This window comes from Liquorilactobacillus oeni DSM 19972 (genome assembly GCF_001436275.1).
Lineage (GTDB): Bacteria > Bacillota > Bacilli > Lactobacillales > Lactobacillaceae > Liquorilactobacillus > Liquorilactobacillus oeni.
In genome coordinates this window covers 474,350-532,020 of record NZ_AZEH01000039.1, presented here as the reverse complement: position 1 = coordinate 532,020, position 57,671 = coordinate 474,350, and the positions used below count along the sequence as shown (strand labels likewise).

51 protein-coding genes and 1 pseudogene (2 of these 52 running past the window's edge) are annotated in these 57,671 nt (G+C 38.2%); 44 read left to right on the top strand and 8 right to left on the bottom strand.

The features are described from left to right. The 14 genes from FD46_RS07635 to pflA all read left to right on the top strand — a co-directional run. A protein-coding gene (locus FD46_RS07635) for a GNAT family N-acetyltransferase (protein ID WP_057896560.1) crosses the window boundary here: on the top strand, window positions 1-114 show its final stretch. The gene continues 1,086 nt to the left of window position 1, outside the view; only the last 114 of its 1,200 coding nucleotides appear in the window; its start codon lies beyond the left edge, outside the window; it ends in the stop codon at window positions 112-114. A gap of 113 nt (window positions 115-227) precedes the next feature. Next, window positions 228-674: a signal peptidase II gene (gene lspA, locus FD46_RS07630; protein WP_057896559.1), complete on the top strand. Its 447-nt coding sequence runs from the start codon at window positions 228-230 to the stop codon at window positions 672-674. Further along, complete coding sequence (locus tag FD46_RS07625) at window positions 658-1,566, top strand: RluA family pseudouridine synthase (RefSeq protein ID WP_057896558.1); 909 nt, start codon at window positions 658-660, stop codon at window positions 1,564-1,566. Before lspA ends, FD46_RS07625 begins: the two co-directional genes overlap by 17 nt. A 156-nt stretch (window positions 1,567-1,722) precedes the next feature. After that, window positions 1,723-2,262 (top strand): bifunctional pyr operon transcriptional regulator/uracil phosphoribosyltransferase PyrR, encoded by a 540-nt coding sequence (gene pyrR / locus FD46_RS07620; RefSeq protein WP_057896557.1) that lies wholly within the window; start codon window positions 1,723-1,725, stop codon window positions 2,260-2,262. Between the two features lie 143 nt (window positions 2,263-2,405). After that, window positions 2,406-3,686: a uracil-xanthine permease family protein gene (locus tag FD46_RS07615; RefSeq protein WP_057896556.1), complete on the top strand. Its 1,281-nt coding sequence runs from the start codon at window positions 2,406-2,408 to the stop codon at window positions 3,684-3,686. Window positions 3,687-3,705: 19 nt separating this feature from the next. After that, window positions 3,706-4,644, top strand: coding sequence for an aspartate carbamoyltransferase catalytic subunit (locus FD46_RS07610; protein WP_083479414.1), 939 nt, complete (start codon window positions 3,706-3,708; stop codon window positions 4,642-4,644). Then, on the top strand, window positions 4,645-5,943 hold the full coding sequence (locus tag FD46_RS07605) for a dihydroorotase (RefSeq protein ID WP_057896554.1): 1,299 nt from the start codon (window positions 4,645-4,647) through the stop codon (window positions 5,941-5,943). It abuts the gene before it with no gap. Between the two features lie 2 nt (window positions 5,944-5,945). After that, window positions 5,946-7,031: a carbamoyl phosphate synthase small subunit gene (locus FD46_RS07600; RefSeq protein ID WP_057896553.1), complete on the top strand. Its 1,086-nt coding sequence runs from the start codon at window positions 5,946-5,948 to the stop codon at window positions 7,029-7,031. Then, the gene (carB, locus tag FD46_RS07595) at window positions 7,024-10,212 is read left to right on the top strand and encodes a carbamoyl-phosphate synthase large subunit (protein ID WP_057896552.1); all 3,189 of its coding nucleotides are present in this window, start codon (window positions 7,024-7,026) and stop codon (window positions 10,210-10,212) included. The genes FD46_RS07600 and carB overlap by 8 nt, the downstream gene beginning before the upstream one ends. Before the next feature lie 54 nt (window positions 10,213-10,266). Then, entirely contained in the window at window positions 10,267-11,202 is a 936-nt protein-coding gene (locus tag FD46_RS07590; protein ID WP_057896551.1) for a dihydroorotate dehydrogenase, read from the top strand. Continuing rightward, window positions 11,202-11,918: an orotidine-5'-phosphate decarboxylase gene (pyrF, locus tag FD46_RS07585; RefSeq protein WP_057896550.1), complete on the top strand. Its 717-nt coding sequence runs from the start codon at window positions 11,202-11,204 to the stop codon at window positions 11,916-11,918. Before FD46_RS07590 ends, pyrF begins: the two co-directional genes overlap by 1 nt. Next, window positions 11,918-12,538: an orotate phosphoribosyltransferase gene (pyrE, locus tag FD46_RS07580; RefSeq protein WP_057896549.1), complete on the top strand. Its 621-nt coding sequence runs from the start codon at window positions 11,918-11,920 to the stop codon at window positions 12,536-12,538. The genes pyrF and pyrE overlap by 1 nt, the downstream gene beginning before the upstream one ends. 296 nt (window positions 12,539-12,834) lie before the next feature. After that, window positions 12,835-15,093 (top strand): formate C-acetyltransferase, encoded by a 2,259-nt coding sequence (gene pflB, locus FD46_RS07575; protein ID WP_057896548.1) that lies wholly within the window; start codon window positions 12,835-12,837, stop codon window positions 15,091-15,093. Window positions 15,094-15,248: 155 nt separating this feature from the next. Further along, window positions 15,249-16,052 carry a pyruvate formate-lyase-activating protein gene (pflA, locus tag FD46_RS07570; RefSeq protein ID WP_057896547.1) on the top strand — a complete coding sequence of 268 codons (804 nt, stop codon included), beginning with the start codon at window positions 15,249-15,251 and terminating at the stop codon, window positions 16,050-16,052. Window positions 16,053-16,297: 245 nt separating this feature from the next. Here pflA and FD46_RS07565 read toward each other — a convergent pair whose 3' ends face one another. Both FD46_RS07565 and FD46_RS07560 read right to left on the bottom strand, forming a co-directional pair. After that, window positions 16,298-16,900, bottom strand: coding sequence for a nitroreductase family protein (locus tag FD46_RS07565; RefSeq protein ID WP_057896546.1), 603 nt, complete (start codon window positions 16,898-16,900; stop codon window positions 16,298-16,300). Window positions 16,901-17,103: 203 nt separating this feature from the next. Next, the gene (locus tag FD46_RS07560) at window positions 17,104-17,613 is read right to left on the bottom strand and encodes an HdeD family acid-resistance protein (protein WP_057896545.1); all 510 of its coding nucleotides are present in this window, start codon (window positions 17,611-17,613) and stop codon (window positions 17,104-17,106) included. Window positions 17,614-17,979: 366 nt separating this feature from the next. Here FD46_RS07560 and FD46_RS07555 point away from each other — a divergent pair, with 366 nt between their 5' ends. The 8 genes from FD46_RS07555 to murI all read left to right on the top strand — a co-directional run bounded on the left by FD46_RS07555 (window position 17,980) and on the right by murI (window position 25,630). Continuing rightward, on the top strand, window positions 17,980-18,657 hold the full coding sequence (locus tag FD46_RS07555) for a beta/alpha barrel domain-containing protein (RefSeq protein ID WP_187329026.1): 678 nt from the start codon (window positions 17,980-17,982) through the stop codon (window positions 18,655-18,657). 170 nt (window positions 18,658-18,827) lie between these two features. Continuing rightward, a complete protein-coding gene (locus tag FD46_RS07550) occupies window positions 18,828-19,802 on the top strand; it encodes a LysR family transcriptional regulator (protein ID WP_057896544.1) in 975 nt (324 codons plus the stop codon). 40 nt (window positions 19,803-19,842) lie between these two features. After that, a complete protein-coding gene (locus FD46_RS07545; protein ID WP_057896543.1) occupies window positions 19,843-20,763 on the top strand; it encodes a manganese-dependent inorganic pyrophosphatase in 921 nt (306 codons plus the stop codon). Window positions 20,764-21,140: 377 nt separating this feature from the next. Beyond that, on the top strand, window positions 21,141-21,902 hold the full coding sequence (locus tag FD46_RS07540; RefSeq protein WP_057896542.1) for a DeoR/GlpR family DNA-binding transcription regulator: 762 nt from the start codon (window positions 21,141-21,143) through the stop codon (window positions 21,900-21,902). Window positions 21,903-22,106: 204 nt separating this feature from the next. Further along, the gene (locus tag FD46_RS07535) at window positions 22,107-22,436 is read left to right on the top strand and encodes an ASCH domain-containing protein (protein ID WP_057896541.1); all 330 of its coding nucleotides are present in this window, start codon (window positions 22,107-22,109) and stop codon (window positions 22,434-22,436) included. Window positions 22,437-22,905: 469 nt separating this feature from the next. Next, on the top strand, window positions 22,906-23,445 hold the full coding sequence (locus tag FD46_RS07530) for a biotin transporter BioY (RefSeq protein ID WP_057896540.1): 540 nt from the start codon (window positions 22,906-22,908) through the stop codon (window positions 23,443-23,445). A gap of 143 nt (window positions 23,446-23,588) precedes the next feature. Continuing rightward, window positions 23,589-24,779 (top strand): pyridoxal phosphate-dependent aminotransferase, encoded by a 1,191-nt coding sequence (locus FD46_RS07525; RefSeq protein WP_057896539.1) that lies wholly within the window; start codon window positions 23,589-23,591, stop codon window positions 24,777-24,779. 71 nt (window positions 24,780-24,850) lie between these two features. After that, window positions 24,851-25,630, top strand: a complete 780-nt coding sequence (gene murI, locus FD46_RS07520; RefSeq protein ID WP_420805348.1) for a glutamate racemase — start codon at window positions 24,851-24,853, stop codon at window positions 25,628-25,630. A gap of 120 nt (window positions 25,631-25,750) precedes the next feature. Here the strand turns inward: murI and FD46_RS07515 are convergent, their stop codons facing one another. Both FD46_RS07515 and FD46_RS07510 read right to left on the bottom strand, forming a co-directional pair. Then, entirely contained in the window at window positions 25,751-27,073 is a 1,323-nt protein-coding gene (locus FD46_RS07515) for a replication-associated recombination protein A (protein WP_057896538.1), read from the bottom strand. 90 nt (window positions 27,074-27,163) lie between these two features. Further along, window positions 27,164-27,607 (bottom strand): MerR family transcriptional regulator, encoded by a 444-nt coding sequence (locus tag FD46_RS07510; protein ID WP_057896537.1) that lies wholly within the window; start codon window positions 27,605-27,607, stop codon window positions 27,164-27,166. A 132-nt stretch (window positions 27,608-27,739) separates the two neighbouring features. Here FD46_RS07510 and FD46_RS07505 point away from each other — a divergent pair, with 132 nt between their 5' ends. The 9 genes from FD46_RS07505 to FD46_RS07465 all read left to right on the top strand — a co-directional run bounded on the left by FD46_RS07505 (window position 27,740) and on the right by FD46_RS07465 (window position 38,410). Then, window positions 27,740-29,227, top strand: a complete 1,488-nt coding sequence (locus FD46_RS07505) for an MDR family MFS transporter (protein WP_057896536.1) — start codon at window positions 27,740-27,742, stop codon at window positions 29,225-29,227. After that, window positions 29,227-29,961: a DUF4811 domain-containing protein gene (locus tag FD46_RS07500; protein WP_057896535.1), complete on the top strand. Its 735-nt coding sequence runs from the start codon at window positions 29,227-29,229 to the stop codon at window positions 29,959-29,961. Before FD46_RS07505 ends, FD46_RS07500 begins: the two co-directional genes overlap by 1 nt. Before the next feature lie 348 nt (window positions 29,962-30,309). Then, window positions 30,310-31,488 carry a coiled-coil domain-containing protein gene (locus tag FD46_RS07495; RefSeq protein WP_057896534.1) on the top strand — a complete coding sequence of 393 codons (1,179 nt, stop codon included), beginning with the start codon at window positions 30,310-30,312 and terminating at the stop codon, window positions 31,486-31,488. Between the two features lie 550 nt (window positions 31,489-32,038). After that, window positions 32,039-32,695, top strand: a complete 657-nt coding sequence (locus FD46_RS07490; RefSeq protein WP_057896533.1) for a sugar transferase — start codon at window positions 32,039-32,041, stop codon at window positions 32,693-32,695. 33 nt (window positions 32,696-32,728) lie between these two features. Beyond that, window positions 32,729-33,844, top strand: coding sequence for a glycosyltransferase (locus FD46_RS07485; RefSeq protein ID WP_057896532.1), 1,116 nt, complete (start codon window positions 32,729-32,731; stop codon window positions 33,842-33,844). Between the two features lie 158 nt (window positions 33,845-34,002). Next, entirely contained in the window at window positions 34,003-35,157 is a 1,155-nt protein-coding gene (locus FD46_RS07480; protein WP_057896531.1) for a glycosyltransferase, read from the top strand. After that, complete coding sequence (locus tag FD46_RS07475; RefSeq protein ID WP_057896530.1) at window positions 35,154-36,695, top strand: lipopolysaccharide biosynthesis protein; 1,542 nt, start codon at window positions 35,154-35,156, stop codon at window positions 36,693-36,695. Before FD46_RS07480 ends, FD46_RS07475 begins: the two co-directional genes overlap by 4 nt. Window positions 36,696-36,735: 40 nt before the next feature. Continuing rightward, window positions 36,736-37,503 (top strand): YveK family protein, encoded by a 768-nt coding sequence (locus FD46_RS07470; RefSeq protein WP_057896529.1) that lies wholly within the window; start codon window positions 36,736-36,738, stop codon window positions 37,501-37,503. A 226-nt stretch (window positions 37,504-37,729) separates the two neighbouring features. Further along, window positions 37,730-38,410, top strand: a complete 681-nt coding sequence (locus FD46_RS07465; protein ID WP_057896528.1) for a TVP38/TMEM64 family protein — start codon at window positions 37,730-37,732, stop codon at window positions 38,408-38,410. A 395-nt stretch (window positions 38,411-38,805) separates the two neighbouring features. On the opposite strand, the gene FD46_RS07460 is transcribed toward FD46_RS07465, so the two are convergent. Next, window positions 38,806-39,561 (bottom strand): GntR family transcriptional regulator, encoded by a 756-nt coding sequence (locus FD46_RS07460; protein ID WP_235805601.1) that lies wholly within the window; start codon window positions 39,559-39,561, stop codon window positions 38,806-38,808. A gap of 104 nt (window positions 39,562-39,665) precedes the next feature. Between FD46_RS07460 and FD46_RS07455 the strand changes: the two genes are divergently transcribed. The 8 genes and pseudogenes from FD46_RS07455 (at window position 39,666) to FD46_RS07420 (ending at window position 48,182) form a co-directional block, all read left to right on the top strand. Next, complete coding sequence (locus tag FD46_RS07455) at window positions 39,666-41,045, top strand: glycoside hydrolase family 1 protein (RefSeq protein ID WP_057896527.1); 1,380 nt, start codon at window positions 39,666-39,668, stop codon at window positions 41,043-41,045. A 6-nt stretch (window positions 41,046-41,051) separates the two neighbouring features. Next, a complete protein-coding gene (locus tag FD46_RS07450; RefSeq protein WP_057896526.1) occupies window positions 41,052-42,371 on the top strand; it encodes a PTS sugar transporter subunit IIC in 1,320 nt (439 codons plus the stop codon). A gap of 14 nt (window positions 42,372-42,385) precedes the next feature. After that, window positions 42,386-42,704, top strand: a pseudogene (locus tag FD46_RS07445) (PTS sugar transporter subunit IIB). A 26-nt stretch (window positions 42,705-42,730) separates the two neighbouring features. Further along, window positions 42,731-43,063 (top strand): PTS sugar transporter subunit IIA, encoded by a 333-nt coding sequence (locus tag FD46_RS07440; RefSeq protein ID WP_057896525.1) that lies wholly within the window; start codon window positions 42,731-42,733, stop codon window positions 43,061-43,063. Between the two features lie 143 nt (window positions 43,064-43,206). Then, the gene (gene scrK / locus FD46_RS07435; protein ID WP_057896524.1) at window positions 43,207-44,079 is read left to right on the top strand and encodes a fructokinase ScrK; all 873 of its coding nucleotides are present in this window, start codon (window positions 43,207-43,209) and stop codon (window positions 44,077-44,079) included. A gap of 661 nt (window positions 44,080-44,740) precedes the next feature. Further along, a complete protein-coding gene (locus tag FD46_RS07430) occupies window positions 44,741-45,754 on the top strand; it encodes a glycosyltransferase family 2 protein (RefSeq protein ID WP_057896523.1) in 1,014 nt (337 codons plus the stop codon). Between the two features lie 110 nt (window positions 45,755-45,864). Next, window positions 45,865-47,286 carry an oligosaccharide flippase family protein gene (locus FD46_RS07425; RefSeq protein WP_057896522.1) on the top strand — a complete coding sequence of 474 codons (1,422 nt, stop codon included), beginning with the start codon at window positions 45,865-45,867 and terminating at the stop codon, window positions 47,284-47,286. A gap of 23 nt (window positions 47,287-47,309) precedes the next feature. Then, window positions 47,310-48,182, top strand: coding sequence for an ATP-grasp fold amidoligase family protein (locus FD46_RS07420; protein WP_057896521.1), 873 nt, complete (start codon window positions 47,310-47,312; stop codon window positions 48,180-48,182). Between the two features lie 176 nt (window positions 48,183-48,358). Here the strand turns inward: FD46_RS07420 and FD46_RS07415 are convergent, their stop codons facing one another. Continuing rightward, window positions 48,359-49,735 carry an aspartate kinase gene (locus FD46_RS07415; RefSeq protein WP_057896520.1) on the bottom strand — a complete coding sequence of 459 codons (1,377 nt, stop codon included), beginning with the start codon at window positions 49,733-49,735 and terminating at the stop codon, window positions 48,359-48,361. A 108-nt stretch (window positions 49,736-49,843) separates the two neighbouring features. Between FD46_RS07415 and FD46_RS07410 the strand changes: the two genes are divergently transcribed. Then, window positions 49,844-50,290: an ASCH domain-containing protein gene (locus tag FD46_RS07410; protein ID WP_057896519.1), complete on the top strand. Its 447-nt coding sequence runs from the start codon at window positions 49,844-49,846 to the stop codon at window positions 50,288-50,290. 140 nt (window positions 50,291-50,430) lie between these two features. Here the strand turns inward: FD46_RS07410 and FD46_RS07405 are convergent, their stop codons facing one another. After that, window positions 50,431-51,837, bottom strand: a complete 1,407-nt coding sequence (locus FD46_RS07405; protein ID WP_057896518.1) for an APC family permease — start codon at window positions 51,835-51,837, stop codon at window positions 50,431-50,433. Between the two features lie 483 nt (window positions 51,838-52,320). On the opposite strand from FD46_RS07405, the gene FD46_RS07400 reads away from it, so the two are divergent. Further along, entirely contained in the window at window positions 52,321-53,556 is a 1,236-nt protein-coding gene (locus FD46_RS07400; protein WP_057896517.1) for a multidrug efflux MFS transporter, read from the top strand. Window positions 53,557-53,749: 193 nt separating this feature from the next. On the opposite strand, the gene iolG is transcribed toward FD46_RS07400, so the two are convergent. Further along, on the bottom strand, window positions 53,750-54,754 hold the full coding sequence (gene iolG / locus FD46_RS07395) for an inositol 2-dehydrogenase (RefSeq protein ID WP_057896516.1): 1,005 nt from the start codon (window positions 54,752-54,754) through the stop codon (window positions 53,750-53,752). Window positions 54,755-55,514: 760 nt separating this feature from the next. Between iolG and FD46_RS07390 the strand changes: the two genes are divergently transcribed. The 3 genes in view from FD46_RS07390 to FD46_RS07380 are tightly spaced (at most 19 nt apart) and all read left to right on the top strand, a layout consistent with a single transcriptional unit that may run on beyond the window. Further along, a complete protein-coding gene (locus FD46_RS07390) occupies window positions 55,515-56,462 on the top strand; it encodes an ABC transporter permease (protein ID WP_057896515.1) in 948 nt (315 codons plus the stop codon). A 19-nt stretch (window positions 56,463-56,481) separates the two neighbouring features. Continuing rightward, complete coding sequence (locus FD46_RS07385; RefSeq protein ID WP_057896514.1) at window positions 56,482-57,411, top strand: ABC transporter permease; 930 nt, start codon at window positions 56,482-56,484, stop codon at window positions 57,409-57,411. 19 nt (window positions 57,412-57,430) lie between these two features. Continuing rightward, window positions 57,431-57,671, top strand: the 5' portion of a protein-coding gene (locus FD46_RS07380) for an ABC transporter substrate-binding protein (RefSeq protein WP_057896865.1). 1,376 nt of this gene lie beyond the right edge of the window; only the first 241 of its 1,617 coding nucleotides appear in the window; its start codon is at window positions 57,431-57,433; the stop codon falls past the right edge of the window.

Genomic DNA, 57,671 nt, shown 5'->3' with positions numbered 1-57,671 from the left:
TCTCTTGAGTGGGCAGCTCTTCATCAAAGGATTGTTGTGAAAAGTCTTTTCAAGTCTGTTAAATTACAAGCGGCGTTATTGACAGCGCCTGTTAGTTTTAACGATGATTTTTAAGTGGAAAACTGTTTGGACATAATTTTGATATTTAAGATTAAACCGCAGTGTTGTATAATTAGGTCTTGAAATCAATTAATGTGTCGTGGCACGGGCAGGAGGGTCTTTTAACAGTGATACTTTATTTTCTTTTAATTTTTGCAGTCGTTTTATTGGATCAGCTTGTCAAGTTTTTTGTGGTCAGCAACGTTCCTTTAAACTCAAGTTTTGATTTTATTCCGCACTTTCTTTCAATTGCTCATATCCGCAACTACGGAGCTGCCTGGAATATTTTTACAGGTCAAAAACTTTTTTTATTTTTAATTACTGTCGTAGCCTTATGCATCTTGGGGTATTATTTTAAAAAGTTATGGAAAAATTGGCCTTACGCATTGGGGATCAGTCTGATGATCGGCGGTACATTGGGTAATTTTATTGATCGTCTGCGGATCGGATATGTTGTTGACATGTTCCAGCTTGACTTTATTAACTTTCCAATCTTTAATGTGGCTGATGCAGCATTAAACGTTGGTGTATTGGTTATTTTAGTGACAATGCTGCGAGATGAATTTCGTGGGTGAAAAGAGCAGAGTTACCTTTCAAAAAGGACGGGTAGATAAAATTGCTGCTGAATTTTTTACGGCTCATTCAAGATCGCAGCTCAAGCAGTGGATTTTAGAAGGACACTTGCTGGTTAATGGCAAAGTAGTGAAACCTAATTATCAGGTACAGCCGGCAGACGAACTGGAATTAACACCGCCGCCTATTAAAAGTATCAATTTGCAGCCAGAAGAGATTCCACTAGACATTGTTTATGAGGATCAAGATGTTTTAGTTGTTAATAAACCGCAAGGAATGGTGGTTCATCCTTCGCCGGGCCATCCAGATCATACCTTGGTAAATGCTTTACTGGCACATTCGCCGCTTTCAACGATTAATGGTAAATTTCGTCCTGGAATTGTTCATAGAATTGATAAGGACACTTCTGGGCTTTTAATGGTTGCTAAAAATGACTTTGCTCATCACAGCTTGGCACAACAGTTAAGAGAAAAAAGTAATATTCGTGAATATATTGCATTGGTGCACGGAGTACTGAAAGAAGAAAAGGGCACAATTGATGCACCGCTGGGGCGTTCTTTAAAAGACCGTAAGAAACAGGCTGTGGTTAAAGATGGGCGTGCAGCGCGGACTCACTTTGAGGTTTTAAAAAGGTATAAAAATTACACTCTGGTAAAATGTATCCTTGAGACCGGACGTACTCATCAGATCAGGGTGCACATGAAGTATATCGGCCATCCGCTAGTCGGAGATCCACTTTATGGACCTACGAAGACGATTAAGGGGAATGGGCAGTTTCTTCATGCCGGAAAATTGGGTTTTAAACATCCACGCACAGGAAAAGAATTGATCTTTGAGGTTCCTTTGCCTGCGATTTTTAAAAAAACTTTGAAATTTCTTGACAGAAATGATTAATACTAGTAATTTAATAGTAATGATAGTCCTTTAAAATTAGTCCCGTGAGGCTAAGAAGGCAGTGTCTTTTAGAACTCGGATATTAGACTGTAATCTGCCGCTTAGTCGTTTGACTAGGCGGTTTTTTATTGGACAAAAATTAAAGGGAGTGTTGATATGGCAAAGGAAGTTGTTGATTCAATGGCAATGAAACGCGCTTTGACAAGAATGACTTATGAAATCATCGAAAAGAATAAGGGAATCGAAGATCTTGTAATCATTGGTATCAAGACACGTGGAGTTTATCTGGCAAAGAGAATTGCACAACGTTTGCAACAGTTGGAAGGGGCAAAAGTTCCAGTCGGAGAGCTTGATATTTCGCTTTATCGTGATGATCGGCATGAGATTGATAATCGTACAGACCCCGTTGTTAATTCATCTACACTTGATTTTGACATTACCGAAAAACAGGTAATTTTGGTAGATGATGTTTTATTCACCGGCAGAACAATTCGTGCTGCATTAGATGCATTAATGGATCAAGGGCGTCCGAGAAAGATCAATGTGGCAGTACTGGTTGATCGCGGGCACCGTGAATTGCCGATTCGTGCAGACTTCGTTGGAAAGAACATTCCAACGGCACTTGATGAACAGATATCTGTCTCCGTTGAAGAACTGGATGGCAAGGATACTATTGAGATTCAAAAAATTAAATAGCAGCCGTTTAATTGACTCCAGAGAGAGCAAAAAGGTTGAAAGTATCATTTTACATAATATTTTGTAAGTGATGATTACCTTATGCTGACCTGGATCAATAGCGATTCAGGTTTTTTTATTAGAAAGGGAAGATTAATTTGAAGATGGAAAATAATAAAAAATTCAGAAATGAAGAGGCGATTCTTGATATAGGAGATCGGCCAAGTTTCTCACACTGGCTGGTTCTTTCCATCCAGCATCTTTTTACCATGTTTGGTGCCACAGTTTTGGTTCCGCTGCTGGTCGGTATAAATCCCAGTATCGCATTGTTCAGTTCAGGAGTTGGGACACTCGTTTATATCTTATGCACAAAGGCAAAGATTCCGGCTTATCTTGGTTCCAGTTTTGCATTTATTGTTACGATGCAGGCCCTAATGAAAGCCTATGGGTACCCGGCGGTTGCTCAAGGAGCTATTTCTGCCGGATTGGTCTACGTCGTTGTTTCAGTTTTAATCAGCCGTTTTGGTTCCAGCTGGGTTGATCGAATTTTACCGCCGATAGTTGTCGGCCCGATTATCATAGTAATCGGATTATCATTAGCAACTACCGCTGCCAGTGATGCAATGCTGAATAACTCGCATTATGATCTTCGTTACTTTGGCGTAGCTATTTTTACACTTGTAATTACAATTATTTTTAATATGTTTCTCAAAGGGTTCATAAGTATGATTCCCGTTTTACTAGGCATTATCTGCGGTTATCTGGTGGCACTTTCGGTGGGAATTGTTGATTTGCAAGGTGTTAGTGCGGCTAAATGGTTCTCACTGCCGGCTTTCAGTGTCATGTTCGTTAATTACGACTTCAAGTGGTATCCTGCAGCAATTATCGGAATGGCGCCGATTGCGTTTGTGACGATGACTGAACACATGGGACACATCATGGTTCTTAACAAGTTAACCAAACGAAACTTTTTCAAAGATCCTGGGTTGCATCGTACCTTGTTCGGTGATGGTTTATCATCAGTTATTGCCGGCTTTGTAGGTGGACCTCCAACAACTTCTTATGGTGAAAATATTGGTGTTCTAGCAATGACACGCGTTCACAGTGTCTGGGTTTTGGGGGGCGCAGCAATCTTTGCCCTTGTGTTCAGTTTTGTCGGCAAGATCAGTGCTTTGATTCAGTCTGTTCCCTCACCTGTAATCGGTGGAATTAGTTTCTTGCTCTTTGGAATGATCGCGTCAAACGGGTTGCGGATTCTAGTAGATAACCACATTAACTATGAACGAAAACGCAACTTGATTATCACGTCTGTTGTTTTAGTGATTGGAATCGGCGGTACGTACCTGCAGCTGGGTAAATTCCAACTGACCAGTATCGCGTTAGCAACTCTTTTTGGAATTTTGTTAAACCTTGTTCTTCCGGAAAAAGCAAGCAGTGAAAAGTAAGGAGTAAAAAATGTTGAAAATGGATAGTTTAGTAGCAATGAAACACTTTGTAAGTGTCGAAGATCTTCAAGCTGCACAGGTTCGCTCTTTGATTGCAAGAGCTTCTTTTTTTAAAAATGGCGGAACTGTCCCTCAATTTTCAGAGCCGGTGTATGCTTCAAATCTTTTTTTTGAAAATAGTACACGAACACACTGCAGTTTTGAAATGGCGCAAAGAAAATTAGGGATACAAACTATTCCATTTGATCCTTCGAGCAGTTCAGTGAGCAAAGGAGAAAGCCTCTACGATACGCTTTTAGCACTTAATTCGCTAGGAATTCAGCTAGTTGTAATCCGTCATTCAAAAGTCGGCTATTATCGGCCGCTTATCAATCCTACTGAACACCAGCAGCTGAAGATGGGAATTATAAATGCCGGTGATGGCAACGGACAGCATCCGTCACAATCTTTACTGGATATGATGACAATTTTTGAACAGTTTGGCAGTTTTGCCGGTTTGAAGATTGTGATTGTGGGTGATCTGATTAACTCTCGAGTTGCACGTAGCAATATGGAACTGCTGCATAGTTTAGGGGCTGCACTTTACTTTTCAGGCCCCAGCTGCTGGTACTCTCCAGAGTTTGATGCTTATGGTCAATATTTGACGCTGGATGAAATCATTTCGGAGATGGACGTTGTGATGCTTTTGCGTGTTCAGCATGAACGTCATACAGATGAGAATGGATTTTCAACTGCTGATTATTATGAACACTACGGGATGACCTTAAAGCGTTATGCACGGTTGAAGGATGACGCAATTATTATGCATCCGGGACCAGTTAACCGTGGAGTGGAATTTGCAACAGAGCTGGTCGAAGCGCCAAAATCGCGTTTTACCGCACAGATGAAGAATGGTGTCTTTATGCGTATGGCTATGTTGGAAGCTGTAATCAGAGGCAGACATCTTGGAGGTCTTTAAATGAAAAAAGGCAACAGTTTTTTGTTAACCGATGGACTTGTATATCAAGGAGGTCAGCTGCATCGACTTGATATCTTGGTACAAGACGGCAGAATTTCAGCGCTAGGGGAAAATTTAGATAAACTTTCTCCAGCTGGTGTAAAAAAGTATGATGCAAGTCGAAAACTTGTTTCTCCTGGGCTTGTCGACGTTCATGTTCATTATCGCGACCCGGGATTTACCTACAAAGAAACAGTTAAGACAGGCGCCCAAGCTGCTGCCCATGGAGGATTTACAACTGTCTGTGCAATGCCGAATGTTGATCCGGTACCTGACACACCTGAACGTTTGCAAAAGATGATTAAAAAAAATCATGAAGACGGTTGTGTGCATATTAAACAGTATGCTGCAACTACCCAGGATCGAACTTCTGATAAAGTCAATGATCTATCTGGATTAAAGCGGGCTGGGGCCTTTGCATTTTCAAACGATGGTAATGGTATTCAAAATGCAGAAACGATGTATCAGGCAATGAAGGCTGCTGCTGCTTTGAAGATGCCCATAGTCGAACACATTGAAGATGATTCTTTGAAAAAAAACGGTGTTATGAATGCTGGACGCTATGCTGTTGAACTGGGATTGCCTGGAATGCCAGGACTGAGCGAATCAAGCCAGCTTGCACGTGATTTATTATTAGCACAGGAAACTGGTGTTCACTATCACGCATGCCACCTGTCAACTCGTGAAAGTGTAGCACTTGTACGTTTGGCTAAGGAGCACCATATTAATGTAACGTGCGAGGTAACACCGCATCATTTACTGTTAGCCGATCAGGATATTCCTGCAGACGATGGTTTTTATAAGATGAATCCGCCATTGCGCAGTACGGCCGATTGTGCTGCCCTGTTTGAGGGGCTTTTGGATGGAACTATCGATATGATTGCAACAGACCATGCACCGCATGCTGCTTCCGAAAAAATGGGGGGTATGTGCCACGCTTCCTTTGGTATTACAGGAAGCGAGACCGCTTTTGCTCTTTTGTATACACGCTTTGTCAAAACACAAAGGATGAGTCTTGAACAGTTGCTGGATTTGATGAGCATTAAGCCGGCAAAGTGTTTCGGAATGAACGATGCTGGTGCGCTTTTTCCGGGTAAGCCTGCTGATTTGGCAGTCTTTGATTTGGAACATGAATATGTATTGCAAGAAGAAAGATATTTCTCATTAGGCAAAAATACTCCGTTTACGGGGACAAAGGTTTATGGACAAACCTGTATGACTTTTGTTGCCGGTGAATTGGTTTACAAAAAGGAGGACTGACTTTGAAACGTTACTTGATATTGGAAGATGGCAGTATTTTTGAAGGTGAAGCTTTTGGTGCAAAGGGTGAAACAACTGGTGAAGTTGTTTTTACAACTGGAATGACTGGTTACCAAGAGACTATAACTGATCAATCATACGCTAACCAGATACTAGTTTTTACCAACCCTTTGATCGGTAATTATGGAGTCAACTTGGATGATTATGAATCGATCGAACCCGGCTGCAAGGGAGTAATCTGCCATGAGCTGGCTCGAGTAACAAGTAATTGGAGGAGTCAAGGCAGCCTTGCACAATTCCTAGAGCAGATGAAAATTCCTGGGATTGCAGGAATCGATACTCGTGCATTAACAAAAAGGCTGCGCTTGGCAGGGACAATGAAGGGCAGAATCATCGACACATTAGTAGACACCGAACATGCTTTTTCACAATTAAATGCCACTGTAGTGAACGAGGATCTTGTTGCCAAGGTCTCAACAGTTAAGCCATATCCTAATCCTGGCAGTAAACGCAATGTAGTCGTAATCGACTTTGGTCTTAAGCATAGTATTTTACGGGAATTGGCAAAACGTGATTGCAATACGATTGTTTTACCATATACGGTTACAGCTGAAGAAATTTTTAAACTTAAGCCGGATGGAGTGCTGCTTTCAAATGGGCCCGGTGACCCCAAGCAGCTCCCTGAGGCCGTTAAAATGATCCAAGAAGTAGAAAAGAAATTGCCGCTTTTCGGAATCTGTTTAGGCCATCAGCTTTTTGCATTAGCAAACGGTGCTGACACTTTTAAGATGAAATTTGGCCATCGCGGTTTTAACCACCCGGTCAAGGAAGTAGCGACTGGTAAAATCTGTTTTACTTCTCAAAATCATGGCTATGCGGTTGCAAGAAAATCAGTAAATAACGACTTGTTGAATATAACGTATAGTGAGCTTAACGATGGGACGATCGAAGGTTTGCGTCATAAAAATTATCCCGCTTTCAGTGTTCAGTTTCATCCGGATGCAGCGCCAGGCCCGCATGATGCTGTTGCTATCTTTGATGATTTCATGCATATGATCGACTTAAGAAAGGATGAAGATAATGCCTAAGAGAACAGATATCCATAAAATAATGGTACTCGGATCCGGCCCGATCATTATTGGACAGGCTGCAGAATTTGACTATTCAGGGACACAAGCTTGCCTGGCACTTCGTGAAGAAGGTTATGAAGTGGTCTTAGTTAACTCTAATCCGGCAACAATCATGACAGATAATGAAATTGCTGATCGTGTCTATATTGAACCTCTGACGACTGAATCAGTTTCGCGGATTATTCGCCAAGAGTACCCTGATGCTCTTTTACCAACACTGGGCGGACAAGTTGGATTGAATATGGCAATGTCTTTATCAAAGACCGGAATCTTAGATGAACTTGGGATTGAACTCCTTGGAACCAAGCTCACAGCAATCAATCAAGCAGAAGATCGGGAACTTTTTAAGGAACTGATGGCGCAGCTTCATGAACCGATTCCTGAGTCGCAAACTGTCAATACAAAAGAAGAGGCATTAACTTTTGCAGAAAAAATTGGATATCCAGTAATAGTGCGTCCTGCTTTTACAATGGGAGGAACCGGCGGCGGACTTTGTGATAATCGCAAACAGCTGGCGGCGGTTGCAGCCAATGGACTTGATCTTTCACCGGTTACACAATGTCTGATTGAAAAAAGCATTATGGGATATAAGGAAATTGAGTTTGAAGTAATGCGGGATCATGCTGATAATACGATGGTTGTCTGCTGTATGGAAAATTTTGACCCAGTCGGGATTCATACCGGAGACTCGATTGTAATTGCTCCAACACAAACTTTGACAGACCGCGAGTATCAAATGCTACGCGATGTTTCCTTGCGTCTGATCAGTGCCTTGAAAATTGAGGGCGGCTGCAACGTCCAGTTGGCTCTGGACTCTGATAGTTTCAATTATGATGTTATCGAAGTTAATCCACGTGTCAGCCGTTCATCAGCGCTGGCTTCTAAGGCAACAGGCTATCCCATTGCCAAGATGGCTGCTAAAATTGCAGTCGGGTTAACCTTAGATGAAATCAAAAACCCAGTTACAGGAACAACTTACGCTGAGTTTGAACCGGCACTTGACTACGTTGTCGCTAAAATTCCGCGTTGGCCTTTTGACAAGTTTCCAAAAGCAAACCGTGAACTGGGGACTCAGATGAAAGCAACAGGTGAAGTAATGGCAATCGGAAGGACAGCCGAAGAAGCACTTCAAAAAGCAGTTCGGTCGCTTGAGATTAATGAACATGACTTGTTTTCATCTGATGCACAGCAAGCGAGTGACAATAAACTCGAAGAAAAGCTTGTTCATCCGCAAGATGATCGCCTTTTTTATCTTGCTGAAGCATTCAGACGAGGATACAGTCTCGATGAAGTGCATGAATTAACTAAGATTAACCATTATTTTCTTGATATTGTTAAACATTTAACTGAGTTGGAATTGGAGTTACGTAACCATCCCGGGGAACTTGAAACGCTTAAAAAGGCAAAACGCTATGGTTTTAGTGATTATACTATTGCTAACCTATGGAATAGTTCGCAAGAAGCTGTCCGCAATCTGCGTAAAAAGAATCATTTGCTGCCAGTCTACAAGATGGTTGATACTTGTGCGGCAGAATTTGAATCTCAGACGCCTTATTTTTATAGTACCTACGATTTTGAAAATGAGAGTAAACCTTCAAAGAAAAAATCTATTTTAGTATTAGGTTCTGGTCCAATTAGAATCGGTCAAGGAGTTGAATTCGACTATGCAACAGTTCACAGTGTCAAAGCAATTCAAAAACGCGGATATGAAGCAATTGTGATCAACAGCAACCCTGAAACTGTTTCTACTGATTTTTCGGTTTCAGATAAACTGTATTTTGAGCCTTTGACATTAGAAGACGTTTTAAATGTAATCGATCTTGAGGAACCTGAAGGTGTGATTGTGCAGTTTGGTGGACAGACCGCAATCAATTTGGCTGCTGGTTTGACTGCCCATGGAGTAAAAATTCTTGGTACAAGTGTTAAAGATCTTGATCGGGCTGAAGATCGTGAACTTTTTGATCAGATCATTAATCGTTTAGGACTGAAACAGCCGCAAGGGAAAACAGCGCTGACACAATCACAAGTTCTTGCTGCAGCAAATTCACTGGGTTATCCAGTACTTGTACGTCCCAGCTATGTTCTTGGGGGACGGGCAATGGAGATCGTTAACAATGAAGAAGAATTAGTAACGTATCTGAAGCAAAATGTGCAGGGCACCAGCAATCATCCTATTTTGGTTGATAAGTATCTCGAAGGCAAAGAATGCGAAGTAGATGCAATCTGTGATGGAAAAGACGTTTTGCTGCCGGGTATAATGGAACATATTGAGCATGCCGGTGTTCACTCTGGAGATTCAATGGCTGTTTATCCGCCGCAGTCTTTTTCAAAAGACATTAAAGAACAGATAGTTGCGGCCACACAAAAACTTGCGGTTGCACTGCATTGTATCGGTATTATGAATATTCAATTTATCATCCATGATAATGAAGCCTATGTATTGGAAGTTAACCCGCGTGCCAGCCGAACCGTTCCTTTTTTGAGTAAGATTACTGGTGTAGAGATGGCACAAGTTGCTACTCAGGTTATTTTAGGCAAGTCACTGCATGAATTAGGTTATCAGACCGGACTATACCCTGAGAGCAAGTCAATTCATGTTAAAGCACCTGTCTTTTCATTCAGCAAGTTAGCAGACGTCGATAGTTACTTGGGTCCTGAGATGAAATCAACCGGTGAAGTTATGGGCAGCGATCGAACATTCGAGAAGGCCCTGCTGAAAGCTTTTGCTGGGGCTAAGATGAAGCTTCCGCTTAGCGGCAGTGTTTTGTTGACAATTGATCAGTCAGATAAGGATCTGATTTTACCACTTGCAAAACGCTTCAGTGCAATTGGCTATCGGTTGTTGGCTACTAAAGGCACAGCGGCTTTTCTGTGTGAACATGGACTGCGGGTACAGAAGGTTAATAAGATCGGTGAAAATGACGGAACAAGCAGCAATCTTTTAGAAGAACTAAAAAATGGAAAGATTCAGCTGGTAATTAACACAATGGGACATGATCATGAAGTGACCTCTGATGGTTTTGTCATCAGACAGACTGCAATTGGGCACAATGTACCTTTGCTGACTTCGCTGAATACAGCTGAAGCACTTGTGCGTGCACTTGAAAATCAGACTTTTACAACGGAAGTTTTACACTGACCAGAGAACAAGAAATTGTTTTTGTCAGGAAATTAAAAAAACGGAGGTTTTAAGATGAAAGTAAGTGAACGCTTAGCAGTAGAACTGCCTGGCTTGCAGTTGAAGAACCCGATAATGCCGGCAAGCGGCTGTTTTGGTTTTGGAGATAACCGGTATGCAAAGCTTTATGATCTTAACAAATTAGGTGCATTGGTTATAAAATCTACAACCCTTAAAGAACGTGTAGGAAATCCGGCCCCGCAAATTGCTTGGGCAGGACAGAATGTATTAAATTCCGTGGGTCTAAAAAATCCTGGAGTTAAAGTCATCTTAGAAGAAAAACTGCCGGCTTTGCGGACAAAGTATCCTAAATTACCATTAATTGGCAGTGTAGCAGGAGCAACAGTTTCAGAATATACAGAAGTAGCACGGCTTTTGTCAACTTCTGGTTTAGTAGACGCTCTTGAATTAAATATTTCATGTCCGAATGTTCATGAAGGCGGGATGCTGTTCGGTACTGATCCTAAAATTGTGGCAGTTTTGACAAGGGCTGTTAAGGATGTGTCACGGATTCCTGTATATGTAAAATTAACCCCTAATGTTACGGATATAGTGTCAGTTGCTGAAGCAGTAGAAAACGCTGGAGCAGATGGCTTAAGTATGATCAACACGCTTCTGGGAATGAAGATTGATGTACAGACCCGACAGTCGGTTTTGGGCAGCTTAACTGGCGGCCTTTCCGGACCCGGAATCAAACCAATAGCCATCAGAATGATTCATCAGGTCAGTCATGCAGTTTCATTGCCGATTATTGGTCTTGGAGGAGTTGAGACAGCTGTGGATGTCATTGAGATGTATCTAGCAGGCGCAAGTGCTGTGGCAATTGGAACAGCGCATTTTAATAATCCTACTGCATGTGCTGATGTGGTTGATGCATTGCCGCAGGAAATGGATAAACTGGGAATCAGCAGTCTGAGTGAGCTGATCTCTCAAGTCAGGAGTGAACATTAATGGTTATCAAACGGCCAATTGTTGCGTTAGATTTTCCCGATCGCAGCGCTGCTATAAGCTTTTTACAGCGCTTTGATCAGGATGAACACCTTTTTGTTAAAATTGGAATGGAACTTTTTTACAGTGAGGGGCAGGACATGGTTAAAGAAATCATGGGCTTAGGGCACGATGTCTTCCTTGACCTAAAGTGTTATGATATTCCGCATACTGTGGAGATGACGATGCGTGTTCTCGGCAGACTGAAAGTTAGTCTGAGTACTTTGCATGCCAGCGGCGGCACTGAAATGATGCGTGCTGCCAAGGAAGGGTTGCTGGATGGCAGTGCGGGAGACGAGTCTACCAAGCTTTTGGCAATTACTCAGCTGACCTCGACTACTCAGCAGCAGATAACTGAAGAGCAGTTAGTTAATGTACCAATGCAAGAAAGTGTTTTGCATTATGCAAAGCTAGCACAGAAGTCAGGTTTGGACGGAGTCGTCTGCTCAGCGCAAGAGGCTGCTGAAATCGCACGGGAGACATCTCCACAATTTTTACGTGTGACGCCGGGTATTCGGCTTGCTGGAGGAGCTGCGCAAGATCAAAGAAGAGTGATGACACCCCAAGCTGCTGCAAAAAATCATAGCAGCGCACTTGTCGTCGGCAGAGCAATCACAGAAGCAACTGATTGTGTAGCAGCGTATCACTTAATCAAAAAGTTATGGGAGGAATCAATTTAATGAAGCAGATTGCACAGGATCTCTTGCAGATCAACGCGGTAGCTCTATCACCGCAAAAACCATTTGTGTGGGCTAGCGGAATCAAGAGCCCAATCTATTGTGATAATCGGTTGACTATCAGTTATCCTAAAATTAGAAGGAGAATTGCTCAAGGACTGGCAGCGTTGATCAAAAAGTCGTTTCCAGGCACAGAAGTAATTGCTGGTACAGCAACTGCAGGAATTCCGCACGCTGCTTGGGTTGCTGCGGAATTGAACCTTCCATTAGTATATGTGCGTTCTAAGCCTAAGGATCACGGACAAGGCAGACAAATTGAAGGTGTCTTGAAAGCCGGACAGAAAACCATTTTAATTGATGACTTAATTTCTACTGGAGGCAGTGTCCTTAAAGCTGTGGCAGCTTCTCAAAAAGAAGGCGCCGATGTGATTGGCGTTTGCGGAATTTTTAGTTATCAGCTGAATGCTGCCGAGGATAATTTTGCTGCTGCAAAAATTCCCTTTGAGACACTTACTAATTATGGAGAATTGATTGATGTGGCCGAAGAACGTTCTTTGATTACAGCTGAGGAAAAAGGATTATTGAAAAAGTGGCGCCAGAATCCTGAACATTGGCTAAAGTAAAGTACGGCGTCGGCAGATTCTGAATACTAAATGATAAACGGCATCACTGGCAGCAGGGCTAGGAAAATAATTTCTTTAGTCCTGTTTTTTAGTTCTGCTTTTGTGATTTTATGAACTTTATTTTAATTTTAAAGAAATGTATTTTGCAAAACATAATTAAGATAATTTATAAAAAATAAAAATTATTTATCCCTACGTTGTGAAAAAGCTTGCTTGCGGATACCCAGGGTGCTATTATCTAAATTGTGGAAAGCGTTTTCTTTAAGCTCAAATCAACCTAACAGGGGGCATTGCAAATGAAACAGCTCGAAAGAAAAGTTAATCATTCAGCTTGGGACGGATTTAACAGCGGTAATTGGCAAAAAGAAATTGATGTCCGTGATTTTATTCAACAAAACTTTCGCCAGTATGAAGGCGACGAGACCTTTTTAGAGGGACCGACGGAGGCTACCACGAGCTTAAACGATAAGTTGGTTGACTTGAAGTTAAGGGAACGCAAAGCGGGTGGAGTTTTGGATGCCGATACTAAAGTGGTATCGACTATCACTTCTCACGGTCCGGGATATTTAGATAAGGATCTGGAGAAGATTGTTGGTCTGCAAACAGACAAGCCTTTAAAAAAAGCATTGATGCCTTATGGAGGAATCCGCATGGCAAAAGATGCTTTAGAATCATATGGACTTAAACTCGATCCGGAAACCGAATATGTCTTTAATGATCTCACAAAAACACATAACCAGGGAGTTTTTGATGCATACACTCCTGAGATTAGGCGTGCCCGTCACTACAAGATTATTACTGGATTGCCGGATGCTTATGGCCGTGGAAGGCTTGTCGGTGATTTTCCGCGTATTGCTCTTTACGGGATTGATCAGTTAGTAGAAGCCAAACTTGATGATCTTGATAACTATGGTGATTCAGAATTAACTTCTGAAGTAATCAGAGGAAGAGAAGAAATTACTGAACAGATCCGTGCATTGCATCAGATCAAAGAGATGGCAGCAGCATACGGGTTCGATATTTCAGAACCGGCTGCTAATGCTAAAGAAGCGCTTCAGTGGCTGTACTTCGGCTATCTCGCAGCTATTAAACAGCAAAATGGTGCTGCAATGTCAATTGGTCGTATTGATACCTTTGTTGATGCCTATATTGAACGTGATATAAAACGTAATATTTTGGATGAAAAAGAAGCTCAAGAATTGATCGACCAGTTCACAATGAAACTGCGCATGGTCTCTTTTATCAGGACACCAGAATATAATTCTCTTTTTTCCGGTAACCCGATCTGGGCAACTCTTTCTCTTGCTGGAATGGGGATTGACGGTGAACATCACGTTACCAAGACAGCTTTTCGCTTCTTGAATACCTTGAAAAATATGGGAGCTGCACCTGAACCTAATATTACCTTGTTGTGGTCAGAAAAACTGCCTGAAAACTTTAAAGAGTATGCTGCAAAGGTTTCTGTGGAAAGTTCAACCATCCAATATGAAAATGATGATTTGATGCTCAAACAATGGGGTACAGATTATTATGCAATCGCTTGTTGTGTTTCAGCTCAGCCGGTTGCCGATGGAATTCAGTACTTTGGTGCACGTGCTAACCTTGCCAAGACCGTACTATATGCTATTAACGGAGGTAAGGACGAGATTGGCAAAGCACAAGTCGGGCCTGCATATGCGCCGATTACCAGCGAGTATATTGATTATGAAGAATTCATGCAAAAATTTGATTTAATGCTTGATTGGTTAGGTGATGTTTACGTTAACGCGCTGAATACAATTCATTATATGCACGATAAATATTACTATGAATCAGCACAGCTTGCATTGAAAGATACTCGATTAAACCGTACATTTGCAACTGGTATTTCAGGTTTATCCGTTGCAGCTGATTCAATCTCAGCAATTAAATATGGGCATGTAAAAGTAATCCGCGATGAGGACGGAATAGCAGTCGACTTCAAAGCAGAACATGATTTTCCGCGTTATGGAAATAATGATGATCGTGCAGATGAAATTGCGGTATGGCTGGTTAAATCACTCTATACTAAGATGAATAGACATCGTTTATATCGTAATGCTAAATTGTCAACATCTGTACTGACAATTACTTCTAATGTTGTGTATGGAAAAAATACAGGAACAACGCCAAATGGCAGGAAGAAAGGAATGCCATTTTCACCAGGTGCAAATCCAGCATACGGAGCAGAACAAAGTGGGGCGTTGGCTTCGTTGCTTTCAGTTGCAAAACTTCCTTACAAGTATGCAACCGATGGAATTTCAAATACATTTGCTGTCACACCATCAACGCTGGGTCATGATGAACAATTGCAAGATAAAACATTGGTTAATATGATTAACGGTTATATGAAGAATAACGGGCACCACCTTAATATCAATGTTTTCAACCGGGAAACTTTGCTTGATGCTCAAAAACATCCAGAAAAATATCCGACATTGACAATTCGTGTATCCGGGTATTGCGTGTACTTTGCTGACCTGACTAAAGAGCAGCAAGATGATGTGATCTCACGTACATTCCATCATAGTATGTAATTTTCTGGTTTTAATGGTTGCAAGAAGCTATACAGGGTAGTGCGGTATATACAGGGTAGTGCGGTATTTTAGAAGGAGGTGCGGTAAAACTGGAATCTGTCTCCGGTTTTACTGCGGCCTCTTTGTTTTGTACGGAGCGGTTGGGAGGAAGAGCGATGGTTTATGAAAGACGAATTCATGAAAGAAAAGTACCGATGCGTGATGGCCAGATTTTAGGCTATGTTCATTCTACGGAAAGTTTTGGTGCCGTAGACGGGCCAGGGATTCGCTTTGTTGCTTTTATGCAGGGATGTAACATGCGCTGTCAGTTCTGCCATAACCCAGACACTTGGAAGAAAAATGTCGGATCCGAAATGACCACAGATGAAATACTAGAGCAGGCTTTACCATACCGACAATTCTGGGGAGAAGACGGAGGAATTACACTAAGTGGCGGTGAAATTCTTTTACAGATAGAATTTGCAATTGAACTTTTTACCAAATGTAAAAAAATTGGGATAAATACTTGCTTAGATACGTGCGGTCAGCCTTTTACTCACAGACAGCCGTGGTTCTCAAAATTCGAAAAATTAATGGAAGTTACGGATATATTGTTGGTGGATATCAAGCACATCAACTCAGATGAACACCGTAAGCTGACAGGTTACCGCAATGAAAATATTCTCGAAATGTGTGAATATTTATCGGCTATCAATAAGCCTGTTTGGATAAGGCATGTCCTGATTCCTCAGAGGACTGATTTCGATAACTATCTGAAGCAGCTGGGGGATTATATCAAGACTCTTACGAATGTTCAGAAAGTTGAAGTATTGCCATATCACACGATGGGTGTTCATAAGTATCACGAGATGGGCATCAAATATGACCTTGAAGGGATCGAACCGCCAGCTCCTGAAAGAGTGAAAAATGCAGAAAAACTTTTGCATGTTGAAGATTATCGCGGTTATTTAGAAGTTTAAAGTTATGTAATCAGCGAAAGAGTTTCATATATAATCGTAAAGGAAGTTAAATGGGACGGACATCGGAGAATTTTGACTGGGTATTAATGTTGAATTGCGAATGTAGTTTGGTTGCGGTTATGAGTGATTTTATGTTAGGTTTAAAAGACTATTGGAATATGTCAATATGGGTATTTAATACGAAAAATACAAAAAAGGTTAGGTCAAGACATAATTTTTGACCCAGCCTTTTTTAGTTTAATGAATTATTTTAGTACCTTGAATTGCTCTGTCTTAGGCAGTCTTTCCTTAGAAATTCCTGCTTCTTCAATCGAACCAAAGTCCATTTGTGCACGTAATTTCCAGTTATCCGGAATTTGGAAAGCTTTTTTTACTAAATCGTCAATAAGAGGATTATAATGCTGCAGGTTTGCACCAATTCCATTTTCAGCTAAAGCTACCCAAGTATTAGCCTGCGCGGAACCTAGAGCTTGTTCTGCCCAGCCTTTGAAATTAGCTGAGTACAGCGGAAAATTGTTTTCCAACTGTTTAACTTGATCTGTGTCAATAAAGAATAAAACAGTACCATAAGCAGCCTTGAAACCAGAAAGCTTAGCAACTGTTTTTTCATAAGCTTCTTTTGTAGGTACTTCACTTTTCAAGCGTTTAATTACAATATCCCATAATTGATCGTGCTTTTCGTTAAACAAAAAGACAGCACGGGTTGTAACAGCGTTAAAAGCGTGGGGCATTGCCTGAATGGTATTTTCAGCCAGTTCTACGATTTCACTTTCACTCAGTTTAACGTTTTTACCTAATGCATATACTGAATGGCGTTTGTTTAGGAGCGGTAATAATGCAGTTTCCATATTGTTGAACACCTCTATTTATTTGATGACGTAATTATAGCAACTTATTTTTAGTAAGTAAAGTTATTTTGTAATACTTATTTAAAATTGTACTGTTAAACTATTTATACGCGAGAATAGACTAATGTTCAAAATCTAACGACTTATTGCTACACTCTTCTTTATTCACCCTTATCTGAAAATTATATTAAGGTTGAATATATCTAAATCGCATGAATCAGTGCTTCGATACCATATAGCATAAAGAAAACGGCAATCAGAAAAGAAATCGAAAAAATCGACAGTGCAGGCGAAATCAATAATAAGACACCGATAAATATTCCCAACACAGCTACTATGATGTCCGTAATGAAATAACGCGGCTCGACTCGTCGGATAACAGTGGCAAACCAGATATTTGCCAGAGAATCAATCAAGAACATGAACGCAAAAGAAAAGGTTACGAATAATGTTCCAAATTGCGTGTTGAAAAGCATCAGCAAACCGATTACGACATCTAATACAGCGCTGAAAGTAAACCACCCTGAATTTTCGAGTAGCGGACGAAAAATGAACAGCTTTAACAGCCCTCTTAGAATTGCAAGAATACCAATAATCACAACGACTGCTCCAAAAGTCGGCAGTGGATTACGCAAACAGATCAAAGCAGTAGCTATGCTTAAAACACCTACAATAAAAGTAAGTAGGTCAAAATTAGCAAGTCTTTCCTTCATTGATACTTCCCCCTTAAATATTTAATTATGATTCCATTAACAACCATAACACAATAAAAAAGTGTTTGTTCCAGGGCCATATTTTCTTGGGAGAGATAAATAAATTAAAAAGAATGTTGCTTGTAAAATCATGAAGAAGCAAAAACGCTTGATTATCCAAGAAGATATTAAGCTGCGGATTATTTTTTGCCGTTAAAATTTATTTTAGCTTTTGGAGGAATAAATGGCAGTCGGCTAAGCCGAAGATTACAAGTTTGTATTTTTGATATTTTTTGCTTGCCAAGGTGCTTTTCTATGGTATTTTATTTAGTGCTGGCATTTATTTACATGGATGTTTGCAACCAATAATATAAGGGGTGAGTTCGCTTGATTAATTCATTCAAATACAAATATAATGTTTCTACAAATTTAAGAAAACAGCTTGTAACTGTGCCGACAGTTATTGATGAGGCTAGCGGTATCTCATTTATGGGCCGCAATGTAAAGTCGCTTATTTTTACTACCGATATTGCCATTGTCAGGAATACGAATGCTGATGCTATTTTGGCAGTCTATCCTTTTACGCCTGATCCAGCTATCATGCAGGCAATTCATGTTGCTTCTGATAAACCAGTATTTTCTGGTGTCGGCGGGGGATTGACGAACGGAAAACGTTCAGCCGATATGGGTCTTTTTGCTGAAAGCTGGGGCAGCTTGGGTGTGATTGTGAACGCGCCGACTTCTGCGGAAACTATTAAATTAATCAACGAAGTTGTTGATATCCCTATTATTCTGACAGTTGTCAATACTAATATTGATTTTGCCGAAAAGTTTGCTGCAGGCATTGATGTTATTAATGTTAGCGGCGGATATCAGACTGCACAGATAGTTCATGAGATCCGCAGCCGGTATCCGCATGTACCGATTATTGCAACAGGAGGGCACAGTGATCTTTCAATCAAGGAGACAATTGCTGCTGGTGCTAATGCAATTACGTATAATCCACCGACTACAGGCAGCCTTTTTGCCAAAAAAATGAAGGAATATCGTGAATTTGGTTTTTAACTTCCTGTTTACAAATAAAGTAAATAAAGCGAAAACTTTAAAATAAACTTAAGACTTTCATGGCGTTTGGCTTGTATGCACCATCTCTTTTGTTTTATTATTAACTTAACTCAGATAAGTTTTTGTTGCCACTTATCATTAATAATAATTAATAGAGAGGAACTGAATATATGAAAACGAAGCAGGATAGTATCTTTTCTTCCAAAACGCTCACCTACTTCCTTCAACTTGCTGAAACAATGAGCTATACTCAGGCGGCACAAATATTGGGAATTACACAGCCGGCCTTGACACAGCAGATCAAAAAGTTGGAACGGACAGTCGGGGCACCGTTATTTTATTCTGTCGGCAAAAAGCTGCATTTATCCGATGCGGGCTACACAATGCTGGACGCTACCCATCAAATTTATGAAACACTGAATGAAGCAGCTGATGAAATCCAGCAATCAACTGATGCACTGCAAGGCGAAATCCATTTAGGAATTTTAGCTTCGATCGAGGATCGTATTTTCAGCCGTTTTGCCATTGAATATTATTTACTGCATCCAGGAATCAAGATTACTTTTCATATGCTTACGCGAAAGGAAATCTGGGAACGGTTGGAAAATAATGAAATCGACTTGGCTATTATGTATCTTCCTGATGAAAGTATTAAAAATTGGAAACCATACCAATCAAAAACGATTTTAACGGAAGATCTGCTCTTTTTGCATAATAGACCGGAGTATTTTAAGAAGAAGAATATCCGCTTGCGTGATACAACAGAAAATTCTTGGGTGACTTATCCGCCAGACTATTACCTGCATGGAGCTTTGCTGGAAGCTTATAAGAACTCGATGATCGATCCTCCAAGTGCGGTTGCATACTTTGCAAAACCGGAACAGTTGTTTGAATTTGCAAATTCAACTGATGTATATACTGCTTTGCCGGCATCCTTTGTCCGTGCACATAATTACACTCCAAATGGCAAGGCAAAGATGCATACAGCGCACTTTGATCCGCCGATCAGATTTGAACTTTCGTTTATTTTCCGTAAAGGCAAAGATCAGATTCCACGAGTTGCTAATTTCTTACGTGAGTTCGATGATTATTTGGAAAAGAAGGATTATGATTCGCGCTTGACAGAACTCAGTAAGCAGAGTTAAATCAAATTAGGAAATTAATATAAGATTGGAGATTTTTTTGATGAAAGAACTAGTTTTTGGCCATAAAAACCCTGATACGGACGCAATTGTAGCAGCAAAAGCTTTTTCATATTTAGAAAATCAGCTAGGAGCTGATACACAAGCCGTCGCTTTAGGAGAGCCGAATGAAGAAACTAAGTTTGTCTTGGACCATTTCAAAGAGCCAGCTCCACGTGTAATAGAAAAGGCTGCATCTGAAGTTGAAGCAGTTATGCTTGTGGATCACAATGAGGCACAGCAAAGTGTTGCTGACCTTAAAGATGTCACGGTTACACATGTGGTTGATCATCACAGAATTGCTAACTTTGAGACAAGTTTGCCGCTTTATTACCATGCTGAACCTGTTGGCTGCACGAGTACTATTATTCTGAAGCTCTTCAAGCAGAATAGTATTGAGGTTCCTGCTAAGCTGGCTGGCTTGATGCTTTCAGCAATCATTTCCGATACTTTACTTTTCAAGTCACCTACAACAACTGATGATGATAAGGCTACTGTTAAAGAGCTTGCAAAGATTGCCAAAGTTGATTATGAAAAATATGGTCTTGAAATGCTGAAGGCTGGTACTAATTTAGGCAGTAAGTCAGAAAAAGAACTGGTTGATGCTGATGCTAAGTCATTTGAAATGGGCGGTAAGACAGTTAGAATTGATCAGATCAATACTGTTGATATTGATGAAGTCTTTGAACGTGAGGATGCCTTGCGTGAGGTTATTGCGGCTGAAAATAAAGCAGAGGGTTATGATCTGTTCTTACTGATGGTAACCAACATCCTCAACAGCGATACCCGTTTGCTGGTGGTTGGTGAACCGCAAGAAGTTGTTGAAAAAGCGTTTGATGTTAAGCTAGCAGATAACAAGGCTGAGCTTCCAGGCGTTGTTTCACGCAAAAAGCAGGTTGTGCCGCCACTCGAAAAAGCATTTTAAGAAACAAGAGGGAGTGTGCTAATAGTCGTTAAGCGGAAATGACTATTGAAACACGTTAATATGGAAACTGCAAGAGAGTATAAAAGAGCTAAACCAAAACATAAATTTTGACTCATTTCCGTTTATGGGGGCCTGCTGGGAAAAGCAGACTAAGAATAGGGAAAATAAACACCAGGTTCCGTTTTTGGGAACAGGGTGTTTTTTATTTAGACGCAGCTTGTCTGTGCTGATACACACGTTTACTGACTTGACTATAATGAGAAAAAAACATTACGGTTAGAAGATAGTAAGTGCTTTGCATAAGTATTTTGCTTAAAATACTTAACAAGGGTATAATCAGTTATGGATTTTTAAAAACCAGGATTTGAGGAATACGTATGAGTCAGGAAAAAAGAGTCGAACTGATTAAACAACTACTTGAAGAAAAGCAAGAATTAACAACTAAGGATATTATGAGCGAGTTTGGGGTTTCGCAAGATACTGCTCGCCGTGACATTGTACTTTTAACGAATCGTGGAGAGGTGAAACGGACCCACGGAGGAATTTTGCCGCTTGATTTTGGAAATAAAGTACCAAACTTTCAAAGCAGATTATCTCGCTTTACTCAGCAGAAAACCAAGATTGCGTTAGAGGCGGTTAATTATTTTCAACCGCACCATGTATATTTCGTTGATGCTTCCACAATTCTTTTAAAAACATGCCAAAACATTAATTTACCAATCACAGTTATCACACATTCGCTGGATAACTGTACGGCACTGGCAGAGCAGAGCAAGGTCAAAGTTAAGGTACTTAGCGGAACACTTGATCATCAAAATCGTTTCTTCTATTCAACCGCTGCTATTGAGGATCTTGATAATATTGCACTTGACACTGCTTTTATCGCGGCCTCTGGAATTGATGAACATGGCGTTTATTTGTTGAATCAAGAAGATGCAGAGATTGTCGGTAAGGCAGTTGAGCGTGCCCGCCGGGTTATTTTGGTGGCAGAGCATCATAAATTTGTGAATAATTCCTATTATAGTATCTGTAAACCGGAAAAAATTTCACTTTTTATTACTGATAAAATGCTTTCGGAAAGTGAAAGGGCAATCTTTCCTGAGACTACTAAAATTCAGTTGGCGGAAGATTTGGTTTAGAAAATAAAAAGCTGAATTCTGTTAGTAAAATTATTCATTTATTCAAGTTTTTAGGGAAAACCTTGCAATCAGAGTTAAAGTATAATAACATTTTAATTATATGATTAGCGTTTATGCTGGTCTTGGCGTTGTTTTTGTGAACTTTTCAGGGGGATAGAGTAGTCATGTATCTTAAATAACCGCGTTTGCAGGAGGTCGATTAATATGGATATCATATTAGATGATGTATTGTATGAAAAGATTTCGAAGGGATCGAAAACGGTCGAGATCTTTCTCAATGATGGACAGATGAAGCACTTTGGTGTAGGTGATACGATCGCGATTCATCGCCGCAGTGATAATGAGGATACGGTATTAGTGAGTGCATGGAGCATTAAGAAGTGCCGTACCTTGTCAGAACTCTACCAAAAATATTCTCCAGCAGCAGTTGGGATGGAGCAGGCCGAACTTGCGCAGATGTACAGTGAAGAAGACATTAAGAAAAACGGCCTCCTAGCAATCAAGATTAAGCTTTTAAAACCAAACTTTGAATAAAAAATAGAGTGCTCTTCAAGTCGGATAGACAAGGTGTATAAAAGGAGCTGAGTCAAAACTTATGTTTTGGCTCAGCTCCTTTTATACTCTTTTGCAATTTCGTATCAACGTGTTTCAATAGTCAGTCTTTTCCGCTTAACCACAAATTACTCATAGTCAAGTTTGGACTATGTTCGTAATTAGCAGTTAATGCTCAAAGTCTAGCAACTATTAGCACACTCCTCTTTTACAGTTTCAAGTTTACTGTTAATATTCAGAATTGTCCGATTTTGTCACGCGTATTTTTTAAGCACAATTGATGGGCTAAATGAACATGTGTGAAGTTAACTTCACAGAACCAAATAAAAAAATTTATCGTCGTAATAAAATCTGCTAATGTTTTTATTGTTAACCAAAATAAAAAAAAGGTTGACTATAAATTTTGAGTAGGCTATGCTAATGCTATTCGAATTATGAAAGGTTGATTTTAATGACAAAAGAAAAGATACATAGTTTAACACTAGCAGGAATTCTTCTGGCAGTACTTGTGGTTTGCTCACAAATAACAATTCCGCTGCCGCTTGTTCCGCTAACGCTGCAGACTTTTGCAATTGGATTAATTGCTTCTTTGTTGCCTGTCAGCTATGCAGTCGAAGTGGTGTTTGCTTATTTAGTATTAGGTGCAATAGGATTGCCTGTCTTTGCTGGTTTTTCAGGAGGATTTGCAGTGTTTGTCGGACCAACTGGCGGTTACTTGGTTTCATTTGTGCTTTATGCATTGGTAACCAGTTTGTATCTCAAGTATAGAGGGCATAGCTTTATTGACCTCGTAGTTGCTAATGTGATTGGGGTCTTGCTTAATCTATTAGTTGGTTCCTTGTGGATGATTCCAGTACTGCATCTTAGTATTAAAGCAGCACTGGCGATCGGGTTTGTTCCCTTCTTGATTCCAGGTGTTATTAAGCTGCTGGTGGTTGTTTTGCTTGCAGGACGTTTGCAAAATACGTTCAGCAACGCACCTCAAAACTAAATTGGCTTAACAGCCGAAGGCTAGTTTTATTAAGAAATTCACAGCTGCTTTTTTCTTCGCATCATAAATGTACCACGATTAAAGTGTCGTGCTATAATAAAGATTAAGTTTCTTAATTCTTTAATGATGAGGAGTTTGGGAAGATGGCAAAAAATAAATTTAATGAAAAGATCGAACAGATTGCGATTTCTGATATTCGTCAGTTCGATGAAGAAGCAAGTGCGATTCCGGGGATTATAAAATTGACACTGGGAGAGCCGGATTTTAATACGCCTGAACATATTAAAAAGGCGGCTGTTAAGGCAATTTCGGACAATCAAACGCATTATCTGCCCAATGCTGGTTTGCCGGTTTTACGAAAGGCAGCTGCTGAATATTATAATGAAAAATTTGCTTTAAATTTCAAACCTGAACAGGTGGTTACTACAGTTGGAGCCACGGAAGGAATTGCGGCAAGTATTCAGGCAATTCTTAATCCGGATGAAACCATCATTGTTCCTACACCGATTTTTCCTTTATATATTCCAATTACGAAGATCAACGACGGCAGAGTTGTTTTAGTTGATACCAGTAAAGACGGTTTTGTTTTAACAGCTGAAAGACTGCGTCAGGTAATTGAAGAGTATCCGCTGGCAAAATTCAAGGCAGTGGTGCTTAACTACCCAAGCAATCCAACAGGAGTTACTTATTCGCGTAAACAGTTGGAAGAACTTGCAGAGGTAATTCGTGAAGAACATCTATGGGTCATCAGTGATGAGATCTATGCGGAATTAACCTATAAAAAGAAGCATGTGTCAATGGCACAGATTCTGCCAGAGAAAACTATTTTAGTAACTGGATTATCAAAGTCGCATGCGATGACTGGTTGGCGGATCGGTTTTTTGTTGGGACCGCAAGACTTTGTTGATCAGGTTGTGAAGGCTCATCAAAATATGGTAACTTGTGCAACAAGCATTTCTCAATATGCTGCACTTGAGGCGATGTCAAATGGCAAAAAAGATAGTCTTCCAATGCGTCAGGAGTATGCGCGCCGACGTGATTTCATGATTAAAGAACTTACCCAGGTAGGTTTTAAAATTGCCAGCCCTGATGGTGCTTTTTATCTTTTTGCTAAGATTCCGGCAAATTGCAGCCAAGATTCATGGAACTTTGTTCGTGATCTTGCGCAGCGTGCAAAAGTCGCCTTGATTCCGGGGATTTCGTTTGGCCCTGGTGGAGAAGGATATGTACGGTTAAGCTATGCTGCAAGCTATGCTGATCTTGAGGAAGCAGCAAAGCGGATTCAACAGTATGTTAAGGCCCGTGGAGTTGCTGAAACGGAAAAAGAAAAGTAAAGTTGGTTTCTCAGGATCAAAGAATAGTTTGTCAAAAACAGGACTATTCAATGAGAAAGGATAAGCGAATGATGAATGTGAAGAAAACGCAGCCAATTGGGGTTTTTGATTCTGGTGTCGGCGGTATCAGTGTACTTCGTGATTTGCATCGTCTGATGCCGCAAGAAGACTACTTTTTTTACGGTGATTCTGCAAATGCTCCTTATGGAATCAAGACGGTTGCTCAAGTCACAGAACTGAGTCTGGCAATCGTAAAAAAGTTTGTGGAAAAAAACGTCAAAGCAATTGTTGTGGCTTGCAACACAGCTACAAGTGCTGCAATTAATGAGATCAGAAAACGCTATCCCAGCTTAACAATTGTTGGTCTTGAGCCGGCTGTCAAACCGGCAGTAATGCGCAAGCCTAACTCGCGTATTCTTGTAATGGCGACACCATTGACTTTAAGAGAACAAAAATTTCAAGCGCTGATGCAGCAATACGAAAAGCTGGCAGAGTTAATTCCGATCCCAGCCCCTAATCTGGTCGAATTTATTGAAAAAGGTGAACTGGATTCGCCTGCTGTAGTGGGATACCTAGAAGGCCTTTTGCAACAGTATCGAAATAATACAGATGCAATTGTTCTGGGATGTACTCATTTTCCATTTGTAAAGCATGCAATCCAAAAAGTAATGCCTGAAGTTCCCTTTATAATCGATGGTGGACCGGGCGCCGCACGTGAACTGCAGCGCCAGTTACGCGGAAAAAACTTGTTAGAACCGCAAAAGCATCAAGGTTCTGTTGCATTTGCAAACAGTCAGCCTGGACCAGAAAAAATAGCTTTGAGCGAGCGGCTGTTCAATTCTAAAATGTAAGTAAACTAAATAATAACAAAAAGGAACTATACCCTGCTAGTTAAAGAACATGATTTTTAGCTGCTGGGTTATAGCTCTTTTTTTATTTGAAATGACAAAATGTATTTTGCTTTTTAAACTCTAACTGTCGTGTTCGGCGTGCCACTTTTTTATTTGGTCCAGACGTTCTTTAAAGCGATGTTCATGTCCTTGGGTTGTAGGCAGATAATATTCGTGTCCTTCAAGTGAAGGGGGCATTGTTTTCATGCTGGTCAGCTTGTCTTTGGTGTTGTGTGCTAATTCATAATTCTTACCATATCCTAAGTTCTTCATTAACTTGGTAGGAGCATTTCGTATCTGCAGGGGAACAGGATCGTTGATGGTAGATTTGACGTCTCTTTCAGCAGCTAACCGTGCCTTGTAAACCGCGTTTGACTTAGGCGCTAAGGATAGGTAGGTTACAGCTTCAACTAAGTGAACGTCGCATTCCGGCATCCCTAAGAATTGACAGGCTTGAAAAACGTTGACTGCAACATTGAGTGCATTAGTATCCGCCAATCCGATATCTTCACTAGCAAAACGAACTAATCTGCGGGCAATATATAAGGGGTCTTCACCGCCTGCAAGCATTCTTGACAGCCAGTAAATAGCAGCGTTAACATCGCTGTTTCGCATTGACTTGTGCAAGGCTGAAATAATGTTGTAGTGCTCCTCGCCGTTTTTATCATACAAAACAGCTTTTCGTGTAATCAGCTGCGAGAGATTCTCAAGGTTGACTTCAATTTTACTTTCGGTCTGCACACCGTTTAAAACAGCCATCTCAAGTATATTAAGGGCAGTTCGCGCATCGCCATTTGCAAATTCAGCAATTGCTTTGAGTTCTCGACTACCGATTACGATGTTTGCCGCACCAAAACCGTTGGGAGAATGCAGTGCATGCTTCAATAGTGCGATGATGTCGCTCGTCTGCAGGGGTTTTAAAATGAAGACCTTGCAGCGGGAAAGCAATGCAGAATTGACTTCAAAAGAGGGATTTTCGGTGGTTGCTCCAATCAAAGTAATGCTGCCGCGTTCAACATAGGGAAGAAAAGCATCTTGTTGCGCCTTGTTAAACCGATGAATTTCGTCAATAAATACCATAGTCTTTATTCCTATTTCCCGGTCTATTTCAGCTTGGTGCATAATCTTTTTTATTTTACTGATACTGCTGTCAACTGCACTGAAACTTAGAAACTTTGCTTTAGTTTGGCGCGCAATGATTCTTGCCAGAGTAGTCTTTCCGACACCCGGCGGTCCCCAAAAAATTAGTGAGGGGACCTGGTCGTTTTCAATCAGTTCTCGTAAAATTTTGCCCTTGCCTAAAAGCTGCTGCTGTCCAGTAAATTCGGCAAGTGTTTGCGGCCGCACTCGACTCGCTAGCGGTGTATTTTGGTATTTATCTTCAAAAAGAGAACCTTGTTTCATTTTTTCAACACCTGACCTTTTAAATCCGACTTGGTCACAAATGTTTCATCAATCTTAGTATTAAGCAGAAAATTTGTTTTAAATTATTGTCTATTTTAGTTCAAAGAGGGTGGAATCATCTTTGATTTTTACTACTAAACGTTTATCCGGCTGCGGGTCAAAGACACCCAAATCAATTTCTGTAGTATCATCATTATTTGTAATAGTGGTAATTCGTGTGCTGAGCATTTTTTTGATTTTAGCAGTCATATCTGTATACACTGAAGCTTTTTTTACAGCAGCGCTCAAAGTAAAACCTCTTTTTTGAAACAATTTGATTCCGCGTACGAGCAAAATAGTATTGAAGCAAAACTTCAACTTCATATCTGCCACACTGTGGATATAGCCGCGTTCATTCCAATATCGCAGCTGGTTTTGTGGTACACCGGTAGCCAGTGATAATTCAGAGATTCCTAAATAAACATTGTCATCACGGATTATGTCGTGAGAAAACTCTTTAAAATCTGAAAATTGAATAACTTGATCTTCTATCATAATCACCCACCTTTATTATAAATTATATTGTAATTATAAAAAATTATAATAGTCTTGTAAAGCTTGTTTACAAAAATGTATAAAGAATATATAATATGAAATGCACTTTTTATATTTGAAAGAGGGAAAGAAATGACGAACACAGCAAATAATAAAAATAAAACATATAATCGTACCATGTTGGTTCTTGTGCTGCTGATTGGAACCTTTTGTACAGTTCTTAACCAGACTATTTTGGCAACAGCGTTACCGACTTTGATGAAAGCTTTTGATATCTCCACTTCTACAGTTCAATGGCTGACTACTGGTTTTTTGATGGTGAATGGAGTCATGATTCCAGTGTCGGCGTGGCTTTCAACTCGTTTTAACACAAAGTGGCTATACTTGGTCGCAATGTGTATTTTTGAGGTTGGAACGATTCTAGCTTGGTCTGCTCCCACTTATTCTGTATTATTGGCAGGACGTTTGACTCAGGCAGTAGGTGTAGGAATTTCTATGCCGTTACTGCAAAATATCATGCTCTCGATTTTTCCAGCTAATAAGCGTGGTGTAGCGATGGGGATGGCAGGAGTTGTAATCGGAGTTGCACCTGCTATCGGACCGACTTTGTCCGGATATGTGATTGATACTTGGCATTGGCGCGATCTTTTTGGGATGATTATTCCAATTGTGGCTGTTGTGATCGTATTATCTTTATTCTTTATGAAGCCTGTTTTGGTTACCACTAAGTCTAAGTTGGATTGGCGATCTTTGATACTTTCAACAATCGGCTTTGGGTCGTTGTTATACGGCTTTTCATCTGTAGGTGATAACGGCTGGACTTCTAAAATAGTTTTGAGCTCATTGGGGATCGGCATTGTTTTAATTGCCATATTTGTTTGGCGCCAGTTAAAGATGGGAAAACCCTTTTTGGAATTGCGCGTTTTCAAGTCAGTTGAATTTACAGTTGCAACCGCACTGAGTTCGATTGTAATGGTAGCAATGGTCGCTGTTGAAATGATTATTCCACTTTATCTTCAATTGGTTCATGGAATGAGTGCTTTCCATTCTGGACTGCTGCTTTTACCGGGTGCTTTGATGATGGCGGTTATGAGTCCTATTACAGGGCGTGCGTTTGACAGAATTGGAGCTAAAAGGCTTTCGATTGCAGGCTTGTTCCTCTTGATGTCAGGGACCTTGCCTTTTGTGATGATTACTAAACAAACACCGATTCTATACATTACCTTCTTATATGCAGTCAGAATGTTTGGAATTTCCATGGTAATGATGCCGGCTACAACTGCAGGAATGAATGCTTTACCAGTACAACTGATTTCGCATGGAACTGCTGTTAACAATACCGTACGTCAGATAGCGAGTTCAATTGGGACTGCAATCATGGTTTCGGTATTGTCAAATGTTACCAAAGGCGGAATGCCCGGCAAGGATTTATTAAAGTCGGATCCGCTAAGCTACAAAGTAGAAGCTTTGAATGCCACAATGTCAGGGTATCATGGTGCCTTCTGGTTAGCCGTAGCATTTTGCCTGGTTGGTTTTATCACAGCCTTCTTCATGAAGGACAAAAGTGTGCGTACAAAAGAAGTTTCTGTTTCACTCCGTGATGAAAAGGAGGCCGAATAATGATTCTTGTTCTTTTAGCTTTAAGTGCAATTGCATTTTTTATCAGCTTCATTTATATTGAAAAGATTTCACCACGGCTCATCTGTACTATTATTTCTGGTCTGCTAGTTTTTGTATCTTTAGGGGCTATTGTAGGAAACTTCTATAGTCACTGGGGGATGCACCAGGTTTCTCAAACCAGTTCAAAGCAGATCTATTCTGCCGATACTTCAGGAAAAATGAAGATGATATTGTATCAAGATATTGGGACGAGCGGAAAACGAAATGTCTTTATTTATAATGCTCAGCCAGATGCTAAGAAAGTTTCCCATACTCAAGGTAATGAGTATACTAAAAATAATGTGGTCAGAAGCAATCGAAAGACTGCAATTATGAGAACAACTGAAAAGCGCTGGAAGTACAAGTCAAGCTGGGGTAGTTTTTGGTTTGGAATTGCAGGTAATAACAGCGAGCTGATCAGCCGTCAAAACAAATTTTTCTTGCCAAAAACATGGTTTAAACTGTCAACAGTGCAAGTTAAAGAGTTGAAAGCTACATTATCTTCAAAGGCATTTAAGGCTCAGGCGCAGAAGAAGGCTGCTGTTTACGTTGAGACTAAGCTCAAAGAAGCAATTGCTGAAGATCCTGCTATTGCGACTGATAAGGCTAAACAAAATCAGTTAATAAAACAGTTTACAGCAGAGTTTCAAGCTAACTTAATTAAAGAAACGGTTTCTGAAATCAAGAAGAAATAATTTTTATATATTGAATGACAAAAGTATTTACAAAGAAGCATCTCACGAAATTGGGTTCGAAAATCCAAATACGGAGGTGCTTTTTTTGTGTGAATAATTATATAAAATAGCTCAGTACACATAAAAAATTACTCGTTTTATGATTAAAACAAAAGAATAAATTTCTATTAGCCATTGTCAAAAACGGTACTGAATTGTAAATCATATGTAAACAAAAGATATTGTTTGGTATCATTTGTGTAAAAAATTACACATCTAATTGTTAATTTTTTTTAAACTGATAAACTCAATTTGTACCTGAATTTTAAATGTTGGTTATAGCTGATTTTATCAAGGGGGAAAAATTTTATGAAACAAAATGTTTTTACTGAATGGAAAAGATATAAAAAAGTAAAAAAATTATTTCTTGCAGTAGTTGCAACAGGAGCAATTACAGTAACTTTTAGCATTGGCAATGGGGAAATACAAGCTGACCAGCATAAAAATCATTCTCGAATCGCTGCTGTTACAAAAAATTATGCAAGAGCACAGGCAAAACAGTGGCTGCAGCAAAAAGAAGCTGAGCTGGCAAAAGAAAAAGCAAAACAGGAACCGATTATTAAAAAAGCTCAGCAGAACATTGTTACAGCACAGGGATGGATTAATCGTAAACAAGTAATTGTTGATGCAGCTGCCAAAAAGGTTCAAACTGCACAGGATGTTTATAACCAAAAAGAAGCAGAACTTGACGCAGCTAAGGAAAATCAGCAAAATCTCAGGGACAGCAATGCCGAGAAGGGGAAAGTAGCCCAAGACTTATACTTAGAAAAAGAAAGGGAATGTATAGAGGCTAACATGGCACAAGCTTCTGCTCAAAAGGCATATAACAATGCAAAGGCAGACTTGACACAGGTAACGGCCAGTCGGCAAAACATGCTCGATCAGGCTGACGCAACTATTACGGCTGCACAGGGCTGGTTGACTCGTAAAACCCAAATTGTAAATGCTGCTGCACAAAAATTAACAGCAGCAAAAGCAACTGGTGATCAAGTTCAAATTGAAGCAGCGCAAAATTGGCTGGAACAAAAGACATCAGAATTAGAGAAAGAAAAGAATAAGCAGGAACCGATTATCACTGCAGCCCAGAAGCAAATTACGGATGCAAATTCACAAATTGCTCAAAGCCAAGAAATATTCACTGCTGCAAACCAGAAATTGCAAAGTGCAAACACACTTTTCCAGCAAAAAATCAACGAATATAATGCTGCGAAAGATAACTACACCAAAGTAGGAAAAGAAACAACTGCTTCAAATAACGAGGCGAATACATTAGTTACACAAAAACAAGATGAGGTTGATACTGCTGCAGCTTCACTTACTGAAGCACAAGGCTGGTTGGAACAAAAGAAAGCAGAATTGGCAAAAGAAAAGACTAAACAAGAAGCGATCATTAAACAGGCCCAAGAGACAATTAAAAAAGCACGAGGGTGGCTCGAACGAAAACAGGCAATCGTAGATGCAGCCAAAGCAGCTTTGAAAAAAGCCTAACAAATAACTAATTAATTAAATTTAATTTCTCCATGATAGGCTTTAGTAAGCTGATCTGGGGGAATTTTTTAGTTAACATAACTAATAATAAGTAAGTGAGATAATTATAAATTAAAAGGAGTTTAAAAATGGTTATTTAGCTATTTAATCAAATTTTAATAGTTATTTTTATAAAGTAATAACAATATAAAACACTACATAGCTTAATAAAATATGGTTTTTTATTTTTGAAAGGCTTATGAATACTTTATTAGAAAAAAATATTGTATAATGACCGCAAGATAGCATAATCAAGCCTCTTAGACAGATTTTTTTAACAGAAAGAGGATCAAAGGAAAGCAAAGGAGTGAGTGAGAAAGTATAATTTACTATTTTTATGAAAGCGTTTAAAAAACGCTTCCGTTTCTTGTTGGAATTAACAGTGAAAATGTCAAAGCTAGCTGAAAATTTTGTAGTTATTTAACTTTATCTGTAATCCGTTTGCTGCATGTGACTTTTTGCCAATTTGTACTGACACACCTGCTGATCCTTTATAAGGAGGGGAAGTTAAATGGTTCAAGAAAGCGTTCATTTAACTCAAGATAGTGAATATACTTTTAAAAGCAAGTTGAAAAAACCGATAAAGAATAATTATCTGTTATTGAAAAGAACATTTGATGTTGTTCTCTGTAGTTTCTTGTTGTTCACAGTTCTTCCATTGATAGGTCTCACTATGCTTTTTATAAGACTTGAAAGTTCTGGTAAAGTAATCTATTCACAAAACAGAGTGGGCTACATGGGACACATTTTTAAAATTTACAAGTTACGCTCGATGGTTAGTAATGCTGAAAAAGATGGTAAAGCAGTTTGGGCAGTTAAAAATGATGTACGCATTACTCGTGTAGGCAGATTTATCCGAAAAACAAGGATAGACGAGCTGCCGCAGCTGCTGAATGTTATTAGAGGAGATATGAGTTTAATTGGTCCGCGGCCGGAAAGACCTGAATTTACAGAAAAGTTCAGCCTCGAATATCCCGGCTTTGAACAAAGACTGCGGGTTAAGCCAGGGTTGACAGGATTTGCTCAAATTAATGGCGGATACGAATTAAATCCGCAAAAAAAGGCTACGTTGGATATGAAATATATTAATACTCTTAATTTCAAGTTTGATTTGAAGATTTTTGTAGAAACTTTCAAAATTATTTTTACTGGAGATGGTGCACGTTAGGAATTCTTGCTTCTCTAAAGTGAGGTGATTTCAATGAGTTCTCCCAAAACATATATTCTCCAGATTGGGATGAATCCTAATCCTGGCGGGCTGGAAGCATTTGTTATGAATCTATATAGAAAAATTGACCGGACACAGGTGCAGTTTGATTTCATTGATTGGTATGGGGAAGAACGAATCGCATTTAGCGAAGAGATTTTGCAGCTGGGAGGACAAATAATCAAGATTCCCAGCAGGCGTGAAGATTTCATGCTGAATAAGCGTAAGTTGAAAAAGATCATTAACTCAGAAAAATACCGTTATGTTTACAACAATCTTAATTCACTGAGCTATATTTCAGGCATTACTGCAACGTATAAAAATCCTGCAGTGATACCGATTATTCATGCTCATAATGATAATATTGAAAACAGGCTATGGCTTACTAAGATGCTTGATACTCTTCATAAGACGCGCATCAATAATGAAAAAGGTGTGCGCTTAGCCTGCAGCAAAAAAGCTGGTCTGTGGATGTTTGCACAGAGAAGATTTCAAGTTGTACCTGATGCGATTGATACACTTACATTTAAATATTCACCTCAAAAGCGGAAACTTTATCGCAAACAGTTCAATCTTGAAAATAAGCTGGTGCTTGGAAATGTCGCCCGTTTTGATCCGCAAAAAAATCATTTGTTTTTGATAGATATTTTTAAACACATTCATGAAAAGAAAAAAGAAAGCATGCTTATTCTGGTAGGTGACGGCAGGCAGCTTGCTGAGGCTAAGGAACATGTTACCAATCTCGGCCTGAAAGACAATGTTCTTTTTCCGGGAGTAAGAAAAGATGTTCCTGGAATATTACAGGCCTTGGATGTGATGGTTGCGCCATCTGTTTTTGAAGGTTTTGGAATTTCGGTGTTAGAGGCGCAATGTGCCGGGTTGCCTTGTTATGTCTCGGAAGTCTTTCATCCTGAAGCTTTACAGACGCCCTTAACCAAGATAATATCGCTCAATGCAGGTCCAAAGCAATGGGCGGAACAAATACTAGCTGACTATAAAGCGGGGATTACGGATGAAAGAATGTCGTTTGCAAATCTGATCAAAAGTAACGGTTATGACAGCGGTCAGTTGGCGCGACAGATGCAACAGGCGTTTGTGAATGGATTTTAAAAGAAGCTGCGAATACCACCATTTTCCTTCTTTACGTAGCATAAAATTACGAACTACGCAAAATTTTGTTTAAAAGCAACTTTAAGGCTAGTCAAAAGAAAGGCCAAGTAGACATAATTGAAACACCTTTTTCAAATATCAAGATTGGAGGAAGGTTTATGAGAATCTGCTTTGTGGCAAACAGTTTCGGAATAGGGGGATTAGAAAGAGTAGTGGCTGCACTCGGAGAAAAGCTGCAAGTTGAAGGTTTTGCAGAAATTTATTACTATTCTTTTTCTTCACAGCCTGTTTTTTGGCATCTTAAAGAAAAAGATCATTTCTTTAAAAAGAGCAGGCAGCCAACTAAAGCAGATCTTTTGCTGACAAGAAGCGGTAAGCTAATTGAAATGCTTTCGAAAGGTAATTTTAATATCAATAAATATCAAAGAGACTTTATTAGTGAAATCATAAAGTTGATTAATTCAAAAAAGTTATCTATTTTAGTAGTTACTTCAGCCCAGCAGATTGCAGCCATTCCTTTAATAAAAAAAGCTTGTCCGCAAATAAAGATAGTAGCGTGGTTACACCAAAGTTGCCATGCTATTTTTAAATTGTCTAAAAAATTTGAATATTTTTTTAAAGAAGGTTTGAAAATAGCAGATTGTATTGTCACTTTGACAAAAGAAGCACATAGATTTTTCAGTAGACTAAACAAGTTCAGTGTTTTGATTGTTAATCCGCTTTTACTTGATTTTCATGGACGAAAAGCTCATTTTGGGACTTCAAAGATTGCTTTTGTGAGCCGCATAACTTTTGATCAGGGCCAAAAGGGCTTAGACTTTTTAGCAGAAATTGCTAAACTCCTGCCTGCAAAATATACTATCGAGATTGCTGGTAATGGTGATCAAAAAAATCAACGGCGTTTCAGCAAGTTGATTCACAAAAAAGGTGTTGCAGAAAAGATCAGTTGGCAAGGCTCTAAAAGTGGGGAAGATCTGCTCAATCACTACACCAGTTCTTCGGCTTTTATCTCGACTTCACGCACCGAAGCATTTTCACTAGTTATTTTAGAAGCAATGGGTGCCGGGCTGCCTGTGATTTCGTTTAAAACCTCAGGTGCCAATGAATTACTGCAAGATGGCATATCCGGTAAGTTGATCGCAAACTTTAATATTGAACAGTTTGTTCATGAACTTGTTGAAATTCTGAGGAATGAAGAACTTTTTGCGCATTATCAGGAAGCCTCTTTGAAGCGGGCTCAGGATTTCAGGATGACGGAAGTTGTAAACCAGTGGAAGAAGCTTCTTACTGAACTTAATGGTAAACGCTCATGAAGAAAAATCGTTTGCAGCTTTCGATGTTTAATTCTCTGGCAGCTGTCTTGTCGCAAGGAATAACAATTATTTTGCGGTTTTGCACCCAAACTGTTTTTATTAACGTCTTGGGAGCAACATATCTGGGTGTGAATGGGTTATTTAACAATATTCTGGGAATTTTATCCTTTGCGGATCTGGGCGTCGGATCAGCAATCACTTTTGCTTTATACAAGCCTCTGCTGGAGAATAATCACGAACTTATTAATTCTATTATGTCGTTGTATCGTAAAGCGTACCATATTATCGGGCTTCTGGTCGGAATTCTAGGTCTTTGTGTGATGCCGTTTTTACCGCTGCTTATAAAGGAAGACGGGATTTCACAGCTGTATCTGCTGTTTTTGTTGTTTCTGGCAAATACAGTGGTAAGTTACCTGCTTTCCTATAAGCAGACCTTGTTAATTGCAGACCAGATCGGTTATAACGTGAACCTCGGTCAATTATTTTTTCTTGTTATTCAGACATTTTTGCAGATCAGTGCCTTGCTTTTTTTTAAAAGTTTTGTTTTATATCTGATTATCCAGTTAACCTGCACTTTTTTTTTGAACGTAACTTTAGCTGTTCTAGTCAGCCGTAAGTATCCGTTTCTAACGTTTAAAAAGAAGTATCGGTTACCACCGCAAATCTATCAAAAAATTAAGAAAAATACCGTGGGTATGGTTGGAGCAAAGGTCGGTGAAATATCGCTGAATGCGACCGATAATATCGTGATTTCGACTTTTATCGGCATCTATTGGGTCGGTATTTATTCCAATTACCTGCTGATTATTAATAGTATCAGTTTGCTTTTGATTCAGTTTACCAGCTCTGTTTCTGCAAGCATCGGCAATTATGCTTTAGATACAAGTAGTAAGGCAAAGGCACAGTACACGCTTTTTAAAAAACACTTGCTGGTTAACTATGTAGTTACTTTTATGATGGCAGTTTTGCTAGAAAGTCTGCTTAATCCCTTTATCACATTGTGGATAGGTGAGCGCTACACTTTAAGGCCTACTCTGGTGACCCTCATAGTGCTTAATTTCGGCATCAATGCTTTACGCCAGACTCCGATTACTTTCATTACTTCATATGGGCTTTTTGACAGAATTGGTGTAAAGTCAGTGATTGAAGCACTTGTGAATGTGGGGCTTTCGTTGATCTTCGTGCTGGTTTTTAAACTAGGAATTATTGGTGTCTTTATCGGGACTCTTTGTACTAATCTTTTTGTTAACTTATGGTATGAGCCGCTGGTAGTTTTGCGTCACGGAATCAAAATACCGGAATACACTGATTTTTACAGGGCCTATTTTATGGACATTGTTTTTTTAGTTTTGACACTTGTCATAACCTCCACAATTACAACTAAGTTTTTTCTTCCAGGGGTCATAGGTTTGGTGCTGCTTTTTGCAGGTGCTGCGACTTGTACGATATTGTTATTGTTCCTGTATTTGCGAAAAAATAGCGAATATCTTTTTTTTGTGAAACTGATTAAAAGTTACTGTGCTCGTTTTTTTAGCTGAAAATTGCTGACAATGAGCTTTTTAAGGAGGAGATAACTTAATGAAGCAGGAAAGAAGTAATGACTTTAGGCAGGATGTAAAAAAAATAACGGGTTTACTGCGGCAGAATTTGCATGCAATTGTACTTTGGGGATTTTTAGGAGGATTCATTGCCCTGCTTTTTTCCTTCTTCTTTATAACCCCGAGATACAGTGCAACAAGCGTATTACTGGTCAATCAAAAAACAGATGATTCACAGATGCAATATGCAGCTCAGCAGGCAGACCTGCAAGCTATTAATACTTATAAGGATAAGGATATTTTGACGAGAGAAGTTATCTTAAAACCAGTGTTAAAACAGCTGCAAACCCGTGATAATTACGTTGGGGGAATACAGGACCTAGAAAAAAGTCTTGCAATTTCTAATCAGACTGATTCACAGGTCCTTAGCATTGAGGCTACGGATAGAAATCCATACACAGCAACTGATTTAGCGAACACTATCGCGACTGTTTTTAGCAAAAAGATCGTTAGGATGATGAAAATTAATAATGTTTCGATTTTGGCCAAAGCTGCACCGAGTACTGTGCCGGTAGTACCGAATAAAAAACTCAACTTGCTGCTTGGAGTTCTTTTAGGACTTTTTCTTGGATGTGTAATTGCTGTTATACGGACATTAATGGATACAACTATAAAAGATGAGAGTTTCTTGAAAGAAGAATTGGGGCTTGTTTCACTTGGAGTGATAAGCCATATTAAAAGCAAAGAAAAACGGCACGCTGTGAAGGCACTGCAAGCAGCAAAGAGCGGCTTTAAAAAAAGAGTGTAGAATTTTTCTGTTTATAAGAATTATCTTGTCGTAATGGTTTATGAATTTTTTACTGGCAAAATCTCTTGTTTGCTATTAAACTACTAGAGGACATTTTAGATTGATATTTGCAAAAATAATACGAGGAGCCTATAAAGAATGTCAAGGCAATAAAGTGAACTCAGATATTTTCTTAATAACTGTGCTCTTTGCTACTGATTGGTGCAAAAGATAAAGGAGGACGATTTTGTCTAAAAAAACAGTCAAGATATGTTTATTTGCTTGTGGGGTGATGGTATTAACATTTATCGGTTATCAATTGTTCAATCAATACAAGCCGGAACTGGTACAGCTGGCACACCATCAGATCTCAAAACAGGCTTTATTGCATAGCGTTAGAGAACATAATCTTCAAGCTGCCGTCTTACTCGTGATCTTGACAGCACTCATGAGCGCCTTTCCGGGATTGCCGACCTCGGTCATCTGTGTTTTCATCGGTCTTTGCTATGGTTCTTTTGTTGGAAGCGTACTTAATATTATCGGAAATACAGCTGGAAACTTATTAGCACTGACATTATTGAATAAGCTGGAATTTTTGGATGAAAAAACCAGAGAAAATCATTGGGTCAAAGCAATCTCTAGAATGCGCCACCCGCGTTTAGGATTGATGGTCGCGTATATGATCCCGATTATTCCTTCATTTTTAGTCAATTTTACGGCTAATAAATTAAGAATAAAGATAAGTCATCTGTGTTTAGTAATGTTTCTGGGAGTCATGCCTTCATCCATCCTATATGCATTAAGCGGAAACTCTTTGTTTAACGGTTTCAATAAACGGGCTGTTATTCTGTGGGCCTGTGTCATTTCTTTTATTGTTCTCATATATTTTATTCATAAGGATACTAGAAAAAAACTTGCTGCTGAATAATTTACGGCTTCTAAAAGGCAATGAGCTGGCGGATATTGAAAAAATCAGCGGCCTCATAGCTTACGGGTAAGTACATATTAAAATAAAATTATAGCGAAGCGAAAAGCAAGGATGAGTATTTATAGATTATACAATCGATGATTTAACGCATTAGATTGATCATACTAACCTGAGTGCGGACGTAACACAAGTACAGCTGGAAAAAGTATACAGCGAGGCAAAAAAATATCACTTTAAAATGGTGGCAGTTATTCGTGAAATAGTTATAATCTCAGTAATTGAGCTTTATTTCTATCTTAAAATGTTTAATACAACCTAAAAATATCCCATTATTACTAGAAATTACTAGCTAATTATAGGATATCTATAGGAACTTAATAAAAATAAATGACGTATTATAATATTGGAACTTTGTTGAAAACAACGATATTGCCCTTATCATATCTATGACGAGTATGTGAATATTCAAATATCCTGCCATCTTTCAGACTAACTGTTTGTGAGATTTGTAAAACCGGATCGTTGGGTTTACATTTTAGATATTTAATATCATCTTGCTTTGCTTTATCAGCACCTATTTTACGTAAAGAACTGCCTATTTCCAAGTTCAATTTATTTTGAATGAATGAAAAAATTGAGTTTTTTACTATGTTTTCATTTAAACCCGAAATTACAGAAAGAGGCATAATAGACCTGTCGAGCTCATAGGGTTCTTCATCTAAATTTCTAAGTCGATAAATGTCATATACTGGCATTGTTTCTAAGATATTTAGCTTTTCACACTCCTTAAGTGAAGGAAGCCGAATTGCAAAATTTAAAACAAGCGTTGAAACATTCGCTTTGTCCGAAAAAAGTTTTGTAGTCCCTCCATATTGAGAAGAGAGAATATCGAGCGCAGACAAAGAATTTGGTGAAACAAAAGTACCGCTACCTTGCTTTCGAACAATTAAATTTTCATTAAAAAGTATGTCTAATGCTTTCTGGATAGTTACGCGTGAGGTTTTATATTCCAGTGCCAATTCCTTTTGTCTCGGAAGTGGTTCTCCTGGTTTATAAAGTCCATTTTTTATTTTTGTACGAATTTTTTTTGCTATTTCACGATATAGGCTAATATTAAACACCTCCACAGAAAATGATAATCCAACTTCCATATAATAGCATATTTTTATTTTATTTAAATGGATATTCTATTTTATAATTTGAGTTTACAAATTTAAAAATAGAGTTATAATGTTTTTATAAAGGAAGTGAAATTATGGAAAAAAATAATTTTTTATGGGGAAATTCAGTTTCTAGTATGCAAACTGAAGGTGCTTGGGACACAGATGGTAAGGGACTTTCAGTCTATGATATTAAACCCGCGTCTAAAGATACTAGTGATTGGAAGGTAGCAATTGATGAGTATCATAGGTACGATGAAGATTTTGATTTAATGAAGAACGCTGGTATGAATTGTTACCGCTTTCAATTATCGTGGTCACGAATAATTCCTGACGGTGATGGGCAAGTAAATGAACTGGGAATGCAATACTACGAAAATTTTATTGATAGTTTACTAAAAAAAGGTATCACACCAGTGGCTTGTTTGTACCACTTTGATATGCCTTTGACCTTAGCTAAAAAGTATAATGGTCTCCTCCACAGCCATGTACGCGATGCTTTTGTGAGATTTGCACAAATAGTTATTAAAAGGTTTGCACCAAAAGTTAAATATTGGATTCCGTTTAACGAACAAAATTGTATGACCTTTGAGGAGGGGTTTAAGAATTCTGGATATTTAACTGGAAATAAGACTGTATCTGAATTATATAAAATAGCTGTTAACAGCTTGATAGCTTATACGCAAATTGCTGATTATGTTCATAATTTTTTAGATTTAAAAGTAGGAGGAATGGTTGCATACCAAGAAATGTATCCTGCCTCTTCCAATCCCAAAGATGTCATGTATACACGTAAGGCAATGGAATTTGTTAATGAAGATTTTCTGCAGTTTTTTGCGACGGGGAGACGTTCCCCAGAAGTTGTAGGCTATATGAAAACACATAATATGGCTGAATTAATTGATGTATTAGATAAGGAGGTAAAAAAACATCCTAAGTTGAAAAGCGACTTCTTAGCGTTCAGTTATTATTACAGCCTAGTAATTGATAGTACGAGAATTTCTGAAAAAGCTGTACCAAATTATTTTATGCAACAAGGAAAAGTTGAAAATAAGCATTTGCAAACTTCAGAATTTGGATGGCAAATTGATCCGATTGGTTTTAGAAACACGATTACTAAGATGTATAATCGATATTCATTACCTATTTTCCCAGCTGAAAATGGTATTGGTGTTACTGAACATTGGAATGGAAAAGATCAAATTCAAGATGATTATAGAATTGAGTATCATAAAGACCATATTGATGAAATGATAAAATCAATTACTTGTGATGGAGCTAAAGTTTTAGGCTACTTGGGATGGGGCCTAATAGATATACCAAGTTCAAAGGGAAATGTTGAAAAAAGGTATGGACTAGTTTACGTTAACCGTACTAATCATGATATTAAAGATTTGAAACGAATTCCTAAAAAAAGTTATTTTTGGTTCAAAAATTATGTTTTAGAAAAAACTAAAGAGTTAAATGAGGAGTGAATGATTATGGAAGAAAAAAATATATGGCAAAAATTCATAGATAACTTTACCAAAATTTCTATAAAAATAGGAAACCAGATTTACCTAAGATCCCTTAGGGATGCATTTGCTATGATTATGCCGCTCTTTATACTTGCTGGACTTGGAGTTTTAACTAATAATGTAATTTTTCCACTTTTTCTTAATGGTAGTAACCTAGAAAATTTTCAAACATTTGGAAACCTGATTGTTAACGGAACGTTAAACATTGCAGGATTAATAATTGCACCCGTAGTTGGATATTGTTTAGCAAGAAACCGTAATTATAAAAATGCGTTAGGAGCCGCGATAGTTTCATTAGCAGGATTAATTGTCGTTATGCCTACAACATTGCAAGCAGTTCCTGTTAGCGGGAAAAAAGCAGTTGAGATTTCAGGGTTTTTATCTTATGCCAATATTGGCGTTACTGGTATGTTTGCTGGAATAATTATTGGTTTAGTAGCAGCAGAATTATTTATGCGATTATCAAAAATTGAAAAAATAAAAATTAATTTAGGTGAAAATGTCCCTCCTGCTGTTAGTAATTCCTTTTTAACCTTAATTCCGACAATTGTTGTATTAAGTGTCTTAGCTATTATCGGGGCTGTTTTAAGTGTAGGATTTAATACTGATTTAATTAGATTGATTACGACAATTATCCAAGAACCATTACGCCGTGTGAATACTAGTTTACCGGGTTTCCTTTTGATATATAGTGTCGGTAACTTATTGTTCGGTTTTGGTATTCATCAGGCAGTTATAAATGGAACCTTGCTAGATCCGGTTTTATTGATTAATATGAATAAAAATATGCAGGCTTTTGCAGCGGGGCATCATGTACCGTATATTATTACTAGTGTATTTAGGGATACTTTTGGAATGATGGGAGGAACAGGAAGTACTATCTGCTTACTGATTGCAACGTTTGTATTTTCTCGTATTAAGGCAAGCCGTCAAGTAGCTGGTCTTTCGATCGTACCAGGTATTTTCAATATAAATGAACCTGTTATTTATGGTTATCCAATTGTCTTTAATATTCCTCTATTGATACCCTTTGTTTTGACGCCAGTAATTTCATTATTAATTGCTTATTCTGCAACTGTTCTTGGATTAATGAATAGAACTGTAGTAATGGTACCTTGGACAACGCCGCCTTTTGTTAACGGCTTTTTGGCGACAGGGGGAGATTGGAGGGCTATAGTAGTACAGTTGATTAGTTTTATTATTGGAATCCTATTTTATATACCATTTATGAAAATCAGTGAACGTGTTTTGGTAAGTCAAGCTCAACGTGAACAAAGTAAATAAGGAGGAGATTTATTATGACTGGAAAAACTATTATGCTATGCTGTGCTGCTGGAATGAGTACAAGTCTGTTGGTAAAAAAGATGCAAGAAGCTGCCCAAAAAGGATAAAAAGGATGTAGAGATTTTTGCGACTTCAGCTGCTGGTGCCGATCAAGAACTTTCTAATCGAAAAATTGATTGTGTTATGCTTGGGCCGCAGGTTAGATACGTGGAAGATGATTTTAAAAAGAAGTTAGAAGGAAAGAGCGTTTCACTTGGTGTTATTGACATGCAGGCTTATGGGATGATGAATGGGAAAAAAGTGCTTGAACAAGCATACACATTAATGGGTTAATATGGGTAGTTAAGGAGATAAACGAAATGGCTAATGAGGAAAAAGATCAGACGGCTGAAAAAGAACTTCAAGTTACAATGGGGCTTATAATGAATGCAGGAAATGCAAAGGCATTTGCAATGGAAGCAATTAAGTCTGCTAGGATAAAGGATTTTGAAAGCGCAAACAAAAATCTAAAGGATGCTCAAGCTGCATTGGTTGAAGCTCATAATGTGCAAACATCTATGTTAACAAGAGAGGCTCAAGGCGAACATGCTCAAGTAAACTTACTGATGGTACACGCACAAGATCATTTAATGACAGCTATAACCTTTTGTGACCTGGCAGCGGAATTTGTTGAGGTGTACAAAAAATTATAAAGGATTTTTAAAAATAAGAAGGTTCAATGAGAAATGGCTGCTTATTTTTCTTTGAATCCTTTTTTCGTTATAATGATTTTGTGCCGCAATTATCTATTTTATAGAAACGGTCATCCATTTTTAATCCAAGGAGGAAATTATTTATGTTAGTAGGCAGTGTTGAGGCAGGTGGCACCAAATTTGTGTGCGCGATAGGGGATGAAGACTATCGTGTCAAAGATAGTACTAAGTTTCCTACAACTACTCCAGAGGAAACTCTTGATAAGGTTGTCAAGTATTTTGAGAAGTTTAATATTGATGCTTTAAGTATTGCTTCTTTTGGTCCACTTGAAATTAAGAAAAATTCACCTAAGTATGGGTACATTACTAATACTCCTAAACCTCATTGGAGTGATACTGATTTTGTCGGATATATCCAAAGAAAATTAAAAATTCCGATTTTTTGGACAACTGATGTCAATGGTTCGGCCTATGGCGAATATGTGATGTCTACATTAACTAATGAAAAAATCAACTCTCTTGTTTATTATACTATCGGAACCGGCGTAGGCGGAGGAGCTATAATAAATGGCGAGTTTGTCGGCAGTGCAGGGCATCCCGAAATGGGACATGTCTTGCTGAAACGCCATCCCGATGATCTTGACTTTGAAGGTATCTGTCCTTTTCATAAAGACTGTTTAGAAGGCTTAGTTTCTGGACCGACTTTTGAAGCACGTTTACATAAAAATGGAAAGGATGTCTCTTTGGATGATCCTGTCTGGGATATAATGGCTTATTACATTGCTCAAGCTGCGATGCAGGTTTCTTTGATATTAAGGCCTGATAAAATTGTCTTTGGCGGTGGAGTTGCAAACAAAAGTTTACTGCGCAAAGTGCGGCTGGAACTGAAAACTATGATAAATGATTATTTGCCCCTGCCGAAGTTAGAAAACTATATTACGCTGCCAGCTATCAAAAATAATGGTTCTGCTACTTTGGGTAACTTTGCTTTAGCTGTTAAACTCTTAAGAGCCTAAAATTCAAGGAGGTTGCTGTTTGAACTTCAGACCTGTTAAATATGCTGTTTATATGTTTTCAGTTTCGTTTTCGATGTTAAACAAAAGGACCGGCTCAAGCAGCTGAAACTAATCAGTTTTTGAACCGAATCCGTGCATAGCTTTATGTCAACGTTGATATGATCATTGTATAAAAAAATTATTGCAGATAGCAATAACTATAATCAGCAGCAACTGCTTTAGTACCGAATATGATTGAAAATCCTAGAAGTTTCTTGATCTATCATGCTGTAAGAAATGTTGTTGAACTACATGGTTTATGGTACAGTGTCAATTTATAGTTTATAAAAATACAAAAATGATATCTAGACACATCTAAATAAAGTTTTTATCAAGTCAAATAATAATTGGATCTGGTTCAAAGAATTGGTTAAATTTAAATTCTCTGGGCTGGATCTTTTTTTGAGCGTATTTATTAGTTATCTAAACAAAAATGGGTACATTAGTGGATTTTTATAGAAATATTGGTAGAATAAAAGCATAGTCAAGCTTAAATGTTTATCATTATAAACAAAAACGCCTTTAAAAGTTGGATCTTAATGACGTAACGGTAGTGTGTGTTGAACTAACTGGCAGAAACTCATTTTCATGTGCAATTAGTAAAAGGGGGATAATGATAAAAGTGAAATTATCAATCGTTTTACCTGTTTATAATGTACAGAAGTATCTCGACAGGTGTGTTGCCTCAATTATGGAACAGATCGATGGCAGACACGATCTGGAGTTAATTTTAGTAGATGATGGTTCTAAGGACAACAGCTGTCAGATGTGTGATGATTATAGCAAAAAATATCAAAATGTAAAAACAATCCATCAAAAAAATTCCGGTACAGGTGCAGCTAGAAATACTGGAATTAAAAATGCAAGGGGGGACTACATTTACTTTGCGGATCCAGATGACTACCTTGCTGCAGATGCAGTTGCAGAAATCTTGAACTTGGTAGAAAAAAAAGTTAACTTAGTTATTTTTAGTTATTGGGATATTGATAGCCTTACAGGAAAAAAACAAAAGAAGTTTTTTGACACTACAGGTTTTTTAAATAAAACGGCTTTTCGCGACAGCTTTGTTGCGCTCTTCAAAACGGAAATGCTATATACCGTATGGAATAAAGTGTACAGCAGAAAATTTTTAACTAAAAATAACCTGTTTTTTGGAGATGCTCCAATGGGACAGGATGTTAGGTTTAATCTTGCTGTTTATGAAAATGTTGAGAGGCTTTTTCTCTCTGACAAATGTCTGTACTATTATATTCAAGATCGTCAAGGATCCTCGACAAATAAGTACATGAAAAGCCGCTTTCAATTAAAATGCGAGGAGATCACTTTGTTGCGGGGGCTTCTTACACTTTTTAAACAAAATGATTTTCAGTTTATTTCTTTACTCTATCATAATGTCTTCTTGGATGCAGCAAGGCAAATAGCAATCAGCAATTTTCCACTGAAAGATAAGAGAAGAGAATTAAATAAATTGCGCAATACTGAATTATTTTTGCTTTTAGAGGATGAAAGATTTAAAAAAAGTGTCAGCTGGTCGTTATTGTACAAAAAAAAATACAGTTATTTGGTTTTATACATTAAATTAAGGTTATCTATGGAGGCTAGAGCGGGACTTATAACAAGAAGATTACGCACGTAGTTTAATTCAAATATGCAGATCCTTATCGTGTAAGTATGGGTAAATCATTGATCTTTGAATTATGAAAACTAAAGAAGGAAAAGGGCTGGTCTCTTCAGGGTGGTGTTCTTTTGAAAAAAGTTTTTAAAAACTTTTTGTACCAGGCGACTTATCAGTTATTGCTGGTAATATTGCCTCTTATAACTATTCCTATAGTTTCCAATTCTTTAGGAGTGAAAGGAATTGGAATCTATAATTACGTAAATTCAATAATAGTTTACTTTACCTTAGTAGCTGGATTAGGCTTGGCTAACTATGGTATTAGAGAGATTGCTTCTGTACGAGAAGACAAAAGCTTACTTGCCCAAAGATTTTCTGAGCTGCTGCATTTTAATATTGCAGTTTCATTCTCTGTAATAGTAATATTTATTTTATTTGTACTAATGGTTAATAGATATCAAAGCTACTTTTTAATTTCCGGGTTAGCGATTGTGGCTTGCATGTTTGATATTTCCTGGTTTTTTGCCGGAATTGAAGATTTTAAAGTAGTTACTTTAAGTAATCTTGTTATTAAGTGTATTTCATTTTTTTTGATAGTTTTTTTTGTAAATTCTGCTGATGATTTGGTAAAATATCTCTTAATTCAATCGGTTAGTTTGGTTATCTCCAACATTGTAATGTGTTTCTTTTTGAAGGGAAAGACTACGCTGGTTAAAGTTACCTTAGAACAAATTTTTTCGCATTTCAAACCAGCTGTTAACTACTTTTACGGTAACCTCGCAATTTCTTTGTACACGACTTTAAGCAAAACTTTTCTTGGATTAATAGTCAGCGTTAGTGTAGTTGGATTATACAGTAACAGTATGCAGCTCTTAACTATGCTGGTAATAATTATTACGACTTTAGATACAGTTTTGATGCCGCGGTTAACTTATTTATTTGAATCAAAGAATGTTGCTAGAATGATCAACGTAATTGAACGCACATTTCACGTGCAATTATTTTTATCTATTCCAGCAATGTTTGGGTTAATAGCGATAAACAACAAGCTGATTCCTTGGTTTTTTGGAAAGTCCTTTTCATATTTAGCGTACACAGTACCCGTACTAGCCCCGCTCGTGATCATAATACCGCTTGGAACTTCGGTTATGCGGCAATACTTAATGCCTAAAAATGAAATAGCAAAATTTAATTTTTCTGTTTATGTTGGAGCAGGGATCGGTGTGACAGCTAATTTATTGCTGATACCTTTTTTTAAAATCTGGGGAGCTGTTGTTGCATCGCTTTTGTCTGAAATTGCAGTCACTTGTTTACGCTTGCGATATTTGTTTAGAGAAACATCTTTCACGTTTTATAAGAAACAAATAGTGGGTTACTGCTTCTCAGGAGTAATCATGAGTATAGTAATCTATGTTTTGACTTACAACCTGCAGCCGACAATAGTAACTACGTTTATACAAGTATTTGTTGGGATATTGGTCTACGGTACATTGACATCGTTTCTAAATGTAAACCCTTTAATTAGTATTTTAAAAAAAATTTTTGAAAAATAAGTTTTAAAGGAGATGTAAAGCCTATGTTAAAACAGGATCTCTATCAAAACGGTTTAAGATTTTTGACAATTCTTAATCCAAGCTGGAACGTTAAATTTTCGTTCAAACATATTTTAAAAAACAGAATAGACTTAAAAAATCCAAAAACGTTTAATGAAAAAATATGCTGGTTAAAGTTATACGACTATCCTAATAATCAGCTGGTGATTGATTGTACTGACAAAGTAAAAGTTAGAGACTACGTAAGGAAAAAAGGGCTAGATAATATTCTAAATGAAGTTTATCAAGTCTGTGACAGTCCAGAAGAAATTGATTTTGAAAAATTACCGGATGAATATGCAATTAAATGGAATAATGATTATGGTAGCACGATTCTGTGCAAGAAAAAGACAGAAGCCGAAATCGAAAAAGAAAAAAGAAAATTGAATAAATTGGGGAACAGAAAATTTTTTCTAAACACTGCAGAACTGCATTATAGTAAAATCAAGCCTAAAATAATTGCAGAAAAGTATTTAAATGATGACAGCCAAACAGATCTGTATGACTATAAAGTTTATTGTTTTAATGGAGTTCCTTCCTTTATAATGGTTTGTTTGGAAAGACAGAGCGGGCATGCTAGATTTTACTACTATGACACGGACTGGAATTTCTTAAGATTAAACATTGATGGAAAGAAAGCAGCTGAAGATTTCAGTTTACCGAAGCCGGCATGTTTAGCAGAGCTGCTGAGAGCCGCACAAATATTATCAGAGAATTTTAAATTTGTTAGAAGCGACTTTTATATTGTCAATAACAAACCGGTTTTTGGTGAATTAACGTTTTCTCCTTCGGCTGGACTGGATGACGATTTAGAGGGCGATTTAGACACACTCTTGACTGAACACTTGATACTATAGAAGTTTGTTTAATAGAGGGTATTATAGTATTATAGGGCTTTGACAATCGTTAACTGCTATTTTTTAGAGTTTTGTAGCTTTTAGGCAAGACCTGATTATTGAAACAACACATTAGTTTGCATAACACAAAAGGGCTGAGTCAAATTATAACCTTTGACTCAGTCCCTGCTTTTTGATTAAATTTTGCTATGTGCTTCACTTTTGAAGAAGTTGTTGTAGATGTTGACCACTGCATTATCGGCATCAGCAGCTCTAGTGCCGATCATGATTGAAATTCTGGAAGCTCCTTGGTTTATCATATGGATAGCAATTTTATTCTTTGCCAGGGGCTCAATTATGTTTTCAATTACACCGACCTTAGTACGCATCCCTTCACCCACGACCATAATAATTGCGTAGTCGTCGATCCACTCAAGGGCATCTGGATGAACTGCAGCTTTGATATCAGCGCAAACCTTTTTAGTTAACTCGTCAGTCAGCTGTTTTTTGTCAAAGATGATCGTCAGGTCATCGATTCCAGAAGGCATATGTTCATAAGAGATTCCGTATTTGTAAAGGATCTGCAGAATCTTCAGGGTAAAGCCAACTTCTTTGTTGAGCAGATAACGGTGAAGATATAAAGCAGCAAATCTTTTAGAACTCGCGATTCCTGTCACTTTATGTTTGGGAGTGAATCCTTTTTCTGAAACAATTAAAGTTCCCTTTGCTTCCGGATGGTTAGTATTCTTAACGTTAATTGGAATTTTTCCTTGAATCGCTGGAATAATAGCTTCATCGTTAAAAACGGTAAAACCAGCGTATGAGAGTTCCCTCATTTCCCGATAAGTTAGTTTTTCGATAGGGGCAGGGCGATCTACTACCTGAGGATTAGCTGCATAGATTACGTCCACGTCGGTGAAATTTTCATACAGATCAGCTTTTAAACCGCGTGCCAGAATCGAACCGGTAATATCAGAACCGCCACGAGAAAAAGTAACAAGGAGGCCTTCTTCTGTGAAACCAAAGAATCCGGGAAATACCAACTTTTCATTGCCGAACTGAAGTTTTTTAAGGTTTTCATAGGTTTTCTCTAAAACAGTTGCGCTATCAGGGTCATCGGTTAAAAGAATCCCGGCTTCGCTCGGATCAACGAACCTTGCCGCAATTTTCATTTTGTTTAGACAAGCAGCAAATAACTCAGCGTTCAATCTTTCGCCGTGGGCTTTAAAAGCTGCCATTAAATATTTATTGTCTGGGAAATTAGTTTCTTGAAGTTTAAGCAGTTTTTGTTTGATGTCTAGTAAGATGGCTTCGTCAACGTTAAATTCATTTCCGATTTGGGAATAACGCTTGAAAATTTGGTCAATAATATTTTCGGTTGGTTTGTGAGTAATCACAGCGTTCGCATAGGTGATAAGAAGATCAGTAACTTTTATATCCCCCGGATACCTTTTCCCTGGCGCAGATGTAACGATGAATTGACGGCTGGGATCGCTTTTTATGATATTAATCACTTTTTTAAACTGCTGTGCATCAGCAAGCGAACTGCCACCGAACTTGACTACTTTTTTCAATGTTGGATCACTCCTATTTGTTAAGATTATGTAAGCCCCGTTGAAAATGAGTTTATCATTTTAAAACAAAATATCAACTATAAAAAATTTACTTAGTGAGGAATTGCAATGAAGAAGATAGAAAATTATTGGAAACACTTCAAAGATTCAAATGGAATTTCAGCAACACATTATTCTGCTTATGCGTTTGGGTGGCCCGCTAAAATGCAAGATGAGCTTGCTGCTTTGGTAGTGAAAGAAATTAAGACAGCAACTACATCTGCTTTGGCATTGTATGAACCTGATGAAGAAAAACCTTTTGTAGGAGAATATAATATAATCTTAGATGGTAAAGAAAATCCAGTATGTATTACACAAACAAAAATTGTTGAAGCTATTCCGTTTAACTTGATTTCGCAAGAACATGCTTATCATGAAGGCGAGGGAGATCGAAGCTATCAATTCTGGCGTAAGGCACATGAAGATTTCTTTGGACAGGAGTTTGAGAAAGCCAAAAAGTCTTTTAAAGAGGATACTCTTTGTCTTTGCGAAGTTTTTCAGGTTGTATATAAATAGATCAATAAAATTTATTAAGCAGAAAAGACTGACTATTGAAACACGTTAATATGGAAACTGCAAGAGAGTACAAAAAAGCTGGGACAAAACATAAGTTTTGATCCAGCTTTTTTAATATTATTTGAAATATGATAGCTGCACTAGTTATTTTGATTTTGGAGTTTCGAGTGCTGCAGACCATATCCGAAATAAACAATAAGACCTAATACTAACCAAAGTCCAACTGATATTTTAGTGATATTGGGCAGCATAATTATAAAATAAATGCTTGCGATGCCGGCCAAGCAAGGTAAGAAGGGATAAAGCGGCATTTTGAACCCCTTATTTTGAATATCCTGACGTTTGCGCAATGGAATGATCCCAAAGGAAATGAACGCAAAAGCAAGCAAAGTACCGGCATTAATCAACGAAGCAAGTTCTGTTAAGGGTACTAAACCTGCAAAGAATGCCTGTACGATTGTTGCGACAATGATAGCATTTTTAGGCACAACATGTTTAATACTGACAGCGCCCATTTTAGCAGGCAATAGGCCGTCACGTCCCAAAGCGTAGACTAGGCGTGAGCCACCGAAGAACATTGTGATCATTGAGGTAAAAATTCCAATCAATGCTCCGATCGTAATCAATTTGTTCCAAGTATTTAAATGGATAACTTGCAGTGCATAAGCTGCAGGATCGTCGACGTTCAGTTCAGAATAATGAACGATTCCAGTTAGGACAAATGAAAATGAAACATATAAAATGACAGAGACGATGACTGTACCCAGAATTCCTTTAACAACGTTTTTCTCAGGTTTAATGGTTTCAGCAGAATTTGCCGCCAGAGCATCAAAACCGATAAAAGCAAAAAAGACTGTAGCCGCAGCTGTTGAGATTCCACCTAGGCCGAGAGGGTGTGTCTGAAATTGTTTCGGATAGAAAGGCACATAGTTGCTGGTTTTGATGTAAAAAGCTCCTACTAAAATAAAAGCAATAATAATAGCTACTTTGATAATAACTGCAACGTTCTCTACTTTTTTTGAAAGGCTGGCACCATTAGAAATGATAAATGCAATTATCAAAACAATGACTACGGCTGAAAAATTAATAATGCCGCCTTCTAAAGGCCCAGCTTGGAGAGTCTTGGGAAGTACCAAGCCGAAAGATTCTAGAATATTATTATTGAAATAGGCGGCAAATCCTGTTGCTTCAGCAGACACAGCTAGGAAGTATTCCAGAATTAAAGCCCAGCCTAGAATCCAGCCGATAATTTCTCCATATACTACTGAACCGAAAGAATAGGCAGAACCGGCTACCGGCATAGCTGAAGAGAATTCTGCGTATGCCATTCCGACAATTCCTGAAACTATTGCAGCTAATAAGAAAGCTATTGTGACTGCTGGGCCGGCATGGAGTGCGGCTTCGTGGCCTGGCAGAATAAAAATCCCAGTTCCGATCACCGCTCCAATTCCCAATGCCAAAAGATCGCGTGCACGCAAGCTTTTAGTTAAGCGGGCATCAGCTTTCAAATAAGTACTAACTGATTCTTTTTTAAAGATATTCTTCATGTTTCCTCCTAAAACTATTGTTAATTTATCCTCAAAAATACATAATTGGTACCCGACTTGTAATACTTGAATACCAAACTAGAAAGGATAGGGTCTACTTTAAAGGACAATTTACAAATTATAACACATGATGTAATAAAGAGTCATCCCGATATTTTTATCATTAGGTCTTAACCCCAAGCTATATTTCCAGATAATAGTGGATGATATTATAAATTAAAAACAAATTGGAAGGAATCTATAAGCTGTTTTATCGTACATAGCTTTGTCACATTTTAAAGAAAACTGCAAATTAATTAATTCGCACTTCTTTTGGACTCTTAAAAAGAGTAGCAGTTAGAAACATATTACAGGCTGTTTAAATAACTTTTCAGCTTAATAGGCGTAAAATAAAATTATTTCTAAAAAAGAAACTTAGAGAGCTGAAACTGCTCTGTTTTTCATTATTGTTGGTGAAAAAAATTTTTGAAAAGGTGATCCTAAATGAGCGTATTTAGTTTTTTGAAAGATAAAACCCCGCATTCAGAATGGCAGCAAAACCTGCGTGTACTTTGGTTTGGTACCTTTATGGCAGGGATTGGGTCCAGTTGTGTCGCACCGTTTATCGCGTTATTCATTGGTCAATTAGGCCATTTTTCTAGTGCAGAGAACGCTTTTTGGAGTGGTTGGGCTTTTTCTGCACCTTTTATAACGAAAGCACTTATTTCCCCCTTTTGGGGCCGCCTTTCTGATAAATATGGACGTAAACCGATGCTGATTCGCGCTTCCTTAGGGATGTCTCTTGTAATGATGGCAACAGCATTAGCAGGCAACGTTTATGAATTGATCGGGTTACGGCTGCTTTTAGGAGTATTTAATGGTTTTATCAGTACGGCTAATACTTTGGTTGCAATTCAAGTTCCAAGAAATAAAAGCGGACAATCTTTAGGAACATTAGCGACTGGAAGTGTTTCGGGCACCTTGATCGGCCCTTTGATTGGTGGAACAATTGCCGATTTAATCGGTTATCGGTATACATTTTTAATGACTGGTCTGTGTTTATTTGTTGCTTTTTTGTTGGTAGTTTTTTTTGTACATGAACGTTTTACCCCAATAAATCAAGAGGAAGGTAGACCAACTACAAATTTTTTTAAAGCCCTGCCGCGGCGAAGAATTGTTTTAGGGATGTTTTTAACAACAATGATTATTCAAGCATCTAATAATTCAATTGAACCAATTTTAAGCCTCTATGTGCGCCAATTATTAGGCGGAAGCGGTCATGTAGCATTAGTAGCCGGAATAATCGAAGCAATCAGCGGAATTGCTACCTTATTTGCGGCGCCGTTTTTTGGCCGTTTAGGAGACCATTGGGGAACTCACTGGATTTTACTAAGCGGATTAGTTTTTTCAATGCTGGTTTTTATACCCATGGCTTTTGTACAAAATGTTTGGGAATTGGGGATATTGCGCTTTTTAGTCGGCATTTCCGATGCTGCCTTGATCCCAAGTGTGCAGACACTTCTTTCTAAAAATTCACCGCATAGAATGATGGGTGAGGTTTTCAGTTGGAATCAAAGTTTCCAAGCTGTTGGAAATGTTGTCGGACCGCAGATTGGTTCAAGCGTAGCGCGAATCGGCGGTTATCATGAAGTTTTTTTATCGACCGCTGTTCTTGTTTTGATTAATTTTTTGGCAGTCTTTAAAAACACAGAAGGCTTGCGTGAGCAACCCAAAAATTAAACTTTTATTCAAATAAGCGGCACTTTTTGGAAAAGACTGACTATTGAAACACGTTAGTATAGAAACTGCAGAAAAGTACGAAAAAAGCTGGTTCAAAAGTTATGTTTTGATCCAGCTTTTTTGTATAGCTAAAAAAGCCAGCAGCACCGTATACGTATACTGCTATTTCTGCTAGACTTCTTCAAATATGTTTTTATTTAATTACTACGGGCTGATGTGTTTTCAATGATTTCAGGCAAGCTTGAGCAATTTTAACAGCTTGCAGTCCATCAAAACCTGTCACTGCAGGCTCGGTGTGTTCAGTAATCGCTGTGTGAAAAGATTTGAGTTCATCAACATAGGCTTGAGTATAACGTTCAATAAAAAAAGTTGGAATTTTATCTAGATGTCCGCCGGCAGCATCATCAAGCTCAACGCTGCTTAAGTGGTCATTTTGAGAAAAAGCCTGTCCTTTAGAACCAAAGACACCAGCTCTTTGATCGTAACCATAGACAGCTTGGCGGCTGTTATCGATAACACCGAGAGCTCCGTTAGCAAACTTTAAGGTTACAATTGCAGTATCAATGTCGCCAACATTCCCAATGTTAGGATCGACTAAAACTGCTCCATTGGCAAAAACCTCTGTAACTTCGCTGTGGCTGAGATACCTCGCCATATCAAAATCATGGATCATCATGTCGCTGAAAAGGCCGCCGGAAACTTTAACGTAATCAAGTGACGGCGGTTCAGGGTCTCGGGAAGATATCTTTATGATCTGAGGGTCTCCTAAAGATCCGGCAGCAACATATTCGTGAATTTTGTGGAAATTATGGTCAAAACGTCTGTTGAACCCGATTTGGAGAATGACGTCATTTTCTTTTACTGCAGCAAGTACTTCTTTAATACGCTCTATCTTAGTATCGATTGGCTTTTCACACAGAATATCTTTACCGCTTTTGGCGGCGTCTATTATAATTTTTGCATGTGTATCAGTTGAAGAGGCGATCAAAACCGCTTCTATATCTTTATTATTAAGAATATCCTGATAATTTTTTGTGAATACTGGAATTTGATATTTTTCTGCGAGTTTTTCCAGCTCGCTGTTATGTGAGTCTGCAATGGCGACCAGCTCAAAATATTCTCTTAAGTTAGCAATATTCTCAATATGCATTTTTCCAATTCTGCCTGTACCGATTATCGCAATTTTTACCTTTTTCATCGCAATAGCCTCGCTTTTTCAGATGTATTTTTGTTAAGAACACGTTTTGTATCTTTTAACAAATGCCTATACAAATTTCTGTTATCTGCATCACAGTTAGTAAATATAGCTCACTAAAATTCTTTATGTCTGACTAGAATTTGAGCAGAGCTGCAGATTAATAGACTGTCACCACCTCAAATATCCATATAGAATAGGCTGAATTATCGTTTAAAGCAGCATCTTTCTTTCTATTCAACCACGCCATCAATTATCTCATCATTAACGATTATATTATAGAAAAAGACACTATTATGCGTGGATAAATATTGCATACAATTAAGAAGCATATTACGGTTTTGAAAAGCTTATGAAATTAAGCGCTTTAAAGAAGCGTAAAAACCTTAATTTTCTCGGTTAAATTGTACTGGGAAAACAAAATATTCAGTAAAAATAAATAAATATCAAAATGAATATTATAATTTTAAGTTTATTTAAATCGATTTAATGCCATTTTTATTTAATTAAATTAAAAAAAGATGGCTTTTTTGTAATTTAAATAAATTCGTTAATTAAGTTGCATGATTGTATTGACTTTAAAAATCGACAATTCTATAATTACCAGAAATTAGTAATTATTAAATTTTAATAATAATTATTAAAAAATAGTGGCATAAAGAAAGGGGCAGATAAAGGCAGCTTCAAAGGTCAAATGAATTAATAATCAGCTTGATGTATATCTATTTTATGTATTTAGTTGTAGACGAAAGGAAAAAAGCTAATGGGAAAGTATTTAATAAAGCGAATTTTAATTGCAATTCCTGTGCTTTTGATGGTTACAGTATTTTGTTTTGGAATGGTGAACTTGGCGCCCGGTGATCCTTCAGACCTATACTTATCACAAAACGCTACTCAGGTTCAAAAACAGGAAATGAAAAAGAATTTAGGGCTGGATAAACCAGTTTATGTCCAGTATGTAAAATGGTTAGGAAAAACTGCTCAAGGTGACTTGGGTTTCTCATTTGCTTCTCGGACGCCAGTTGCTGAAGTTATACCTGAAAAACTAGCTGCGACGGTGGAATTGCTTATATGTACGTTGATTCTTTCCTATGCAGTAGCCATTCCGTTGGGAATAATTTGCGCTCGTCATCAGGGTGGCTGGTTAGATAATACTATTACGGGCGTATCTTTTCTCGGAGTTTCAATTCCAGGCTTCTTCTTTGGCTTAGGAATGGTTTATATTTTTGCAGTTGAGCTGCACTGGTTGCCGACTGGTGGGATGAGCTCACTGGGACAATCATCAGGCCTTTTGGATCGTGTCAGCCATATTATAATGCCGACTATCGTTTTGTCATTATTCTATTGCTCAAATATGCTGCGTTATGTGCGTTCAAGCATGATTGATATTTTTTCAGAAAACTATATGAGGACTGCTGTTTCAAAGGGGTTGTCTAGAAAAGTTGTTTTATGGCGACACGGTTTTAGAAATGCTTTAATTCCGATTATTACAGTTATCAGTTCAGATATTCCAAAAATGTTAGGCGGTGCAGTAGTAACAGAACAGATTTTTTCTTGGCCAGGGCTTGGTCAGTTGACGATTTCTTCAATTGGATCACGGGATTATCCTATGTTAATGGCAATAAACTTGATTGCAGCAGTTGGAGTTTTAATTTGCAACTTAATAGCTGATGTTTTATATGCCGCAGTTGATCCAAGAATTCGTTATTGACGTAAAGGAGCTGTTTTTAATGGAACTTATTAGTAAAAAGTTCAACTTTGTTTCTAAAAATAAGCTGGAAGAATTAGAACAGCTTAGTCAAGTACAAGGGACAGATCAAAACAATGACAGTTATGTAAAAACTGTTTTGAAACGTTTCTTCAAAGATAAGGTCGCAACAGTGAGCTTAATAATTTTTCTTCTAATTGTTTTAGCTGCAGTTTTAGCACCGATCATAGCCCCGTATAGTCCTTCAAAATCAGTTGGTTACTTTGAAGCAGCACCATCAGGAAAGTTCTTATTAGGAACTGATGATGTTGGACGTGATGTTTTAAGCCGGTTGATTTATGGCTCGCAGGCCTCTTTAACAGTTGGTATTTTATCAGTTTTGATTTATGCAGCTATTGGAACAACGTTAGGCCTGCTGAGCGGATTCTTAGGCGGCTTTTGGGACAGCGTCATCATGAGAATTACAGATGTTTTCATGTCTTTTCCATACTTTATCGTTATTTTAGTAGTGGTCAGTTTGATCGGACCCGGTCTTTGGACAGTCACATTTGCAATTGGGTTTTTAAATTGGCCGGTTCTTTGCCGTTTGGTTCGTGGCGAAGTTATGAAATTACGCAAAGTTGATTATGTTCAAGCCGCAGTTGCTTCAGGATACAATACTTTTCAAATTGTTTTTAAACATATTTTTCCGAACACATTGGGAATTATTTTAGTAAATATGACATTCGGAATTGCTACATCAATAATAACTGAAGCATCTTTAAGTTTTTTAGGAGCTGGCGTTCAACCACCCACACCGAGCTGGGGGAATTTAATGTCGGATGCCCAATCTATAAATGTACTTGCAAATGAGTACTGGCAGTGGCTTCCGCCTGGCATTATGATTTTGCTGGCTGTTTTATCAATTAACTTTGTTGGGGACGGATTACGTAGAGCAGTTGAAGGAAAATAAGGGAGAAAAGGTGAGAACTATGAAAAAAAACAGAATTGTAAAAGCGAGCTTTTCACTACTTATAATGTGTTTGGCATTAGTACTAACTTCCTGTGGCGGCAGCAGCAGTGGAGCAAGCAGTTCTAAGACAAGTAAAAACACTTTATATGTTGGTACTACAAATGCACCTGCTGGTTTTAACCCCATTAATGAAACTGATGTAGCTGGTCAGTGGATTTTACGTATGCTGTATCCTTCTTTGCTTGATCAGCCCAAGTCTC

What these genes read in the sequence shown, in the direction of transcription:
- FD46_RS07560 (WP_057896545.1), bottom strand. Translation starts at nt 17,613, where the DNA reads ATGAAGGAAAGACTTGCTAATTTTGACCTACTTACTTTTATTGTAGGT.
- FD46_RS07385 (WP_057896514.1), top strand. Translation starts at nt 56,482, where the DNA reads ATGGAACTTATTAGTAAAAAGTTCAACTTTGTTTCTAAAAATAAGCTG.
- FD46_RS07610 (WP_083479414.1), top strand. Translation starts at nt 3,706, where the DNA reads ATGGATAGTTTAGTAGCAATGAAACACTTTGTAAGTGTCGAAGATCTT.
- FD46_RS07460 (WP_235805601.1), bottom strand. Translation starts at nt 39,561, where the DNA reads ATGGAAGTTGGATTATCATTTTCTGTGGAGGTGTTTAATATTAGCCTA.
- pflA (WP_057896547.1), top strand. Translation starts at nt 15,249, where the DNA reads ATGGTTTATGAAAGACGAATTCATGAAAGAAAAGTACCGATGCGTGAT.
- carB (WP_057896552.1), top strand. Translation starts at nt 7,024, where the DNA reads ATGCCTAAGAGAACAGATATCCATAAAATAATGGTACTCGGATCCGGC.
- FD46_RS07590 (WP_057896551.1), top strand. Translation starts at nt 10,267, where the DNA reads ATGAAAGTAAGTGAACGCTTAGCAGTAGAACTGCCTGGCTTGCAGTTG.
- pyrF (WP_057896550.1), top strand. Translation starts at nt 11,202, where the DNA reads ATGGTTATCAAACGGCCAATTGTTGCGTTAGATTTTCCCGATCGCAGC.
- FD46_RS07505 (WP_057896536.1), top strand. Translation starts at nt 27,740, where the DNA reads ATGACGAACACAGCAAATAATAAAAATAAAACATATAATCGTACCATG.
- FD46_RS07615 (WP_057896556.1), top strand. Translation starts at nt 2,406, where the DNA reads ATGGAAAATAATAAAAAATTCAGAAATGAAGAGGCGATTCTTGATATA.
- FD46_RS07500 (WP_057896535.1), top strand. Translation starts at nt 29,227, where the DNA reads ATGATTCTTGTTCTTTTAGCTTTAAGTGCAATTGCATTTTTTATCAGC.
- pflB (WP_057896548.1), top strand. Translation starts at nt 12,835, where the DNA reads ATGAAACAGCTCGAAAGAAAAGTTAATCATTCAGCTTGGGACGGATTT.
- FD46_RS07470 (WP_057896529.1), top strand. Translation starts at nt 36,736, where the DNA reads ATGAAGCAGGAAAGAAGTAATGACTTTAGGCAGGATGTAAAAAAAATA.
- FD46_RS07490 (WP_057896533.1), top strand. Translation starts at nt 32,039, where the DNA reads ATGGTTCAAGAAAGCGTTCATTTAACTCAAGATAGTGAATATACTTTT.
- iolG (WP_057896516.1), bottom strand. Translation starts at nt 54,754, where the DNA reads ATGAAAAAGGTAAAAATTGCGATAATCGGTACAGGCAGAATTGGAAAA.
- FD46_RS07495 (WP_057896534.1), top strand. Translation starts at nt 30,310, where the DNA reads ATGAAACAAAATGTTTTTACTGAATGGAAAAGATATAAAAAAGTAAAA.
- FD46_RS07545 (WP_057896543.1), top strand. Translation starts at nt 19,843, where the DNA reads ATGAAAGAACTAGTTTTTGGCCATAAAAACCCTGATACGGACGCAATT.
- FD46_RS07405 (WP_057896518.1), bottom strand. Translation starts at nt 51,837, where the DNA reads ATGAAGAATATCTTTAAAAAAGAATCAGTTAGTACTTATTTGAAAGCT.
- FD46_RS07400 (WP_057896517.1), top strand. Translation starts at nt 52,321, where the DNA reads ATGAGCGTATTTAGTTTTTTGAAAGATAAAACCCCGCATTCAGAATGG.
- pyrR (WP_057896557.1), top strand. Translation starts at nt 1,723, where the DNA reads ATGGCAAAGGAAGTTGTTGATTCAATGGCAATGAAACGCGCTTTGACA.
- FD46_RS07410 (WP_057896519.1), top strand. Translation starts at nt 49,844, where the DNA reads ATGAAGAAGATAGAAAATTATTGGAAACACTTCAAAGATTCAAATGGA.
- FD46_RS07530 (WP_057896540.1), top strand. Translation starts at nt 22,906, where the DNA reads ATGACAAAAGAAAAGATACATAGTTTAACACTAGCAGGAATTCTTCTG.
- FD46_RS07625 (WP_057896558.1), top strand. Translation starts at nt 658, where the DNA reads ATGAATTTCGTGGGTGAAAAGAGCAGAGTTACCTTTCAAAAAGGACGG.
- murI (WP_420805348.1), top strand. Translation starts at nt 24,851, where the DNA reads ATGAATGTGAAGAAAACGCAGCCAATTGGGGTTTTTGATTCTGGTGTC.
- FD46_RS07550 (WP_057896544.1), top strand. Translation starts at nt 18,828, where the DNA reads ATGAAAACGAAGCAGGATAGTATCTTTTCTTCCAAAACGCTCACCTAC.
- FD46_RS07565 (WP_057896546.1), bottom strand. Translation starts at nt 16,900, where the DNA reads ATGGAAACTGCATTATTACCGCTCCTAAACAAACGCCATTCAGTATAT.
- FD46_RS07455 (WP_057896527.1), top strand. Translation starts at nt 39,666, where the DNA reads ATGGAAAAAAATAATTTTTTATGGGGAAATTCAGTTTCTAGTATGCAA.
- FD46_RS07440 (WP_057896525.1), top strand. Translation starts at nt 42,731, where the DNA reads ATGGCTAATGAGGAAAAAGATCAGACGGCTGAAAAAGAACTTCAAGTT.
- pyrE (WP_057896549.1), top strand. Translation starts at nt 11,918, where the DNA reads ATGAAGCAGATTGCACAGGATCTCTTGCAGATCAACGCGGTAGCTCTA.
- FD46_RS07605 (WP_057896554.1), top strand. Translation starts at nt 4,645, where the DNA reads ATGAAAAAAGGCAACAGTTTTTTGTTAACCGATGGACTTGTATATCAA.
- FD46_RS07480 (WP_057896531.1), top strand. Translation starts at nt 34,003, where the DNA reads ATGAGAATCTGCTTTGTGGCAAACAGTTTCGGAATAGGGGGATTAGAA.
- FD46_RS07485 (WP_057896532.1), top strand. Translation starts at nt 32,729, where the DNA reads ATGAGTTCTCCCAAAACATATATTCTCCAGATTGGGATGAATCCTAAT.
- FD46_RS07450 (WP_057896526.1), top strand. Translation starts at nt 41,052, where the DNA reads ATGGAAGAAAAAAATATATGGCAAAAATTCATAGATAACTTTACCAAA.
- FD46_RS07535 (WP_057896541.1), top strand. Translation starts at nt 22,107, where the DNA reads ATGGATATCATATTAGATGATGTATTGTATGAAAAGATTTCGAAGGGA.
- scrK (WP_057896524.1), top strand. Translation starts at nt 43,207, where the DNA reads ATGTTAGTAGGCAGTGTTGAGGCAGGTGGCACCAAATTTGTGTGCGCG.
- FD46_RS07525 (WP_057896539.1), top strand. Translation starts at nt 23,589, where the DNA reads ATGGCAAAAAATAAATTTAATGAAAAGATCGAACAGATTGCGATTTCT.
- FD46_RS07540 (WP_057896542.1), top strand. Translation starts at nt 21,141, where the DNA reads ATGAGTCAGGAAAAAAGAGTCGAACTGATTAAACAACTACTTGAAGAA.
- FD46_RS07475 (WP_057896530.1), top strand. Translation starts at nt 35,154, where the DNA reads ATGAAGAAAAATCGTTTGCAGCTTTCGATGTTTAATTCTCTGGCAGCT.
- FD46_RS07390 (WP_057896515.1), top strand. Translation starts at nt 55,515, where the DNA reads ATGGGAAAGTATTTAATAAAGCGAATTTTAATTGCAATTCCTGTGCTT.
- FD46_RS07420 (WP_057896521.1), top strand. Translation starts at nt 47,310, where the DNA reads ATGTTAAAACAGGATCTCTATCAAAACGGTTTAAGATTTTTGACAATT.
- FD46_RS07515 (WP_057896538.1), bottom strand. Translation starts at nt 27,073, where the DNA reads ATGAAACAAGGTTCTCTTTTTGAAGATAAATACCAAAATACACCGCTA.
- FD46_RS07510 (WP_057896537.1), bottom strand. Translation starts at nt 27,607, where the DNA reads ATGATAGAAGATCAAGTTATTCAATTTTCAGATTTTAAAGAGTTTTCT.